General features: G+C 71.2%; 27 protein-coding genes. 11 read left to right on the plus strand and 16 right to left on the minus strand.

Annotation, left to right across the window (positions count from 1 at the left end; genetic code table 11):
- The 9 genes from ACWC5O_RS39950 to ACWC5O_RS39990 form a co-directional block, all read right to left on the minus strand.
- On the minus strand, window positions 1-450 hold a 450-nt coding region (locus tag ACWC5O_RS39950), incomplete at its 3' end, for a phosphopantetheine-binding protein (RefSeq protein WP_450781194.1).
- Window positions 377-832 carry a 3-hydroxyacyl-ACP dehydratase FabZ family protein gene (locus ACWC5O_RS39955; RefSeq protein ID WP_450591751.1) on the minus strand — a complete coding sequence of 152 codons (456 nt, stop codon included), beginning with the start codon at window positions 830-832 and terminating at the stop codon, window positions 377-379. The genes ACWC5O_RS39955 and ACWC5O_RS39950, both read right to left, overlap by 74 nt.
- Entirely contained in the window at window positions 825-1253 is a 429-nt protein-coding gene (locus tag ACWC5O_RS39960) for an ApeI family dehydratase (RefSeq protein ID WP_450591752.1), read from the minus strand. Before ACWC5O_RS39960 ends, ACWC5O_RS39955 begins: the two co-directional genes overlap by 8 nt.
- A gap of 8 nt (window positions 1254-1261) precedes the next feature.
- Entirely contained in the window at window positions 1262-2818 is a 1557-nt protein-coding gene (locus tag ACWC5O_RS39965; protein WP_450591754.1) for a phenylalanine aminomutase (D-beta-phenylalanine forming), read from the minus strand.
- Window positions 2815-4431: an AMP-binding protein gene (locus tag ACWC5O_RS39970; RefSeq protein WP_450591756.1), complete on the minus strand. Its 1617-nt coding sequence runs from the start codon at window positions 4429-4431 to the stop codon at window positions 2815-2817. Before ACWC5O_RS39970 ends, ACWC5O_RS39965 begins: the two co-directional genes overlap by 4 nt.
- Before the next feature lie 39 nt (window positions 4432-4470).
- Complete coding sequence (locus ACWC5O_RS39975; protein WP_450591758.1) at window positions 4471-5460, minus strand: beta-ketoacyl synthase N-terminal-like domain-containing protein; 990 nt, start codon at window positions 5458-5460, stop codon at window positions 4471-4473.
- Window positions 5448-6653 (minus strand): beta-ketoacyl-[acyl-carrier-protein] synthase family protein, encoded by a 1206-nt coding sequence (locus ACWC5O_RS39980; protein ID WP_450591760.1) that lies wholly within the window; start codon window positions 6651-6653, stop codon window positions 5448-5450. The genes ACWC5O_RS39975 and ACWC5O_RS39980 overlap by 13 nt, the downstream gene beginning before the upstream one ends.
- 5 nt (window positions 6654-6658) lie before the next feature.
- Window positions 6659-6901 carry an acyl carrier protein gene (locus ACWC5O_RS39985; protein ID WP_450591762.1) on the minus strand — a complete coding sequence of 81 codons (243 nt, stop codon included), beginning with the start codon at window positions 6899-6901 and terminating at the stop codon, window positions 6659-6661.
- A 42-nt stretch (window positions 6902-6943) separates the two neighbouring features.
- Window positions 6944-8332, minus strand: a complete 1389-nt coding sequence (locus ACWC5O_RS39990) for an activator-dependent family glycosyltransferase (RefSeq protein WP_450591764.1) — start codon at window positions 8330-8332, stop codon at window positions 6944-6946.
- Between the two features lie 139 nt (window positions 8333-8471).
- On the opposite strand from ACWC5O_RS39990, the gene ACWC5O_RS39995 reads away from it, so the two are divergent.
- Complete coding sequence (locus ACWC5O_RS39995; protein WP_450591784.1) at window positions 8472-9845, plus strand: NDP-hexose 2,3-dehydratase family protein; 1374 nt, start codon at window positions 8472-8474, stop codon at window positions 9843-9845.
- An 18-nt stretch (window positions 9846-9863) separates the two neighbouring features.
- On the opposite strand, the gene ACWC5O_RS40000 is transcribed toward ACWC5O_RS39995, so the two are convergent.
- On the minus strand, window positions 9864-10256 hold the full coding sequence (locus tag ACWC5O_RS40000; RefSeq protein WP_450591766.1) for a YidB family protein: 393 nt from the start codon (window positions 10254-10256) through the stop codon (window positions 9864-9866).
- A gap of 204 nt (window positions 10257-10460) precedes the next feature.
- On the opposite strand from ACWC5O_RS40000, the gene ACWC5O_RS40005 reads away from it, so the two are divergent.
- The 4 genes from ACWC5O_RS40005 to ACWC5O_RS40020 all read left to right on the plus strand — a co-directional run bounded on the left by ACWC5O_RS40005 (window position 10461) and on the right by ACWC5O_RS40020 (window position 21233).
- Window positions 10461-11681, plus strand: a complete 1221-nt coding sequence (locus tag ACWC5O_RS40005) for a cytochrome P450 (protein ID WP_450591767.1) — start codon at window positions 10461-10463, stop codon at window positions 11679-11681.
- Window positions 11682-11722: 41 nt separating this feature from the next.
- Window positions 11723-19780, plus strand: coding sequence for an amino acid adenylation domain-containing protein (locus ACWC5O_RS40010; protein ID WP_450591768.1), 8058 nt, complete (start codon window positions 11723-11725; stop codon window positions 19778-19780).
- 109 nt (window positions 19781-19889) lie between these two features.
- On the plus strand, window positions 19890-20450 hold the full coding sequence (locus ACWC5O_RS40015; RefSeq protein ID WP_450591770.1) for a DUF1707 SHOCT-like domain-containing protein: 561 nt from the start codon (window positions 19890-19892) through the stop codon (window positions 20448-20450).
- Window positions 20451-20480: 30 nt separating this feature from the next.
- Window positions 20481-21233 (plus strand): NAD-dependent epimerase/dehydratase family protein, encoded by a 753-nt coding sequence (locus ACWC5O_RS40020; RefSeq protein ID WP_450591771.1) that lies wholly within the window; start codon window positions 20481-20483, stop codon window positions 21231-21233.
- Between the two features lie 128 nt (window positions 21234-21361).
- Here ACWC5O_RS40020 and ACWC5O_RS40025 read toward each other — a convergent pair whose 3' ends face one another.
- From ACWC5O_RS40025 to ACWC5O_RS40035, 3 genes are all read right to left on the minus strand, one after another.
- On the minus strand, window positions 21362-22213 hold the full coding sequence (locus tag ACWC5O_RS40025) for an ABC transporter permease (protein WP_450591773.1): 852 nt from the start codon (window positions 22211-22213) through the stop codon (window positions 21362-21364).
- Window positions 22210-23196, minus strand: a complete 987-nt coding sequence (locus ACWC5O_RS40030) for an ATP-binding cassette domain-containing protein (protein ID WP_450591774.1) — start codon at window positions 23194-23196, stop codon at window positions 22210-22212. Before ACWC5O_RS40030 ends, ACWC5O_RS40025 begins: the two co-directional genes overlap by 4 nt.
- Before the next feature lie 276 nt (window positions 23197-23472).
- Entirely contained in the window at window positions 23473-24258 is a 786-nt protein-coding gene (locus ACWC5O_RS40035; protein ID WP_450591775.1) for a thioesterase II family protein, read from the minus strand.
- A 606-nt stretch (window positions 24259-24864) separates the two neighbouring features.
- On the opposite strand from ACWC5O_RS40035, the gene ACWC5O_RS40040 reads away from it, so the two are divergent.
- The gene (locus tag ACWC5O_RS40040; RefSeq protein WP_450591776.1) at window positions 24865-25410 is read left to right on the plus strand and encodes an LmbU family transcriptional regulator; all 546 of its coding nucleotides are present in this window, start codon (window positions 24865-24867) and stop codon (window positions 25408-25410) included.
- A 96-nt stretch (window positions 25411-25506) separates the two neighbouring features.
- Here the strand turns inward: ACWC5O_RS40040 and rfbB are convergent, their stop codons facing one another.
- Together rfbB and rfbA are read right to left on the minus strand one after the other, a co-directional pair.
- A complete protein-coding gene (gene rfbB, locus ACWC5O_RS40045; protein ID WP_450591778.1) occupies window positions 25507-26487 on the minus strand; it encodes a dTDP-glucose 4,6-dehydratase in 981 nt (326 codons plus the stop codon).
- The gene (rfbA, locus tag ACWC5O_RS40050; RefSeq protein WP_450591780.1) at window positions 26484-27392 is read right to left on the minus strand and encodes a glucose-1-phosphate thymidylyltransferase RfbA; all 909 of its coding nucleotides are present in this window, start codon (window positions 27390-27392) and stop codon (window positions 26484-26486) included. Before rfbA ends, rfbB begins: the two co-directional genes overlap by 4 nt.
- Before the next feature lie 221 nt (window positions 27393-27613).
- On the opposite strand from rfbA, the gene ACWC5O_RS40055 reads away from it, so the two are divergent.
- A complete protein-coding gene (locus ACWC5O_RS40055; RefSeq protein WP_450781196.1) occupies window positions 27614-28918 on the plus strand; it encodes an activator-dependent family glycosyltransferase in 1305 nt (434 codons plus the stop codon).
- 34 nt (window positions 28919-28952) lie between these two features.
- On the opposite strand, the gene ACWC5O_RS40060 is transcribed toward ACWC5O_RS40055, so the two are convergent.
- The gene (locus tag ACWC5O_RS40060; protein WP_450592158.1) at window positions 28953-29699 is read right to left on the minus strand and encodes an AfsR/SARP family transcriptional regulator; all 747 of its coding nucleotides are present in this window, start codon (window positions 29697-29699) and stop codon (window positions 28953-28955) included.
- 408 nt (window positions 29700-30107) lie between these two features.
- On the opposite strand from ACWC5O_RS40060, the gene ACWC5O_RS40065 reads away from it, so the two are divergent.
- The 4 genes from ACWC5O_RS40065 to ACWC5O_RS40080 form a co-directional block, all read left to right on the plus strand.
- Window positions 30108-46436, plus strand: coding sequence for an amino acid adenylation domain-containing protein (locus ACWC5O_RS40065; RefSeq protein ID WP_450592157.1), 16329 nt, complete (start codon window positions 30108-30110; stop codon window positions 46434-46436).
- A 9-nt stretch (window positions 46437-46445) separates the two neighbouring features.
- Window positions 46446-46658, plus strand: coding sequence for an MbtH family protein (locus ACWC5O_RS40070; protein ID WP_358662044.1), 213 nt, complete (start codon window positions 46446-46448; stop codon window positions 46656-46658).
- Window positions 46659-46693: 35 nt separating this feature from the next.
- Window positions 46694-47905 (plus strand): cytochrome P450, encoded by a 1212-nt coding sequence (locus tag ACWC5O_RS40075; RefSeq protein WP_450592155.1) that lies wholly within the window; start codon window positions 46694-46696, stop codon window positions 47903-47905.
- Window positions 47906-47954: 49 nt separating this feature from the next.
- A partial coding sequence (locus ACWC5O_RS40080) for a hypothetical protein (protein ID WP_450781198.1) occupies window positions 47955-48875 on the plus strand: 921 nt, incomplete at its 3' end.

The raw sequence follows: 48875 nt of genomic DNA on the forward strand, positions 1-48875 counted from the left end.
CAGCTTCCCCGAGCGTCCCGTGAGCCTCGGATCGTCCTCCTTGAGGAACTGCGCCGGGTGGTTGCAGATCTGCTTCAGCCCGGTCAGCAGCTTCAGCCTGACGAGCAGGGCCCGCAGGCCGTTGACGGAGCGCGCGCGGTGCAACTCCTGCAGGGGCAGCTCCACTTGGTAGTGCTTCTCGACCTGGGCGACGACCTCGATCAGGTTGAGGGAGTCCGCCCGGTAGAAGTCGATGAAGTCCTGGTCGTCCTCGATGCCGTCCGGATCCAGGTCCAGAACGCCGGCGACGATCGATCGGATGTGTACGGCCGAGTGGTCGATGTCCTGCATGTTCCGTCTTTCGGTCGGGGTCGGTCGTGGGGTTCGGGGCGCGGTCTCAGGCGGGGGAGGGGCCGGGCAGCGAGGCGACCAGCAGGGAGCCGATGTCGAGCACGGTGTCGCCCCGCACATGGGACCGGCCCGTGAACTCGCAGGCGGTGCTGGAGCTGTGCACGAGCCGGACCTGGTGTTCCAGGACGTCACCCGGCAGCGGCGACGAGTGGAACGCCAGGTCGCTCACCGCCACCAGCACGGGGATGCGGTCCGGCGGGCCGAGACCGGCCGACGTCCACAGCACGGAGCACGCCTGACCGAACGACTCCACCATGAGCGCCTGCGGGTACGCGAAGCCGGTCAGGGGCATGCCGTGCGCGAGGTCCCGGTAACAGCCTTCGGAACCGGTGATCGCCTTCGTGGCGACGAGCGAGGTCGGCGAGACCTGCCCGACGGTGTCGAGCAGGATCATCGGCGGGCGCTGCCGCAGCAGGCCGCGCACCTGCGCATGGTCAAGCATGGGTCACCAACGGTTCGAAGGTGGCGTCGAGTTCGACGGCCGGCCGGCGGTCCGAGCGCACGATCCGGGCCTCGGCGACGATCCCCGCGTCATCGGTCCCCGCACGGTCCGGTTCGCGGGGGCGTATCCGGACGGTGAGTTCCAGTACGTCGCCGGGGAGCAGGGGCCGCACGAAGCGTGCCCGGTCGATGCGGCGCAGCCGCAGGCCGCCGCCGTGCAGGCTGTCGACGGCCTGCAGCACCCAGTCCATGACGACCACTCCCGGCAGAATCGGGTAGCCGGGGTAGTGGCCGGCCATGTGCTCGGCGCCGAGATCCACCGCGAGCCGCAGGACGCCGTGTGTGCCGTCGGACGCCCGCTCGCTCCACGCCAAGGGCACGGGCAGGGCGGACATGGTCGCTTTCGGCGCTGAGACGGGCACGATGGTCCTCAGCCCAGGTCCGGGTGCGTCAGCAGCCGTTGGGCGAGCTCCTCCACGTACTCGGTGGTCGTGAAGTCGTGGTCGAGGTACGGGATCAGCTCCCGGGTCCGCTCGTACAGGACGCGGGTGGCCGAGGACAGGCCGTCGGTGCCGCGGATGTCGATGGCCTGGCAGGCGCACAGGAGCTCGAACGCCACCACGTGGGCCACGTTGTCCAGCACCTCCCGGGCGCGGCGGGCCGCGACGAAGCCGAACGAGACGATGTCCTGGAAGTCCGCGGTGCTGGTCAGGGACTGGATGGACATGGGCATCGCCATCGCCCGGGTCTCCGCGGTCAGTGACGCGGTCATGAACTGCCCGCCCATCAAGCCGAGGCGCAGACCCGGGTCCTCCCGGCACAGGAAGGGCGGCAGGCCGTTGCTGTTGCTCTTGTCCAGGTACCGGTCGATCCGGCGGTTGGAGAGGTTCATCAGGGTCGTCATGGCGATCACCAGATGGTCCATCGCCATGGACACGTACTGACCGTGGAAGTGCCCGTTGTGGAAGACCTCCGCCTCGTCGGGGTTGACGAGCGGATTGTCGTTGGAGGAGTTCAGCTCGTCCTCGACGGTGCGCTCGATCGTGGCCAGACTGTCCAGGACCGGTCCGAGGATCTGGGGCGTGCACCGCACGGAGTAGGCGTCCTCGATCGACTGGGACCCGGCCTTCGCGGTGTCCGCGATCTCGTCCGCGAGCAACTGCTCGATGTCGAGTTCGTCGACCGCGAGCCGGGAGTCGCCCAGCGTCCGCCACAGGAAGTCCGCGACCTCCTGCTGGCCGCGATGCGGCTTGAGCGCGTGGACCCGCGGGTCGAACGGCTTGGTCTTGCCTCCCAGCGCCTCCACGGAGAGCGCGGAGACGAGCAGGTACGACTGCATGAGCCGGCGCGCCCGTTGCACGTTGAGGGAGCCGAGGCCGACCATCCCCGACGTGCCGTTGATGAGGGCGAGGCCCTCTTTGTAGCTGAGCTCCATCGGTTCGATGCCGGCTCGGCGCAGCGCCTCGGCACCCGGCAGGACCTCGCCGCCCAGCCGGGCCTTCCACTGGCCTATGCAGACCAGCGCGATGGCGGCGAGCGGGCCGAGGTCGCCGCTGGTGCCGAGCGAGCCCTTCTCCGGTACGAGGGGGACGATTCCCGCGTTCACCACCGCGATGAACTTGTCCAGGTTGGCCAGGGAGATGGCCGAGTTGCCGCGGGACAGGGACGCTATGCGGGACACCATGATCGCGCGGACGGTGACGTCGTCCAGGCGCTCGCCCACGTTGGTCGCCACCGCGTTGAGCAGGTTCTCCTGCAACTGGCGTGCCATGGAAACAGGGACGAGCCAGTCGACGAACCCGCCCATGCTGGTGGTGACGCCGTAGATGATCCGGCCGCCCTCCACGAACTTCTCCAGCGTGCGCCGGGAGGCGTCGACCCGCTCGCGCACGGCGCCGTCCACAGCCAGCCCGGGGCCCTGCGCGGCGGCGATCGACTCGATGTCCGCCAGCCGTACGCGGCGGTCCAGGGACAGGGTGTACGTCATGCGGGGCTCCTCGGTGTCGCATCGATGTCAGTGGGCCCCTCGTGAACGGCGCTGGTCACAAGGCGTGCGAGCAGCGCCCGGTCGACCTTGCCGTTCTCGGTCAGGGGCAGGTCGGCCAGGGGCCGGATCCGGCGCGGCCGCATGTAGGCGGACAGCTCCTCGGCGCAGAAGGCGAGCGCCGCGTCCTCGTCGAACGGGGCCGCGGTGTCGTCGAGCACGACCCCCGCCATCAGTACGTTGTCGCTGCCGCGCGGCACGATGGTGGCCGCGGCCGACGCCACCGCGGGAAGCCGGGTCAACACGCTTTCCACATCGCCCAGTTCGACCCGGTTGCCCCTGATCTGCACCTGGGTGTCGGCGCGGCCGACGAAGTACAGCTCGTTCCGCTCGTCCAGGTAGGCCAGATCGCCGGTGCGCAGCACCTTCTGCCCGTGCCGCGGGTCCAGCGGGTCGGGCACCAGCACCTGGGCGGTGGCCCGGGGATCGTCCCAGTAACCGCTGAACAACGCGGGGCTGCGCAGGTGGATCTCGCCGACCACCCCCGGCCGCGTCACCACACGTCCGGCCGTGTCCACCAGGGTCATCTCGGCTCCGGAGTGCGCGTGCCCGATCGACAGCGCCCGCTGGTCCGCGGGCAGCGGGTCGGGCACGTCGGTGAACGAGGCCGCCATCGACTCGGTCGCGCCGTAGCCGTTGACCAGGCGGGTACCGGCCAACAGCTCCTGGAGCCGGCGCAGTTCGGCAAGAGGGAAGGCCTCGCCGGCGAAGACCACCGAGCGCACCGTCTCAAGACGCTTCAGCAGCTCCGGATCGTGGCGCAGGACCGGACGCCACAGCGAGGGCACCCCGTGGACCTGGGTGACGCCGGCGTCCCGGAGACAGGTGACCATGCGCCGCGGCGAGTCGAGATACTCGCGTCCGACCGGCACCAGCGTCGCGCCGCTCCCCAGAGCGATCCCGATCCCGAAGAGCGCGAAGTCGAACTGGAGCGGAGAGGTGCCGGCGACCCGGTCGGTGGCACCGACCAGCCCGTCCGCGATCACCGCCCGCAAGAACGTGACGATCGCCCGGTGACTCATCACCACGCCTTTGGGACGGCCCGTCGACCCGGAGGTGAAGATGATGTAGGCCGTGTCGACGCCGAGTACGCGCCGGCGCCGCCGCGTCCGGCTCGCCCGCGCGACGTCCGCCATCAGCCCGCCGCGCCCGAAGCTCGCGGTGCCACCGGCCCACGGCAGGTCACGCCGGGCGACGCCGTCCGCCCGGGCGTGGAGCGCCGGCTCGACCGACCGCAAGATCGCCAGGAGGCGGTTGTCGGGGGTCTGCGGACTGACCGGGACGAACGGCAGGCCCAGCCTGGAGCAGGCCAGCAGCAGCGCCACCGCCGACGCGGAGGTGTGGGCCTCCACGACGACCCGGTCGCCGACATCGAGGCCCAGTGGCTCAAGGGCCCGGGTGTACTCCTCCACGAGCGCGGCGAGTTGCCGGTACGAGACCTCGGTGAGCGCCCCGGTCGCGTCGGGCTCCACCACGGCGGCCTTGTCCGGGGTACGAGCGGCGGGAGCCAGGAGGTACTGGCAGAGGTTGTCCGCCGTGGGCTCAGGACGTTCCACAGTCTCTCCCTGCCGTGTGCCGTCGGTGAGATGCGCGGCTCACCGCGGGACGCCCTTCAGCACGGCGACGGCCAACAGGCCGTCAGGGTCCGCCGCGACGACCACGGCAGGCACTCTCGCCTCGTCCAGGAGCCCCGCGAGCTGGAGCAGCGCGTGGGCGCTGTAGCAGTCCCCGATCCGCTGCTCGTCGGTGACCTGAGCCGCCTCGGGAAACGCCTCGGCAAGTGCGCTGCGCTGGGCCTCGTCCACCGCGTCGACCCCGGTGCGGCGGAAGGCCACCGCCGAGACCTCCGGTGCGCGCACGCCCGCCTCGCCCAGGGCTCGGTCGAGCGAGCCGGTGAACTGCTCGGCCGGGAAGCCGGTCACCGCCCGCACGTGCACGGCGGCGACCGTGGCGAGCGCTTTGCGCCCGGCGGCCCGGGCGCAGTCCCCGCTCTCCAGCAGGAAGGCGGCCGCGCCCTCGCCCTGGGGCCGCGGACCGCGGGCCGCCCGGGCGAGCCAGGAAGTGGGCCCGGTGAACTCCTCCGCGGCGCCCGCGACCACCGCGTCGGCGTGCCCGGCCCGCAGCATGACCACCGCATGGCGCAGCACGGCGAGGCCGGTCGCCGGTCCGCAGGCGACCGTCGCGTTGGCGCCCCGCAGGCCATGGGCGATGGCCACGGCTCCGGCCGGCGCGCTGAGCACGCAGTGGGAGGACTTGGCGGCGGCCACCATGTGCGGACGCGGCTGGGAGAAGGTGTCCGTGCCGAACTCGGCCATGCCGGTGACGCTGCCCGCTGCCGTGCCCAGCGTGACGCCGATGCGGTCACGGTTCTCGTCGGTCACTCGCAGGCCCGCGTCATCGAGCGCCCGGCCGCAGGCGACCATCGCCAACTGGGCGCTGCGATGGTTGTATTGGGCGGTTCTGCGCCCGAGCAGCGCCTCCGCGTCGAAGGAACCGACGGTGAAGGCCGGCCCGGACGGCGGGGTGTGCGGCTGGGGGACGGGATCCGGCCGGACGCTTCCCCGGCCCGAGATCACGATGTGCATGGGGCGCTCCCGAAGACGACGATGGCGTTGTTGCCGCCGAAGCCGAAGGCGTTGTTCTGGGCCACGCGAACGGTCGCCTCCCGGGCGGTGCCGGCGACGGGATCGATGCCGGCCAGCTGCGGATCCGGGTGGCGATGGTTGATGGTCGGCGGGATGAAACCCCGGCTCACCGCCAGGGCGCAGGCGATGCTGCCGAAGCCGCTGGCCGCCCCCATGGTGTGCCCCAGCATGGACTTGAGGGAGCTGACCGGCGGCGCCGCGTCGCCGTACACACCGCGGACGGCCTGTGCCTCCACCCGGTCGTTGAGCCGCGTGCCGGTACCGTGCGCGCAGATGTAGTCGACCTCGTCCGGTGTCACACCGGAGCGCCGCAGCGCGCTCTCCATGGTCCGCGCGATGCTCTGCGGCTCCGGCGCCGACGGATGGTAGGCATCGCAGCTGACCGCGTACCCGAGCACTTCGGCATAGATGCGGGCACCTCGTGCGACCGCGCCGTCCAGGGTCTCGAGCACCAGCGCCGCACCGCCCTCCGCCGTCAGCATGCCGTCCCGTTCCCGGTCGAAGGGCCGGCAGGTGTCCTTCGCGAGGGCGCCGAGGCGGTTGAACGCGGCATGGGTGAACCGGCTCACCGCGTCGGCGCCGCCCGCCACGGCGACCGGCACCTCGCCCGAGGAGACAAGGTCGTACGCGTATCCGATCGCGCAGTTGGCCGCCGCGCACGCGGCCGAGAACGTCATCGTCTCGCCCGTGGCACCGATCTCCTGAGCGGCGGCCAGGCCCAGGCGGCCGGCCGGCAGTTGTGCGGCGAGCGTCGGGTCGGGGGTCGCGGGACCGTTCAGATGCCAGGACTCGGTCATCGCCACGACGTGCGGAATCTCGCCCGACGTCGTTCCCATGAGGACGGCGGCGTCATCGCCGAAGTCCCGGAGGCCGGCGTCGTCGGCCGCAAGGCGGGCGGCGGCCGCGGCGAAGAGCGAGGCGCGCCCCCAGTCGGCGGCGTCGAGCCGGGTGACCAGCTGCGCGGCGTCGAAGTCCGCCACCTCACCGGCCATCTGATGCTCGAACCCCGACACGTCGAACGAGGAGATCCGTGAGATCCCGCTCTTCCCCGCCCGCACGGCATGGCAGAAGTCGTCCGTTCCGGTGCCGATGCTCGACACCGGCCCTAGACCGGTGATGACCACGCGGTGCACGGCGACTACCATCCGGCCGCGTCGGCCACGACTTTGTACGTGGAGGGCAGATCGGTCATCTTCTCCAGGTCGTTCGCGTCGATCATGACGCCGTACCGCTGCTCGATACGGCTCAGCAGCTCGACGGCCAGCAGTGAGTCCGCGCCCAGGTCGTCGGCGAAACTGGTGGCCCGCTCCACTTCTTCGGGCTCCACGGTGAAGATGTCCGCTGCCATGTCCCGCAGCTCCGCCATTCGATCCGACAGCATGGTGATGTTCCTCCTGGGTGCCGAGAGCAGGACGAGACCGGTTCAGTGGGAGCGATGGCGTGCCGCGAGCTTCTCCAGTTCGGGCACAAGGTCGCTGGGCGTGGGCCGCGTCGCCTGTTCCCTGCGCAGCCTGTCGGCGCCTTCTTGGAACGCCGGCTCCTCCAGCAGCCGCACCAGGCACTCCCTGACCCGCTCCCCGGACAGGTGCGGCCTTGATATGTAGAGGCCTCCCCGGGCCTCCTCCAACAGCGGGGCGCGCAGGTCGATGTCGCCGACGACCCGGCCGACCATCAATTGCGGAACGCCGTTGGCGACCGATTCCAGGAACGCGGGAATCCCGCCGTGATGGATCACAGCTGAGCACGTGGGAATCACCGCGTGCAAGGGGACGAACTCCGCCAGCCGCGCATTGGCGGGAATCCGCTTCAGGTGTTTCCGGACCTTTTCCGGTGCCGTCACCACCAGTTCGATGTCCAGATCGGCCAGGGAATCGAGTACCTGCTGCAACTGAGCGACGGAGACCGCCTGGTATTCCCGCCCCTTTTTCTGGCTGATCCCGAAGGTGGCCAGAACGCGCCGCTTCCTCGGGGCGCGACGGGCCCACGCGGGTACGACGGCGGGCCCGTGGTAGGAGACATAGCGCAGCGGTACGTGCGGCACATCCGAATCGATCCGCATGGAATCCAGCATGTGCTCGATGGTGAAATGACCGGTCACCATCTCCTCGGAGTACGACGTCCCGAACTTCTCCGCCCAGTTCCCCAGCCAGTCGGCCAGCGCGTCCTCGCGCTCCTCGGGGGCCTGCTGTTCGCGCAGCCGCAGGAACTCGCGCCGGGACCAGGCGTCGACATCGATCTCCGAGCGGATGCGTGCGCTGGCCGCGCCGGTCACGCGGGCCACGATCGCGCCCGCGTGGCTCATCCACTCCCAGATCACCAGGTCCGGCTTCCACCAGCGGCAGTAGTCGACCAGCTCCTCGACCATCGAGTCGTTGACGCCCTTGAGGATCTCCGTGAAGTACCGCGTCCTCAGCCGCAGCCGGTCCCAGGTCAGTGCCTCCTCGGAGTCCGCGGCGAAGTCGAAGAAGAAGTCGTCGCGCGATCCGAGCTGCTCCAGGGTCCTTACGAGTTCCACCTGTTCCTCGGTGAACTGCTCGTACAGCCTCTTGAGCACATCGGGCGGGCCGACCGGAACCGCCATCAGGCCCGACGAGGTCAGTGATTCGGTCAGGTCCGGGCTGCTGGCGACCCGCACCTCGTGCCCCGCGGCCTGCAGCGCCCAGCCCAACGGGACCATCGGTTGGAAGTGAGTCCTCCAGGGCCAGGACACGATGAGGACGCGCACAGCACCAACTCCTCCATCGACAGCGGGATGCCGAGAACCCTCGGCGGACTGTCTAAAGCCGGCCTTGGGCCGCTCTTGCCCGGCCACCGGGGGGGGGGACCGCCGCCGCCCGGCTCCGCAAGGGCGGGCCTAGATCGGCCCAAGCCGCGGTGCCCACACTCGCCGCAGTGCAGACCGATGCCGACGGCATCATCGACAGGGTGAGGAGCCGGCGTTGCAGAGTGTGATGGACAGTCAGGCCCGGGCACGGCTCACGGATCGCGCGGATGCCGTGCTGTCCGAGCGCATCACGCGGTCCGCGGCCGCACGGCGCGGCGAGTCCGTGGCGGACATCACCGCCTGGGTGCAACGGCGCCGCAGGGAAGTCGACTTCACGGTGCGGCGCATCCCGTTCGATGAGCTCGACGGCTGGTCCTTCTCACCGGAGACCGGCAACCTCGTGCACCGCAGCGGGCGGTTCTTCACCGTGCAGGGGCTGCGCGTCAGCACGGGCGAGCACCCCGACCGCCGGAGCTGGCACCAGCCGATCATCGCCCAGCCCGAGGTCGGCATCCTGGGTGTTCTCGCGCGGGAGTTCGACGGGGCCCTGCACTTTCTGATGCAGGCCAAGATGGAGCCGGGCAATCCCGGCCTGGTGCAGATCTCGCCCACCGTGCAGGCCACGTACAGCAACTACACCAAGATCCACAAAGGGGCGGACGTCCGCTACCTGGAGTACTTCACCGACAGCTCCCGCGGCCGCATCCTCTCGGACGTGCTGCAGAGCGAGCACGGCTCGTGGTTCCGCCGCAAACGCAACCGCAACATGGTCGTGGAGGTGACGGACCCGGTCCCCGAGCACGAGGACTTCCGCTGGCTCACCCTGGGGCAGATCCATGAACTGCTGGGCCACGACAACACGGTGAACTTCGACGCCCGCTCGGCCCTGGCCGGCCTGTACCGGGGCGGGGGTTCCCGCGCCCTGCACTCCGACACGGAACTGCTGTCGTGGCTCGCGGAGCGGCGGTCGGTGACCCCCATCACCGGGGTGCCGGTCTCGCTCGCCGACATCCCGGGCTGGACGCGCGACGCGTACTCCATCCACCGTGACGACGAACGGTACTTCCGCGTCATGGCGGTGTCGGTGCGGGCGGGCAACCGGGAGGTGGGCGCGTGGACCCAGCCGCTGCTCGAACCGAACGACCAGGGCCTCGTCGCCTTCCTGACGCGCACCTTCGACGGCGTGCCGCACGTCCTGGTCAGCGCCCGCGCGGAAGCCGGCTTCCCCGACGCCGAGTTCGGCCCCACGGTGCAGTGCGTGCCGCGCAACCACGCGCACCTGCCCGCGGGGGAGCAGCCGCCCTTCCTCGACCTGGTGAGGTCCGCCCCGCCGTCGCGCATCCGCTACTCGGCGCTGCACTCGGAGGAGGGGGGCCGCTTCCTCGACGCGGTGAGCCGGTACCTCGTCGTCGAGGCCACGCAGAGCGAGGCGCCGGTGCAGGAACCGCCCGGGTTCCGCTGGGTCTCCCACGATCAGCTCGCCGCGTTCACCCGCTACAGCCACTACGTCAGCGCCCAGGCCCGCACCCTGCTCCTGTGCCTGAACACGCTCGCGGCATAGGGGGAAACCGCTTCGGCGCTACGCGGAGACCCGCACCAGGAGGACCTTCGCGACGCCCAGAGCGACCGTCGGCGGGTTCTCGGGATCGACGCTCAGAGTTCCATCCGGGGAAGCTTCGTCCACCAGCGCCGGCAGCTTCTCGATCGCCTGGGCCACGACATCGTCGACCGTGATTCCGGACGCCTCGGCGATGGCTTCCAGATTGTCCCGGCCGATGCCGTTGACCACGTCCTGAGGCAGGAGCGGCGTGTTGTCGCCCGTTGAAACCCAGGACTTCGCTTGGTACACCTGTGCCAGCGGAATCATGAGCCCCTGGGATTCGGCTCGGGCAAACGCCTCTTCACTCGTATCCGTGATGCCCGGTTCGGGTATCACGGTGACGCAGTAATAGCCGTCGAGATTCTCGGTCACGTAGACTCCATGGAGTTCGAAATGGGCGGTCCGGAGAAAATGGCCAGCCTGTTGATCGGCCGCTGAACCGCCCGGCAATGTTCCCATTCAGACCCTTGCCGGACAAGGCTGCTGTCACGCCGTGCGCGCGTTCCGGAGTAATTCTTTGACAGTCAGGGATGTCCTGGCGACCGGACATCGGGAGAGAAATGGCGGAGAACAATCGTGACCACCCTGACCGTTGAGCGCGCCGACCTCACCGACCCGCGTACCTTCCTCGCGCCCGACGCCGAACTCGTGGAGATGTGGCGCCGGTTCCGGTCGCAGAGCCCGGTCCACTGGCACGAGGTGGAGGGCCGCGCCGTACCCGGCTTCTGGGTGCTCTCGCGCCACGAGGACGTGATGGAGGTCTACCGGGACAACAAGCGCTTCACCTCCGAGTACGGCAATGTGCTGGCGACGTTGCTGGCGGGCGGGGACTCGGCGGCAGGCAGGATGCTCGCTGTCACGGACGGCAGGCGCCACCGTGAACTGCGTAACTTGATGCTGAAGGCGTTCGCGCCCCGGGTCCTCGAACCGGTCGTCGCCGGAGTGCGCGAACGTGCGGACCGGCTGGTGCGCAGCGCGGTCGAGGCCGGGGACTGCGACTTCGCCAAGGACGTCGCCGAGCACATACCGATGGCCACCATCGCCGACCTGCTGGGGGTTCCCGCCGCCGACCGCGACGATCTGCTGGTCCTGACGAAGGAGGCGCTCAGCACCGAGGACGAGAGCAGCTCCGCGGACGAGGCGATCGTCGCACGCAACGAACTGCTCTTCTACTTCGCGGAGTTGGCCGCGGTGCGCCGCAAGGACCCGCGCGACGACGTACTGAGCATCCTGACGACCAGCACGATCGACGGTGAGCCGCTCACCGAGCAGGAGATCATCTTCAACTGCTACAGCATCATCATCGGCGGCGACGAGACCAGCAGGCTCTCGATGATCAGCGGCATGCGCGCGCTGATGGAGCACCCGGCGCAGTGGCGGCGCCTCAAGTCCGGGGACGTCACGGTGGAGAGCGCGGTGGAAGAGGTGCTGCGCTGGGTCAGCCCCGCCATGCACTTCGGCCGGCGGGTCCGCGAGGACGTCGAGATCGGGGGCCGGCTGTTGCGCGCCGACGACGTCGTCACGCTCTGGAACAGTTCGGCCAACTACGACGAGAGTCTCTTCGCCGACCCCGGCACCTTCGACCTGGGCCGTACCCCCAACAAGCATGTGGCGTTCGGCTACGGACCGCACTTCTGCCCCGGCGCCTACCTGGGCCGGGCAGAGATCGCCGCCATGCTGTCCGCCCTGCGCACCCATGTCGCAAAAGCCGTGCCCAACGGTCCGGCCAGGCCGATCCACTCCAACTTCCTGCACGGGTACAGCAGTCTGCCGGTCTCGTTGAGCTCAGCCAGGTAGCCCTCGATCCCCTCATGCCGTCCCGAGACTCTGGAGAATTCGTGAGCGACCCCCGAGGATCGTCCGCTGACGCGCCGTTCGCCGGGACGGGTGTTGCTTCGGCAACCTTCACCGAGCTGTTCCAGGCACGCGTACGGGAGACGCCGCACAACCCGGCCGTCGAGAGCGCGGGCACCGTCTGGACGTACCAGGAACTGAACGCGACGGCGAACAGGTTCGCGCACTGGCTGATCGGCCGCGGGATCGGCCCGGAGCAGACCGTGGCCGTGGCGATGCCACGTTCGGCCGAGCAGATCGCGGCGCTGCTCGGGGTCATGAAGGCCGGCGCGGCCTATCTGCCCTGGGACCTGGGCCATCCGCAGCAGCGCATCGCGTACATGGCGGCCGATGCCGCCCCCGCGGCCGTGCTCACCACCCGAGCCGCCGCCCCGCGGCTGCCCGCGGACCTCGCGGCGGACGTGCTGGTCGTGGACGCGCCGGACCTGGCGGCGGCCCGGCGCGCCGCGCCGGAGTCGGACCCGTCCGACGCGGACCGGGTCGCGCCGCAGAGCGTGGCCAACGCCGCCTACGTCATCTACACCTCGGGCTCCACGGGCCGGCCCAAGGGGGTGACAGTGACCCATTCGGGGCTCGCCGCGCTCCGGGCCGAGGCCGTGCGCGTAGGGGAACTCGACACCGGTACGGGCGCCCGCGTGCTGCAGTACGCGGTGCTCAGCTTCGACATGTCCGTGTGGGACCTGGTGACGGCACTGACCACGGGGGCCCTGCTCGTCCTGCCGCCGCAGGAACAACTGGTGGGCGAGGAGCTTGCCGCATTCCTCGCGGAGCGCGAGGTGACGCATGCGACGCTGCCGCCGAGCGTCCTGGCCACCCTGCCCGCAGGCACCGCCGCGTCCCTGCGCCACCTGCGGGTCCTCGTGGTCGGAGGAGAGGCCAGCACCCCTGCCCTGGTGGCCGAATGGGGCGCAGGTCGGCGGCTGTTCAACGCCTACGGTCCGACCGAGGCCACCGTGTGGGCCACGTTCGCCGGACCGCTCGGCGACAGCGCGGCGCCGATCGGCACCGCGATGACGGGCACCCGCGCATATCTGCTCGGCGACGACCTCCTGCCGGTCGCCGACGGACAGGCCGGCGACCTGTACCTGGCGGGACCGGGGCTGGCCCGCGGATACCTGGGGCGCCCGGCCCAGACCGCGACGCGCTTCCTGGCCGATCCGCAGGGCACCGCGGGCGGGCGGATGTACCGCACCGGCGACCTGGCCCGTGTCGGGCCCGACGGCCGCCTCGAGTATCTGGGCCGCAGCGACGACCAGGTGAAGCTGCGGGGGCAGCGGATCGAACTGGGCGAGGTGGAGGCGGTCCTCGCGACGCACCCGAGGGTCCGTCAGGCCGCCGTCGTGGTCCACGACAACGCGACCGGCGGGCAGCAGCTCGTCGGCTTCGTGGTGCCCGCGTCCGCTGCGGGGACCCAGGAGGCCGAACCCTCCGGCGGGGCCGGGCAGCTCACCCTGGGGCCCGGACTCGGCGCCGCCGAGCTGCGGGCGTTCCTGGCCCGGCGGCTGCCGGAGGCCATGGTGCCCACGACCATCACGGTCGTCGACGAGATGCCGCTGACGCCCAACGGCAAGGCGGACCGGGCGGCACTGCCCCGGCCGCAGTTCCGCGCGGCCGACTACCGTGCGCCCCGCTCCCCGGCCGAAGAGGTGCTCACCGGCTGTTTCGCCGAGGTGCTCAGCCTCGCCCGGGTCGGCATCGACGACGACTTCCTGTCGCTGGGCGGCGACAGCATCCAGGCCATGCGGGTCGCCTCGCGGGCCCGGGCACGAGGAGTGGCGGTCTCCTTCCGGCAGATCTTCGAGTCCCGCACGGTGGCCGCCCTCGCCGACGCGATCGGCGCGGCAGCGCCCGCCCCCGCCGCGGAACCCGCCGACGCGGCAGCGGGGCGACCGCCGCACCTCCCGGCGACCTGCCTCCTGCACGACCTCGGGCCCGGCGCCGCACAACACTGCCAGGCGATGCTCCTGAACCTTCCCGAAGGCCTGGACCGGGCCAAACTTGCCGCCGTCCTGGCCGCGCTGATCGACCGTCACGACCTGCTCCGGGTCCGCGTGCCGGCAGCCGGCGCGGGCGGGCTCGTCGTGGCCCCGCCGGGCTCGGTCGCCGCGGACCCGCTGATCCACCGGGTCGCCGCGGACGCCCCGTGGCAGGCCGCGGCGGGCACCGACCGGGCCGAGGAGTGGAACCGTCAGGTGCGGGCCGAACTCCAGGACGCCGCAGCCCGGTTGGACCCGGCGGCCGGCCCGGTGGCGCAGTTCACCTGGTTCGACGCGGGCAGCCGCACGGCGGGGCGGCTGCTGATGGTCCTGCCCCACCTCCTGGTGGACGCCCACTCCTGGCGTGTCCTCGTCGCCGACCTCGCCGCGGCCGGGGAACAGCTCCGGGCCGGCCACGCCCTCGAACTGCCCCCGGTCACCGCGCCGTTGCCGACAGTGGCCCGCGCCCTGACCGAAGAGGCGCACCGGCCCGCGCGCGTGGCCGAGACGGACATGTGGCTGGCCGCCACCGACGGGCCCGACCCGGCTGCCGGCCCGCGTCGCGGCCACCACGCCGACGGCGCGGACCGCACACCGGTCGACACGCGGCTCCTGCTCCCGGCCTCCCTCACCGACACCCTCCTGAACGCTCTCCCGGCCGCCTTCCGCTGCGGAGTCGAGGACGGTCTGCTGACGGCGCTCGCGATGGCCCTGGCGAAGCGGCGCCCACAGTCCGGTGCCGACGCGCCGTCCGTGCTGGTCAGCCTGGACGAGTACGGCCGGGCGGCGGTCGAGGTGGCCGGGGCGGACCTGTCCAGGACCGTCGGCCGGCTGACCGGTACCACCCCGGTACGCCTGGACGTGACCGGAGCCGACCTGGACGAGGCGTTCGCGGGCGGACCCGCCGCGGGCGCCGCGGTCAAGGCCGTCAAGGAGCGGCTGCGCGCCCTGCCCGACCGGGGGATCGGCCACGGCCTCCTGCGCCACCTCAACTCCCGCACCGCCGCCGCCCTCGAGCGGTCGGCGAGCGGCCGGATCTCCTTCGCGTACCTGGGCAGGTTCCCGGCCCCGGCCGTGGCGGGGCCCGGCGCGGGATTCACCCCGGCCCAGGGGTGGGCCGTGCCCGTGGCACCGGACCCCGGTGCGGAGGTCGACCTCGCCGTGCGCACCGCCGTGATCGACACCCCCCAAGGCCCGCGCCTCGAAGCCGCGTTCACCGGCTCCGGGGCGGTTCTCGGCGCCGCGCAGACGCGGGAACTGGCGGACCTGTGGGAACGGGCGCTCGACGCGATCTCCCGGCATGCCGTGCGGACCGGCGCGGGCGGCCTGACACCGTCGGACGTGCTCCTGTCCGGCGTCACCCAGCAGGAACTCGACGACTGGCAGCAGCACTGGCCGGGCCTGTCCGACGTCTGGCCGCTCGCGCCGCTCCCGCAGGGGCTGCTGGTGCACTCGCAGATGGAGCACGAGACGTCCGCCGAGGTCGACACCTACCAGGTCCAGTACACCCTGCGGCTGTCCGGGCCGGTCGACCCCGCACGGCTGCGCGCCGCGGCCCAGGCCCTGCTCGACCGGCACCCCGGACTGCGGTCCGCCTACGCGCCGGGACCCGACGGCACCCTCGTCCAGTTCGTCGTCGACGGCGTCGAGCTGCCCTGGCAGTACCTCGATCTGAGCGGCCTCGGCGACGCCATGCGAGAGGGCGCCCAACGGCAGTTCCTGGAAAGCGACTTGGCGGTCCACTTCGACCTCGCGGTGCCACCGGTGCTGCGCATGTCGCTGCTGACCCTGGCCGAGGACCGTCATGTGCTGATCCTGTCGGCGCACCACGCCACCCTCGACGGCTGGTGCCTGCCGCTGCTGGCACAGGACCTGATGCGCCTCTACGCAGATCAGGGCGCCGCCGCGCTGCCACCGGCCCCCAGCTACCGCGACTACCTCGCCTGGCTCGGCCGGCAGGACACGGCGCAGGCGGCCCGCGCCTGGGCGGCGGAGCTGGCGGGCCTGACGGAGCCGACCCTGCTCACGGCCGGCGCCGCCGCCGGTTCGGCGGGCGGCAGCGACCGTGCCGACGTACCCCTGTCGACGGCCGCGGCCCTCGCGCTGGTGGACCGGGCCGCCGACATCGGGGTCACCCTCAACACCGTGGTGCAGGGGGCCTGGGCCGTCGTCCTCGGCCATCTGACCGGCCGCCAGGACGTGGTGTTCGGAGCCGCGGTGGCGGGGCGGCCCGCCGAACTGCCCGACGCGGACCGCATGGTCGGAACGTTCATCAACACCGTGCCGGTACGGGTGCGATGCGACCCGGGGGAGAGCGCCGCCGAGCTGCTGGAGCGGCTGCAGCGACGGCAGGGCACCCTGCTGGGCCGCCCGCCCTGCGGACTCGGCGAGATCCAGAGCGCCGCCGGGCTGCCGACCCTGTTCGACACCGTCATCGGCTTCGAGTCCTTCCCGCTCGACAGGGAAGCCGCGGCGGAGGCGGCCGAGGCCGCGGGCTTCGCCGTCACCGGCATCGGCCTGCACTCCCTCAGCCAATTCCCGGTGACGGTGTTCGCCCATCCCGACGGCGACCGGCTGCGGCTGAACCTGCAGTTTCAGCGGCAACTGCTTCAGCAGGAGGACGCGCACGAGGTCGCCGCACTGTACGGGCGCGTACTCGAACGGCTCGCCGCGGACGTACGGGCGCCGCTGGGGGACCTGGTCGCCGTGGAACCGGCGGCACGGCCGGCGTCCGACGACCACGCCGGGCTCTCCGTCCGCAGCCGGACCCTCGGCCCCCTCGTCGGCGAACGCATCCGCCGGTGCGCCGAGCAGCTGCGGACCGGACCGGCGGCGCTCTTCCACGCGGGCTGGGCCCTCGCGGTGTCGATGTTCAGCGGACGCGCGGACGTGACGTTCCACAGCACCGCGGCCGGCGAGACCCGGCCGGTGCGGATCGACCTGACCGGGATGAGCGTGCGGGACCTGGTGCACACCATGGACCGGGAACCGCGCGGCTCCGGCCGTTCCGCCCACCCCACGCGATACGAGGCGACCCTCGACTTCCGCGGCCCGCACGCGCACGGGAGCACCACGGACGACGAGCGCACCGAACCCCTGGCGGTGTCGGTCAGCGACCGGGACGGACGCTTCACCGTCGAGGGGCGGGCCGCACTGCCCCACGACCCGGAGTCCGTCATCGACTACCTGGTGACCGCGGTGACGCGACTCGTCGACGCCCTCCACCGCGACCGGGCCGACCAGTGCCCCGCCCTCGAACTGCCCGTCCTGGGCGACGAGCTACGCCGCCGGGTCCTGGCGGAGCGGAACGAGGCACCGGCGACGCCGGCACCGGACCGGTGCGTCCACGCATGGTTCGAGGACGTGGCGGCCGCCACCCCCGACGCGGTCGCCGTCACCGTCGGCGGCCGCAGCCTGACGTACCGGGAGCTGAACGCACGCGCCAACCGCCTGGCCCGCCATCTGCGCGGCCTGGGCATCGGGCCGGAGGTCCCGGTCGCGCTGCGCCTAGACCGGACCGAGCAGCTGGTGATCGCCGTGCTCGCCGTGCTCAAGGCCGGGGGCACGTACGTGCCGATCGACCCGGCATCCCCCGCCGCCCGGACGGCCCTCGTGCTGCGCGACAGCGCGCCGCGCCTGCTGCTGACCGATGTGCCCTGGGACCCGGACCCCGCCGCACCGCCGGTCCCGGTCGTCGACGTGCGCGCGGACGCCGACCGGTGGAGCGGACTGCCGGCCGAGGATCTGCCGGACACCGGAGTGCGGCCCGACCACGGGGCCTACGTCATCTACACGTCGGGTTCGACGGGCACCCCGAAGGGCGTCACGGTCGAACACCGCAGCGTCGTGCGGCTGTTCACCACCACGCGGGAGTACTTCGGATTCGGCGCGCAGGACGTGTGGGCGCTGCTGCACTCCTTCGCCTTCGACTTCTCGGTGTGGGAGATGTGGGGCGCGCTGCTGCACGGCGGCGCCCTGGTCGTGGTGCCGCAGGACGTCGCGCGCAGCCCCAAGGACCTGTACCAGCTGCTGTGCGCCTCGCGGGTGACGGTGCTCAACCAGACACCGACCGCCTTCCACCAGCTGATCGCGGCCCAGGGCGAGGACGGCGCGGAACACGCCGTGCGGGTGGTGGTGTTCGGCGGCGAGGCACTCAACCCGACACTGCTCAAGCCATGGCTGCGGCGCGCGGTCAACCGGGACACCCGGCTGGTGAACATGTACGGCATCACGGAGACCACGGTGCACACCACCTACCACCCCCTGACCGGGACCGACCCGGACCGGGCCGTCAGCCCGGTCGGCCGGCGCCTGCCTGATCTGCGTACCTATGTGCTCGACCGGTACCTGCGGCCCGTGCCGGCCGGTGTCGTCGGCGAGCTCTACGTCGGTGGCGCGGGCGTGGCCCGCGGCTATCTGAACCGGCCGGGACTGTCCGCCCAGCGCTTCCTCGCGGACCCGTTCGCCGCGGAGCCCGGCGCACGGATGTACCGGTCGGGGGACCTCGTCCGGCGGCTGCCCGACGACACCCTCACCTACCTGGGGCGCAACGACGATCAGGTGAAGGTCCGCGGGTTCCGGATCGAGCTCGGCGAGATCGAGGCCAGGCTCACCGAACACCCGGCGGTCCAGGACGCGAGGGTCGTGGTGCGCGACCACGGCGACAGCGACAAGCGCCTGGCGGCCTACCTCGTGCCCGCCGCGGACCACGCACCAGCGGTACGCGCACTGCTGCGCCTGGAACGCACCGAGGGCGAGGCCCGCCCGCCGGTCCGCGAACTGCCCAATGGCATGGCGGTGTTCCACCACAACCCGAGCGAGACGGACTTCGTCTACGACGAGATATTCACGCGCGAGGAGTATCTGCGCGGCGGCATCACCATCGACAACGGCGACACGATCGTCGACGTGGGCGCCAACATCGGCCTGTTCACCCTGTTCGCCTCGAGCCGCAATCCGGACGGCCGCCTCTACGCCTTCGAACCGCTGCCGCCGCTGCACGACTCGCTGCGCCGCAACGTCGAGCTCCACGGCCTCGGCGCCCGGCTGTTCGACTGCGGCCTGGGGGCGGAGGCGCACGAGGAGACCTTCACCTTCTATCCGCACAACACCGTCAACTCCACCCGTGCCGCGACTGCGCCACAGGCGCGCGATCTGGTGCGCGCCTACCTGCGCAACAAGGCGAAGCCGGCCGACGACACGCGGCCCGGCCCCGGCGCGCAGGACATGATCGACGAGATCGTCGAGTCCCGCCTGGAGAGCCGCTCGTTCACCTGCCGCGTGCGCACCTTCTCGGAGATCATCGAGGAGGAGGGCATGGACCGGATCGACCTGATGAAGATCGACGTGGAGGGCGCCGAGCACGAGGTCCTCAAGGGCATCCGCCCGGAGCACTGGCCGCGGATCCGGCAGCTCGCCATCGAACTCCACGACGTCGACGGCAGGTTGGCGGAGGTCGAGGCACTCCTCAAGGGGCACGGCTTCGAGGTCGTGTGCGAACAGGGCGGCAGCCTGCTGCACGACACGGTCCTCTACAACGTCTACGCCCGGCGCGACGACGGCCGCCGCGCGGACCCGGGTCCCGGGGCCGCCCCGGCACCGGCGCCGCGCCGCTGGTCCGGCCCGACCGCCCTCGTCGACGACGTGCGTGAGCGTCTGCGGGACGCTCTGCCGCACTACATGCTGCCGTCCGCCTACACTCTGCTGGAGGCGCTTCCGCTCAATCAGAACGGCAAGCTGGACCGGGACGCACTGCCCGAGCCCGTGATCGGACGCGCGGACTCCACCCCGCCGCGCACCCGGACGGAACAGGAACTGTGCGCCCTGATCGCGGATGTCCTGCACATCTCCCAGGTGGGCATCGGCGACAACTTCTTCGATCTGGGCGGCGATTCCCTGCTGGCATCCGGCCTCACCGGCCGGATCAGCAGAAAACTGGGGGTCAGAGTGCTCATCAACCAGGTGTACGCGGCCCCCGACGTCGCGGCGCTGGCGCACATCGTCGACACTGCCCCGAAGGCCCGCACGCCGCGATTGCGCAGGCGGGACACGAGGGACGAGAGCTGATTCGTCCGATCGTGCCACACGGGCCCGGGGCGGCCCGCGGACCGCCTGTCGTGAGATCCTGCCTTCGGAATCACGCAGGCGATTCACGCAGGCAATTCACCGATGTGACATGGGAGTTGACGACTTGGCTTCCCGGCCGAAGGACCCGAACACACTCATCGACGACGATGACCGAGACCGCGCCACACAGTTATTGAAGGACGCGTACGGCAAAGGGCAGCTCACCCACCAGCAGTTGGACCAGTGTCTCGACCAGGTGCTGCGCGCCAGGACGCAGGGCCAGCTCGATGTGGCCGTGGCCGGGCTCCCGGCGCGGAACCCGGACGACCGGTTCACGATCGCCACGGTGGGCAAGCTGATCCTGCGGCGCGGCCGATGGCGGGTGCCCGCGGAGCTCACGGTCGCGACACCCCTCGCGAGGGTGTATCTGGACCTGTCCCGGGCGGACCTCGAAAGCCCGGTCGTCGACCTCGAACTCAGGGTCGGCGTGGGACGCGTCAGGATCGTCGTGCCGCGCAACGCGTCCGTCGACCTCAAGGACATGGAGACCGGGCTGAAGGGGCTGTCCTACAAGCCCGGACGATCTTCCGGTTCCGGTGGGCCGCGGATCCGGATCCACGGGAGCGTCGGCTTGCGGAAACTGACCGTCCGTCACGCGTGGTTCCGCTGATCCACCGCATGCGTTGTCGAGCCGAAGGGGGTGAGCAACGTGCAGATCATCGGCAACGGCTTTCTCGCCCGGTCCCTGTCGGAGGCCTTCGCGGACCGGTTCCCGCAGGTCACCGCGATCGCGGCAGGCGTCTCCAGCCATGCGACCGTCGCACCCGAGGAGTTCGTCCGGGAGGCCCGCCTCGTGCATGAGGTCCTGCGCGAGTGCAGGCAGCGGCACCGCACGGTGCTGTTCTTCTCCTCGGCTTCGTTCGCGGTGTACGGGGCCACCGGTGCCCTGTGCGCCGAGGAGGACCATCTGGCGGCTCCGCCGTCGGGCTACGGCAGGAACAAGCTGGCGCTGGAGTCGGCGGTCCGCGAGTCGGGACTGCCTCATCTGATCCTGCGCCTGAGCCACCTGGTGGGCCGGCACCAGCGTGCCCATCAGCTGCTGCCCGGACTGACGCGGCAGGTACGAGAGGGTGCCGTGCGCGTGCGGCAGGGCGTTCACCGGGACCTGCTGGACGTGAAGGATCTCGTCGAGGTCATCGGGCGGCTGTTCGGCCAGGGGGTGCGTGACGAGGTCCTCAACGCGGCGTCCGGCTTGCCGCAGCCTGTCGAGGCGATCGTGGACGGCATCGAGAAACGGCTGGGCACGAGCGCGGTGCGGACCCACGTTCCCGGCGCCACGGCCGTCACCCGCGTCTCGATCAGCCGCCTGCAGAGCCATGTTCCGGACTTCCGCCCCGGGCTGCACAGCGCGGAGAGCTACCTGGACGACCTCCTGGACACCTATGTGCCGTAGTACGCGCAGGGGCCGGCCACAGACGGCTGACACCATGCGCGCCGCCACGCGAACGAGGGGACGGCGCGAGGGACGGATCCACGGATCCGAACCTCACGCCGTCCCCTCAGCCATGGGTTGACGGACCGTCAGGAAGTGGCGGTGCGCCGGTACTTCCGCACGGCCAAGGTACGAAAGACGACGATGATGATGACCGAGTAGATCAGCGAGGCCTCGACCGGGTGCTGCATCGGCCATGCGCTTCTCGCGCCGGTACCCGGGTTGCCGAACAGCGTGCGGGCGGCCTGCACGGTGGCGCTGAACGGATTCCATTCGGCCATGTACCGCAAGGGCGTCGACATCCGAGTGGGGTCCACGAAGGCGTTGGAGATGAACGACACCGGCAGGATCCACAGCATGGGCGCCGAAGAGGCCGCCTCCGGGGAGCGTGCGGCCAGTCCGGTCAGCGCGCCGACCCAGGTGAAGGCGTATCCCAGCAGGAACATCAGCGCGAAGCCGGCCAGCATCTTGGGAATGCCCTCGTGGAAGCGCCAGCCGACCGCCGCTCCGACGCAGCCCAGCACGACCAGGATGAGAGCGATCGTCACCGCGTCGGACAGAGTGCGCCCGGTGAGCACCGCACCGCGTGCCATCGGCAGCGAGCGGAACCGGTCGACGAGTCCCTTGCGCATGTCGTCGGCGACGCCCGCGGCGGTCGCGATGACCGAGAAGATGACGGTCTGGGCCATGATGCCGACCACGTTGAACTCACGGAAGGCCGCGCGGTCCGTGGTGCCGCCGATGTTGACCGAGCCGGCGAACACGAAGGTGAACATCACGATGAAGATCGTCGGCTGGATCAGCATGAACAAGATCATGCCCGGCGCACGCTTGACGCGGAGTAGCCCGCTGCCGGCGATGATGAACGAGTCACGGATGGATTGGCCGATGGCGCCCGCCCTGGGCGGCCGGACAGCGGGCGGCGGGGGCAGGACGGTCACTTCACGGACTCCTTCACTCGAACATCCTCGGCTGACTCACCGGTGTCGGCGGAGCGACCGGTGAGGGTGATGAATACGTCGTCCAGGGTCGGACGGCGCAGGGCGATGTCATCGAAGGGGACGCCCAGTTCGTCCAGCCTGCGAATGATGCCGCCGAGCGAGCGGGAACCGTCGGTGACCGGCACGATCAGCTTGCGGGCCCGCTCTTCGATGGACACGTCGCCCTGGCCCTCCGAGGCCATCACCAGGCTGGCGCCCGTGAGGTCCTCACCCTCGGGCAGGACCAGCTCGACCCGCTCGCTGCCGACGCGCGCCTTGAGTTCGTCGCCGGTGCCGTAGGCGATCACCCGGCCGTGGTCGATGACGCAGATCGAGTCCGCGAGCTGGTCGGCCTCTTCCAGGTACTGCGTGGTCAGCAGGAGCGTCGTACCGTCGGCGACCATTGCGCGGATGATGTCCCACAGCACCTGGCGGCTGGTGGGGTCCAGGCCCGAGGTGGGCTCGTCGAGGACCATCACCGGCGGCTTCATGAGCATGGCCGCCGCGAGATCCAGACGGCGCCGCATGCCGCCGGAGTAGGTCTTGGCGGGCCGGTCGGCGGCGTCGGTGAGGTCCAGCAGCGTCAGCAGCTCCGCGGCCCGGTCGGCGGCGTCGCGCTTCCTCAACTGGTAGAGCCGGCCGATCAGTTGGAGATTCTCCCGCCCCGTCAGGTACTCGTCGACCGCGGCGAACTGCCCCGCCATGCCCAGCGAGCGGCGTACGGCGTCCGGGTCCTTGACGACATCCGCCCCGAGTACGGTCGCGTGCCCGGCGTCCGGCATGAGCAGCGTGGTCAGGATCCGTACGGTGGTGCTTTTGCCCGCGCCGTTGGGGCCCAGCAGGCCGAGCACGCTTCCTTGCGGGACGACCAGGTCGACACCGTCCACCGCCCGTACGTCGCCGAAGTGTTTCACCAGGCCCTCGGCATGGATGGCTTCCGGCATAGAGCACTCCTGTGGTCTGAGGATCGCGGACATGTGAGGGCACTCGGCGACGCAGGCTGGACCTGCGGCCGGACCCTGACTCGGACTGTGACATGCGATATAACGCGTGTCAATCATCGAGATATGTCTTGATCGGTCGAGAGTTCCCCGGCGCCCAGCGGTCGACATGGGCCCTAATGCCTGATTTGTCCTTACGTTTGTTCGGTGGCGGCACCGCTCGGTGGTGCGGCGGACGCCCTGGAGGCGACGGTTCCGGCCAAGAGCGCGGCCGGGCTTTCAGACGAGCGGGTGGCGCACCGCGCGCCGCGACACGAAAGCGGACACGTCCCGCAGAATGCTCTGGGCCACGTTCCGCACCTGGTCTTCGACGTAGAAATGGCCGCCTTCGAAGATCTGCGCGGTGAATTCCGCAGTCGTGTGCTCGGCCCATCGCAGAAAGCCGTCCTGCGGTACATGCGGATCGCGATCGCCCACATAGCCGCTGATGGGGCACGCGACCGAGCTGCCTTCGGGGTGGCGGTAGCTCTCCAGCGCCGTGAAGTCGCCGCGCAGCGCGGGCACCACGGTGGCCAGGAGCTCCTTGTCCGCCAGCACGGCCGGCGGCGTGCCCGCGAGCTCCGACATCCACGCCATCAGCTGTTCGTCGTCCATCAGATGGATGCCCTGGTCCCGCTCGACGGACGGCGCCATGTTGCCCGAGACGATGAGCCCGGCCGGGCCGGGCCCCGGTCCCCGCTCCAGCCGTCGCGCGACCTCATAGGCCACGACGGACCCCATGCTGTGCCCGAACAACGTCAACGCGCGGTCCGACCAAGGCGCCAGAGCCGCGACGGCTCCGTCCGCCAGCTCCCCCAGATCGTTCAGGGCGGACTCGTCCAGGCGGTCCTGCCGTCCGGGGTACTGCACGATCAGCACCTCGGCTCCCTCGGACAGGGCGGCCGACAGGGCGAAGTACGCGGAGGCGGAACCTCCCGCGTGCGGGAAGCAGACCAGCGTCGGGGCATCCCCCCTCGGAGAGTGGTACCGGCGTATCCAGCCGCCGCGGCTGCGCGTGCTCGTCACTGCGTGCTCCTTCTTCTCCGTCGATGCATTCGGCTCGTTGCACAGTTCTCAACGTCACGTGAACGAGAGGCACTTGGTCTCCCGGCGCCCCCGGGCCGGCCCTGTCCTGGCGACCAGACAATCACTAGAGGCCCCCGAGCGCGGCTGCAAACTCCCTCCGCGAACCCGGGATCGCGCGGGGAGGATCCGTCCCGACCCCCGGTCGAGGAACCACACGGTCCGTCTGCGCGTTGCTGAAACTGCGGCGCTCCGGCGCGGTTCCACGGGTAAAGAAAGGTGGTGCAGGTCATGCGGATGGGGCTCGTGTGGTGTCTGCCCGTGGCGGCCGATCCTGCCCGGGAACCGCGCCCGGCGATGGCAAGGCAACCCTTGGATGTATTTGTGCATTGAATTAAGATGACACGCCAGGCTGGACCGCGTTGAATCGTTCGTTCTGGTGCAACACGGACTTACCTGACTCGCACGTGACCCGTAACACGTCCTACAGGGGGAAATGTGGCTACAGCACGGTCCGAGAAAAGAACTCCATTACATCGCCCGAATGGTGTCGAGACGGACGTGGGGCATCATAGGGCTCCCGCTGAAAGCCCGCATCGCAGCCAGGTGTTGACGACGAACGTCGGCCTTCAAATCCCTTCCGGTCTGTCTTTCGAGAATTGGGAGAACACGGGAAGGAAGCTTTCCGGAATCCTGAACTCGTCTTCCTGGTGGCTCGGTGACTGGCTGATATACGGGAAGGACCACTACTGCGATCGTTACGAGCGGGGGATTCGCGCTGTCGGCCTCCGGTATCAGACGCTGCGTAACTACGCCTGGGTCTCCCGCCGTTTCGCCATAGACCGGCGCAGGGCCTCGCTCAGCTTTCAGCACCACGCCGAGGTCGCCTCGCTGTCGGTAGCGGAGCAGGAGCACTGGCTCGACCAGTGCGAGGCCCACGAGTGGAGCACCAAGCAGTTACGCAAAGCGGTACGCCTTGCGCAGGACGACGAGATCGCCGACGAGGGGCAGGGCACCGAACCGACCCAGCGGCTCGCCGTTCCGATCGGCCGTATGCGGCGGTGGCGCAGTGCCGCATCGCACGCGGGGATCGATCTCGACGAGTGGGTGCTCGTCACGCTCGACAGCGCGGCCGAGGAGATCCTGACGGGGTAGCCGCCGCACCGGCGTCGGCACGGGGTCCGCGGGCAGCAGGTGCGGTCATGCGGGCAGACCGCCCAGCGGCCCCGTGGCCGGCGCCGGTGCGCGCTCTCACGCGGGCTGCCGGCGCTTGAGGGGCTCCCACCAGTCCCGGTTGTCGCGATACCAGGCGAAGGTCTCGGCCAGCCCGGACTCGAAGTCGTGCCGCGGACTGTAGCCCAACTCGGTCCGCAACCTGGTGCAGTCGATCGCATAGCGCCTGTCGTGGCCCTTGCGGTCCGGTACATGCCGTACGCGCGCCCAGGTCGCGCCGACTGCCGCGAGCAGCCGCGCGGTCAGTTCCCGGTTGCTCAGCTCGATACCGCCGCTGATGTTGTAGACACGGCCCGCGACACCGCCGGCGCGGACCAGCTCGATGGCCGCGCAGTGGTCCTCGACGTGCAGCCAGTCGCGCCGGTTGAGCCCGTCGCCGTACAGCGGGACGTCACCACCGTCGAGCAGCGTCGTGAGGAACAGCGGGATGATCTTCTCGGGGAACTGCCGCGGCCCGTAGTTGTTGCTGCACCGGGTGACCCGCACGTCGAGGCCGTGGGTGCGGTGGTACGACAGGGCCAGAAGGTCCGAGGCCGCCTTGGAGGCGGCGTAGGGGGAGTTGGGGTCGAGGGGGTCCTGCTCGGTGCGGGAGCCGCTCTCCACCGAGCCGTAGACCTCGTCCGTGGACACGTGCACGAAGCGGTCGACGCCGTGCCGCAGCGCGGCGTCGAGCAGGGTCTGGGTGCCCGTGACGTTGGTGCGCACGAAAGCGTCGGCGGAGGCGATCGAGCGGTCCACATGGGACTCGGCGGCGAAGTGCACCACCTGGTCGGCCTGTTGCATCAGCTTGTCGACGAGGGGGGCGTCGCAGATGTCGCCCCGGACGAACGTCAGCCGGGGATCGCCGAGATCGAGATTGTCCAGGCTCCCGGCGTAGGTCAGGCTGTCCAGCACCGTGACCTGGGACACCCCGCTGCGCTGTGCGGTGTCGCCCGCGAGCAGCATCCGTACATAAGCGGAGCCGATGAAACCGGCGGCGCCGGTGACCAGCAGATTCACAGCCCCTCCGAAGGAAGCGGAGGCAGCACGCCCGCCTTGCACAGGCGCGCCCGCTCCATGACGTACTCGCCGTAGGGCGAGTTGCCCATGCTCGCACCCAGCGCTTGGCAGTCGTCCGGGTCGATGTATCCCATGTGCATGGCGATCTCCTCGATGCAGCCGAGGCGGGTGCCCTGCCGGCGCTGCGTGTCCCTCACGAAAGTGCCCGCTTCGAGCAGGGATTCGTGAGTGCCGGTGTCCAGCCACGTGACGCCCCTGCCGAGCCACACCAGTTCGGCGGTGCCCATCTTCAGGTAGACGCGCAGCAAGTCGGTGATCTCCAGCTCGCCCCGGGGGGACGGCTCCAGGTCTCTGGCGATGTCCGTGACCTGGGCGTCGAAGAAGTAGATCCCCGGGATGGCGAGCTTCGAGCGCGGGTTGAGGGGCTTCTCCTCGATGGAGACGAGTTCGCCCTGCGTGTCGATCTCGGCGACTCCGAACCGCTCCGGGTCGGCCACCTCGTGGCCGAACAGCACACAGCCGCCCATCTTGAGCGCGGTACGCCGCAGCATGGTGGGCAGGTTGGCGCCGTGGAAGAGATTGTCGCCGAGGATCAGCGCGCACTGCTCGCCGCGGATGTGGTTCTCCCCCACGAGGAAGGCGTCGGCGATGCCGCGCGGCTCGTCCTGCGTGGCGTAGTCGAGGGACAGCCCCAGCTGCCGGCCGTCGCCCAGAAGTGCCTGGAACGCGGGGAGGTCGGCAGGACGCGTGATGATGAGGATGTCCTGGATGCCCGCCAGCATGAGCACGGAGAGCGGGTAGTAGATCATCGGCTTGTCGTAGACCGGCGCGAGTTGTTTGGAACTCGCGAAGGTGAGGGGCTGCAGGCGGGTGCCGTTGCCGCCCGCCAGAATGATCCCCTTCATGCGCTCCACGCCCCCTCGTGATCGGTGTTTCCGCATCGTCGGGGGCCCGTCCTAAGCCGTTCTAATGCGCGTCTTGGGGAGCGGGGCCGACGACGAGCGCGGGGGATTTCGAGCGGGCCGCCGGACCCGGGACATCAAGAGCGGGCCAAGACCGGCCCAAGGTGGCCGGGTGAGGGTCGCTGCGTCCGGCTGGGGCGGAGTTTCTGAAGGAGCTGATCGGCTTGAGAATCCTGTTCACCTGTATTCCCTGGCGGTCGCACTTCCAGGCGCTTGTGCCGCTGGCCTGGGCGCTGCAGGCGGCGGGGCACGAGGTCCGCGTCGCGAGCGGCCCGGAGCTGACGGACGCCGTCACCGCATCGGGGCTGCCGGCCGTTCCCGTCGGCTCCGACGAGCCGGTCATGGCCAAGCTCGACGCGCTGCTGGTCCCGGAGGTGCTGGCGAAGGTCCAGGAACTCGCGGAGCGCGGCGACCTGCTGACCGACCTGTCGGAGAACCGCGAGGAGGAGCTCACCTGGGAGCGCCTGCGGTGGGCGTACCGGATGACGCACCGGACCCAGGCGGCCATGAACGACGCGATGGTCGAGGAGCTGGTGGAGTACTGCCGTTGGTGGCAGCCGGATCTGGTGCTGTGGGACTGGCTCAGTCACGCGGGCGCGGTCGCGGCCACGGCGATCGGCGCCCCCCACGGGCGCATGCTGACCGAACTCGACGTGGTGGGCCGGATGCGCCGGCACTTCCTGCGGGTGCGTCAGGAGCAGCGGCCCGAGGCTCGCGAGGACCCGTTGGCGGACTGGCTGGGCCAGTGGGCGCGGAAGTTCGGGGGCGAGTTCGGTGAGGAGATGGTCACGGGGCAGTTCGTGATCGAGCAGATGGTCGGGTCGATGCGGCTGGCATCGCCGTTGCCGCATCTGCCGTTGCGTTACGTTCCCTACAACGGGCCGTCGGTCGTGCCCGACTGGGCCCGGCGCGACCCCGGCAGGCGGCGGGTGCTCGCCACCTTCGGCCTCAGCCTGGAGCAGGCGGACAGGCACCAGGCCGTTCCTCTGGAACAGATGCAGGGGATGCTGGACGCGCTGGCCGATGTGGACATCGAGCTGGTGGTGACGCTGCCCGAGCGGTTCCAGCGGGAGCTGGAGCGGGTGCCCGGCAATGTCAGGCTGGTGGAGTTCGTCCCCATGCACGCCGTCGTCCCGTCGTGCTCGGCCGTGATCCACCACGGCGGTGTGCCCGGCTTCCTGGAGGCGATCGCGCACGGGGTGCCGCAGCTGGTGATCGGCCGCGCCGTCCCCGACATCGGCGAGCGCGGCCCGCGGCTGGAGCGGTCCGGGGCCGGCCTGTGGATCCGGGGGGATGCTCCGGAAGACATGGACGGCAGCCGGGTGCGGGAACAGTTGGTGCGGCTGCTGGAGGAGCCGTCGTTCAAGGAGGCCGCCGCACGGCTCGGCGAGGAACTGGCGGCCCAGCCCTCGCCCGCCGACGTCGTCCGCGACCTGGAACAGATCGTGGCCCGCTCCGGTTCGCGCTGACGGGTGCCCCGCAAATGCCGCGGGTGACAGCCCCTCAGCGGCCGTTGTCCATCAGGATCGAACGCTGGATGTCCTTCAGCGCGGGACCGGGTTCGACGCCCAGCTGTTCCCGCAGGGTCCGGCAGGCGTGATGGTAGGCGAGCAGGGCGTCGCCCCGGCAGTCGCTGCGATGGAGCGCCAGCATGAGCTGCCGGTGGAACACCTCGCGCAGCGGGTGCTCGGTGCTGAGGAGATAGAGGTCACTGACGAGCTCGCGGTGGTGCCCGAGAGCCATCCGCGCCTCCATCTGGCCTTCCCTGCACTCCAGTTGGATCTCGTCGAACCACGCCTGGAAACCTTGCAGGATGGGGCCGCGCGCCGCGGTGGGCAGCGGCCCCCGGCACAGTGCGAGCGCCTCTTCGAAGCTGCGGACCGCGTCCTCGTGCGCGCCGTTCCTGAGCTGGACCCGGGCTTCTTTCACCAGGCGGGTCAGGTCGTGGAGGTCGAGTTCGCCCGGCCCCAGCGTCAGCATGTACCCGGAAGGGTTGGTGACGACGGGGCTCGCCGCCGCCCCGGGTCTGCGGAGAAGTTTCCGCACCTGGGAGACGTAGACGTACAGGCTCCCGATGGCGCTGCGCGGTGGTTCGTCGCCCCAGATCTCGGTGATGAGCTGGTCGACGCTGACCACCTGGCCGGAGCGGATGGCAAGAGTCGCGAGCAGAATCTCGACCTTCTGCGCCCCTATTACCTCGACGGAATTCCCGTTAGCGACACGGACCGGCCCTAAGATATCAAGCCGCATGCTGTGAACTCCTATTTTTTTGAAACGGTGAAAGGAGTACAAAGGTTAGTGGAAGGCGGTGCGGCGGAATGTGCTGGAGATGTGCCGAACATACCTCACATCCCCGGGCGGTGAGTCAACGGAAACCCGGACTTCGGTGTCCTGTTGGCGGGACATCTTCGCCCTCCAGCGGCCAGCCCGGCCACGGTTGACACGTTATTAGGTCGACGTGGTTACCTAATGTGTGTTCCATTGGGTCGCAAACGAGTGCCGGCGATTTCCGCCGAAGCGGCCGCGGCGGAGGATTGAACCGCCCCAGGCCGTGCCGGATCCGAGCAGCCGCAAAAGATGTTCGCATGCGCAATCAGTGGTGAATCGATCATGCTCATCGATCATGCCCGTGGACAGGACAAACAGGAGTGCTGAGTGATGATCCCCTTGTCTTTCGCGCAGCGGCGCCTGTGGTTCATCGACAGGATCGAGGGGCCGTCGGCGATATACACCGTGCCGTTCCTCATCCGGCTCACGGGAGGGGTCGACACCGCGGCACTCACCGCCGCCGTGCGCGCCGTGGTGGCGCGCCACGAGAGTCTGCGGACCCTGATCGTGGAGAGCACCGACGGCGTCCCCGCCCAACAGGTGGTGCCGGCCGAGGACGTACGGCTGGACATCGAGCTGATCGACGTCGCCGCGGACGAGCTGGACGAAGCGGTGCGCAAGGCCTCCGCGGTCACCATCACACCGTTCGAACAGATCCCGGTACGCGCGGTCCTCTTCCGGACGGGCGCCGAGGAACACCATCTGCTGTTGCTGATCCACCACATGGCCTGCGACGGCGAGTCCATCGCCCCGCTCGTCCGGGACCTGACCGCCGCCTACACCGCACAGGTCGAGGGCCGCGCCCCGGACTGGCCCGAACTGGCCGTCCAGTACGCCGACTACACCCTCTGGCAGCGCGAACTGCTGGGCGACGAGAACGACCCCGACAGCGTCCTGGCCACCCAACTCAACTACTGGCGCGGCGCGTTGGCGGGCCTGCCGCAGCCGACCCGGCTGCCCATGGACCGGCCGCGGGGCCCGCTGCCGAGCCGTCGCGGCGATGTCGTGGCAGGCACCGTCGGCCAGGAGCTGCTGTCCAGGGCGGAGGAAGCGGCCAGGCGCACCGGGTCGTCGGTGCCGATGGTGTTCCAGGCCGCCCTCGCCGTACTGCTGCACCAGCTGGGCGCGGGCGAGGACATCGCGCTCGGGTCCACCGTCGCCGGCCGCCAGGACCCGGATCTGGCCGACCTGGTGGGCTTCTTCGCCAACACCTGGGTGCTGCGCACCGATCTGTCGGGCCGACCGACCTTCGACCGGCTCCTCGCACAGGTGCGGCACAAGGCACTGACGGCGTACGACAACCAGGACGCGCCGTTCGAGCGCGTCGTGGAGGCCCTCAACCCGGAGCGCTCCAGCGCCTACCACCCGCTGTTCCAGGTGATGTTCACCTGGTCGACCGGCGCCCGCCTGGAGTTCGCCCTGCCGGGCGGCGTGCGGGCGCGCATCGCCCCCCTGTGGACGTCGTTGGCCAAGTTCGACCTGGAGTTCAGCTTCTTCAACGAGCCCGGCACACCGGGCCTGTCCATCTATCTCGAATACGCGACGGACCACTTCGACCGGAGCACGGCGCAGGGATTCTTGGACCGCCTGGTGCGCCTGGTCGGCGATCTGCTCGACGAGCCGTCCCGTGCCGTCGCGCTGGCGGACGTGCTGACGGACGGCGAACGGAAGACGGCCCTGCGCGCCGTCGAGGGCACGGCCGCCGACACCCCCGAGCTGACCGTCGCCGCGCTGATCGAGCGTCAGGTGACGGCGACCCCGGACGCGACAGCCGTGGTCGACGGCGAGCAGCAGCTCAGCTACGCCGAGCTCGACGCGCGGGCCGGGCGCCTGGCACGGGAGCTGACCGCCCGCGGGATCGGGCCGGAGCGCCTGGTGGGTCTGGCACTGCCGCGCTCGGCCGCCCTGATCGTGGCCATGCTCGCGATCTGGAAGGCCGGCGCCGCCTACCTGCCGATCGACCCCCGCTACCCCGGAGCACGCCTGGGCCACATCCTGTCCGACGCGGGCCCGGACCTGGTGCTGACCGACACCGCCCACGCGAAGGCGCTGCCGGCGGCGGACATCCCCCGCCTGTGCGTCGACGAGGTGGACTTCGACGCGGCCGGCCCCGCGGTGCAACCGGCCGCCGGCCTGCCCGCGCACGCCGCGTACGTGATGTACACCTCGGGGTCGACCGGCACCCCGAAGGGCGTGGTCATCACCCACCGGGATGTCGTCAACGGTGTGCTGCGGCTGGCCGACATCGTCGGCATCGGCGCGGGCACCCGCGTTCTCGCCGGTACGTCGGTCAACTTCGACGTGTCCGTCTTCGAAACCGTGACCACCCTGGCCAAGGGCAGCGTCCTGGAGGTGGTCCGCGACCTCCTCGTCATCGGCGAACGGGGCGGCTGGTCCGGCGGCGTCATCAGCACGGTTCCCTCGGTCTTCGCCGAACTCCTCGACCAGACAGGGGAGACGATCAGGGCCGAGACGGTGGTCTTCGCCGGCGAGGCCCTGCCCGCAGCGCTGGTCAAGCGGGTCCAGGACGCCATTCCGGGCGTGCGGGTGATCAACGCCTACGGCCAGACGGAGTCGTTCTACGCCACCGCCTTCACCGCCGACGAGACCTGGGCGGCTCCGGCGGCCACCGCACCCATCGGCGTCCCGCTGGCCAACATGGGCGCGTACGTTCTCGGCCCCGGCCTCCAGCCGCTCCCCCCGGGCGTCGTCGGGGAGCTGTACGTCGCGGGAAACGTGGCCCGCGGATACCTCGGCAGGGCCCGGCTCACCGCGGAACGGTTCACGGCCGACCCCTTCGGCCCGGCCGGCGCCCGCATGTACCGCACCGGCGATCTCGCCCGCTGGGGCGCCGACGGCCAACTGGAGTGCGTCGGCCGTGCCGACGAGCAGGTCAAGGTGCGCGGCTTCCGCATCGAGCCGGGCGAGGTGGAGACCGCGCTGACCGCGCACCCCGCGGTGGCCCAGGCCCTGGTGACCACCTGCCGGCACGAAGGCCGTGACCACCTGGTGGGCTACGTGGTGTCGACCGCCGGACGGGAGCCGGGGCCGTCGGCGGTGGCGAGCCTGGGCGACCTCGACATCGACCTCACGGCCACCGTCTCGCCTCGCGACCTGCGCACGTTCGTGTCCGCCAGGCTTCCCGAGTTCATGGTGCCGTCGGTCTTCGTCATGCTGGACCGGCTGCCGCTGGCCCCCAACGGCAAGCTGGACCGCAAGGCGCTGCCGGCACCGCAGTTCACCGGCTCGGCCTACCGGGCCCCCGGCACGCCGGGCGAAGAGATACTCGCCCGGGTCTACGCCGACGTGGTCGGTGTGGACCGGGTCGGGGTGGACGACGACTTCTTCGCACTGGGCGGAGACAGCATCCGATCCATCCAGGTCGTCGCGCGGGCCAGGGCCCAGGGCATCGAGGTCACCCCCCGGCAGATCTTCGAGTGCCGCACCGTGACCGAACTCGCGCGCGTCGCCACGAGCGGCGGCCGCACGCAACCCGAACTGGAGGAACTGCCGGGCGGTGGCGTCGGCTTCGTGCCGCTGCCGCCCGTCGGCCACTACCTGGAGGAACTGGGCGGGAACGCCGACCGGTTCACCATGGCGATGACGGTGGACCTGCCGGTGGGAATGGACCGGGACGGCCTGCTGCGCACGCTGACAGCGGCCTTCGACCACCACGACATCCTGCGCTCCCGGCGGGCCGCCGGCCCGGCGGCGGGGCTGGAGGTGGCCGCGCCCGGCACCACCGACGTGCGGCCGCTCGTCCACAGGGCGGCGAGCGACGGCACCTGGGACGACGCCTGGCGGCAGCGGGCCCAGAGCGAACTCGACGCCGCGGCGGACCGGTTGGACAGCGCGCGCGGCGTGATGGCGCAGTTCGTGTGGTTCGACGCGGGCGCAGACACCCCGGGACGCCTCAGCATGGTGCTGCACCACCTCGTCGTCGACGGCGTGTCCTGGCGCATCCTGCTGCCCGACCTCGCCGCGGCCTGGCGGCAGATCCGCGACGGCGAAACGCCGCGGCTGCCCGGGACCGGCACCTCGGTCCGCCGCTGGACCCATGCGCTCGCCGAGGCCGCGACGGGGGAGCGGGCGGCGGAGCTCGAACTGTGGCGCCGGACGGTCTGCGGACCCGACCCGAGCCTGGGCGCCCGGCCGTTCGACCCGGCCGTCGACACCATCGCCACGGTCGAGCGGGTCCGGCTCGACCTGCCGGCCGAGACCACCCGGGCCCTGCTGACCGCCCTGCCCGCCGCCTACCGCGGCGGCGTCCACGACGGCCTGCTGACCGGGCTGGCCCTCGCCGTCGCCGTCTGGCGCAGGCGGCGCGGCGTCGACGAGCCCTCGACACTGGTCCGCCTGGAGGGCCACGGGCGCGAGGAGGACGCCGTCCCCGGCGCCGACCTCTCCCGCACGATGGGATGGTTCACCAGCATGTACCCCGTCCGCCTCGATGTGTCCGGGATCGACCTGGACCAGGCACTCGCGGGCGGTACGGCGACGGGCGCGGCGGTCAAGACCGTCAAGGAGCAGCTGCTCGCCGTCCCGGACAAGGGCATCGGCTACGGCATGCTGCGCTATCTGAACGCCGAGACCGGGGCGGTCCTGCAACGCCACGGATCCGGGCAGATCGTCTTCAACTACCTGGGCCGCTACACGGGTTCGGCCAACATGCCCCAGGACCTGCACGGCCTGGGCTTCACCCAGGTCGAGGACACGGTCACGCTGACGCCCGCGCTGGACGGGGACATGTCCGCGCTCGCTCCGCTGTCCGTCAACGCCCATGTCGTCGACACCGACCAGGGCCCGCGTCTGGAGGCGCACCTGGACTACCCGTCCGGGCTGCTGGCCGATGCGGACGTACGGGAACTCGCCGACCTGTGGCGGACCGCCCTGGAGGGCGTGGCCCGGCACGCCGAGCAGCCGGACGCGGGCGGCCTCACGCCTTCGGACGTGCCCCTCGTCGAGGTGAGGCAGGACGAGCTGGACCGCTGGCAGGATCAGTACCCGGGCATGACCGACGTCTGGCCCGTCACCGCGATGCAGGACGGACTGCTCTTCCACACGGAACTCGCCGGCACGGCCGTCGACGTCTACCAGATGCAGTTCGCGTTCCATCTGACGGGCGAGGTCGAACCGCAGCGGATGAGAGCGGCCGGGCAGGCGCTGCTGGACCGCCATCCCACACTGCGGACCGCGTTCGTCACGGACAGCGCGGGCGACCGGTTCCAGATCGTCCAGGACGGCGTCGAACTGCCCTGGCAGGAGCTGGACCTGACCGACCTGCCCGAACCCCGGCGGGAGGAGCACCGCAGGCGCTTCCTCGCCGAGGAGCACAGCAACCACCTCGACCCGGCCAGGGCGCCGCTGGTGCGGCTCTCTCTCGTCAAACTGGCGGCCGACCGCTTCGACCTGGTCCTCACCGCCCACCACGTCCTCTTCGACGGCTGGTCGGTCCCCCTCCTGATGCTGGACCTGCTGCGCCTGTACCGCTCGCACGGCGACGCCTCGGGACTGGGCCGGGCGCCCGCCTACCGCGACTTCCTGACCTGGCTCTCGCACCAGGACCACACGGCGACGGCCCGTGCCTGGGAGCGGGAGCTGCACGGCGTCGAAGAGCCCACGCTGCTGGTACCCGACGCCCCCGCCGGGCCGGGCGAATCCGCCGGAGTCGGCCAGCTGGACGTGCCGCTCACCCCGGAGCAGTCCGCCCGGCTCTTCAGCCGCGCCGGTGAACTGGGCCTGACGCTCAACACGCTGGTCCAAGGAGCGTGGGGCATGCTCCTGTCCGGCCTGACCGGACAGCGCGACGTGACCTTCGGCGCCACGGTCTCGGGGCGCCCGCCGCAGGTCGAGGGCGTGTCCGAGATGGTCGGCACCTTCATCAACACCCTCGCGGTCCGCATGGACTGCGCCCCCGGCGACTCCCTGCGCACCCTCCTCACCGGCCTCCAGGAACGCCAGAGCGCGCTCCTGGACCACCACCACTTCGGCCTCCTGGAGACGCACCGGCTCACCGGTGTGCGCACGCTCTTCGACACCCTGGTGGTCTACGAGTCGTACCCCATCGACAGCGCGGCACTGGACGACGCCTACGCGGCCGCCGGAATCCGGGTGACCGGGCTGAGCCCGCTCAGCAGCACCCACTACCCGCTGGTCGTGATGGCCGCCGCCGAGCCGCATCTGACCCTCGCCCTCCAGTACCAGCACCACCTCGTGGCGCCGGAGCAGGCCGCTGTCATCGCCCGGCGCCTGGGCCGGGTCCTCGCCCGCCTCGCCGAGGACCCGGAACTGCCGTTCAGCAGCGTGGACCTGCTGGAGCCCGCCGAGCGCGACCGCGTCCTCGTCGACGTCAACCGGACCGCCGCCGAGACACCCGACGCGACCGTTCCCGACCTGTTCGAGCGGCAGGCCGCGCGGACACCGGACCGGCCCGCGGTCACCTGCGGCGACGTCACGCTGACCTACGCGGAGCTGAACGCCCGCGCCGATCGCCTCGCGAGCGCACTGGCCGCCCGGGGGGTCGGCCCGGAGACCGTCGTCGCCCTGGCGATGCCCCGCTCGGCCGACCTCGTCACCACCCTGCTCGGCATCTGGAAGGCCGGCGGCGCGTATCTGCCCATCGACCCGGAGCACCCCGGTTCCCGGGTGGAGCACATGCTGGGCGTCGTCCGGCCGCACCTGCTGCTCACCCGGTCCGCCGCCGCCGGCGGGCTGCCGGGCATCACCGATGTCCCGGTCCTGCTCCTCGACGACGTGGACCTCGCCGCCGAAGGGCCGGTCACGGGGCGGGCGACGGGACTGCGACCGCAGCACGCCGCCTACGTGATGTTCACCTCCGGCTCCACGGGCGTCCCCAAGGCCGTGGTGGTCAGCCACGCCAACGTCGTCAACGGGGTCACGCGGCTCGCCGAGCGGGTGGGAGTGGACGCGGACACCCGCATGCTCGCGGGCGCCTCGATCAACTTCGACGTGTCCGTCTTCGAGATCGTCACCACGCTGGTCCGCGGCGGCCGCGTCGAGGTCGCGGGCAACGCCCTCGTGCTCGCCGAGCGCGAGACGATGACGGCGAACGTGATCAGCACGGTCCCCTCCGTCTTCGCCGCGCTGGGCGGCCGGACACCCGCCCTCCCGGACCAGGCCACCCTGGTCTTCGCAGGGGAGAAACTGCCGACCGGGCTGGTCGACGCCATCCGGCGCGAGCGACCCGGCGTACGCGTCGTCAACGCCTACGGGCAGACCGAGTCGTTCTACGCCACGACGTTCGACGTCGCGGCGCAGCAGCCCCGCCGGGACACCGGCAGCGTCCCGATCGGCACGCCGATCGGAAACCTGCGCACCTACGTCCTCGGCCCCGGCCTCGCACCGGTCCCGCCCGGCGTGACAGGCGAGTTGTACGTCGCCGGGGACATCGCGCGCGGCTACGCGAACCGGCCCGCCCTGACCGCCGAGCGCTTCGTCGCCGACCTCCACGGCCCCGCGGGCGCGCGGATGTACCGCACCGGAGACCTGGCCCGCTGGACGGCCGACGGACAACTCGAGTACATCGGCCGCGACGACAACCAGGTCAAGATCCGCGGTGTCCGCGTCGAACCCGCCGAGATCGAGCGCGCGTTGGCCACCCATCCCGATGTCGCACAGGCCGTGGTCATCGCCCGCGACACAGCCGAGGAGGGCGACCGGCAGCTCGTCGCCTACGTCGTGCCCGCCGCCCCCCGCGCCGACGGCACGGACCTGGCCGGCACCCTGCGCGGCCATCTGCGCCGGCGGCTGCCCGCCCACCTGGTGCCCGCCGCCGTCGTCACCCTCGACGAGGTCCCGCTGACCGCCAACGGCAAGCTGGACCGAAAGGCGCTGCCCGCACCGCACTTCGCCGCGGCCGCCGCGGGCGGCGAACCGCGCACTCCTCAAGAGGAGCTGCTGTGCGAGCTGTTCGCGGAGGTCCTGCATGTCGACCGGGTGGGCGTCGACGACGACTTCTTCGCGCTCGGCGGCCACTCGATCATGGCGATCAAGCTCGTCAACCGCATCCGGTCGGTGCTGCGCGCCGAGATCGAGCTGCGTCACCTCTTCACCGCCCCGACCGTGGCCGAACTCGTCCCGTATCTGGACCGAGCCGGGGCGGCCCGCGCGCCGCTGGCGCCCCCCGCGCAGCTGCCCGAGCGGATCCCGCTCTCCTTCTCCCAGCAACGGCTGTGGTTCCTGCACAAGTTCGAGGGCCGCGCGGCCACCTACAACATGCCGATCGTCCTGCGGCTGAGCGGCGATCTGAACGTGCGCGCCCTGGAGGAGACGGTCAACGACCTCGTGACCAGGCACGAGATCCTGCGCACCGTCTACCGTGAGGTCGACGGACGGCCCCACCAGCACATCCTCGGGCCGCAGGAAGCCCGCATCGCCCTGCCCGTACGCCCGGTCGCCGGCGAGGACGAGCTGGCCGAGGCCATCGTCGCGGTCGCCCGCCACCCCTTCGACATCGCCTCCGAGATTCCGGTCAAGGCCGCGCTGTTCGGCACCGGCCCGGACGCGTTCACCCTGGTCCTCGTGATCCACCACATCGCGGCCGACGGGTGGTCCGCGACCCCCCTCGCCAAGGACCTGGCCACCGCCTACGAGGCCCGCGCCCGGGGCGAGGCCCCCCGGTGGGCGCCGCTGCCGCTGCAGTACGCGCACTACGCCCTGTGGCAGCGAGAGCTCCTGGGCGGCGACGACGACCCGGACAGCCTGTTCAGCAGGCAGTGCCGCTACTGGTCCCGGCAGTTGGCGGGACTGCCCGAGACCGTGACCTTCCCGACGGACCGGCCGCGCCCCGCCGAACTCGACCGCAGCGGCGACCTGCTCGAGTTCACGCTGGACGCGACACTTCACGCGGGCATCGTCTCGCTCGCCCGCGCCACCGGCACCACCCCGTTCATGGTGCTCCAGGCGACCATGGCCGCCCTGTTCACCAGGCTCGGCGCAGGCACCGACATCGCGCTCGGCAGCGGCATCGCGGGCCGTATCGACCAGAGCCTGAACGACCTGATCGGCCTCTTCGTCAATGTGCAGGTCATGCGCATCGACACCTCCGGCGACCCGACCTTCGCCGAACTGCTCGACCGGACGCGCCGGACGAGCCTGGCCGCGTACACCCACCAGGACATCCCCTTCGAGGCCCTGGTGGAAAAGCTCAACCCGCGGCGCTCGGCATCGGTCAACCCGCTCTTCCAGGTCGCCCTGATCCTGCAGAACACCGAGGACGCCGACTTCGAGCTGCCCGGTGTGCGGGTCACGAGCGAGGGCGCGGGCACGGGAACCTCCCGCTACGACGTGACGCTGAGCCTGACCGAGAGGTACGGCGACCGCACCGCGCCGGACGGCATCCACATCGCCGTCGAGTACTCCACGGAGCTCTTCGACGCCTCGACGATCGAGATGGTCATCGCCCGCTGGGAACGGCTGCTCGCCGCCGCCGTGCAGGACCCCGCACAGCGCATCGGCGGGGCGGGCGAGCCCACCGCCGAGGAGCGCGGCACGCTGCTCACGGGCGAGCGGCGGACCGGAAGCGAGGTGGCGGCGGTCACCTTCCCCGAACTGTTCAGGGAACAGCTGCTGCGGGCCCCCCAGGCACCGGCGGTGGAGTTCGACGGCCGGGTGTGGTCGTACCGGGAACTCGACGAGCGGGCGAACCGGATCGCGCACTGGCTGATCGCGCGGGGCATCGGCCCCGAGCAGGCGGTCGCCGTCGCCATGCCGCGCGGCGCCGACCAGGTCGCCGTGGTGGTGGGCATCTTCAAGGCGGGTGCGGCCTATGTGCCCATCGACCCCGACTACCCGTCCGATCGCATCCGGTTCATGCTCGACGACGCCGCCCCCGCCGTCCTGCTGACCACGACAGGCATCGCGAGGCAACTGCCCGCGTGCCCGGGCACCGAGGCGGTGGCCGTCGACGCCCCCGACGTGATCCAGGCCTGGCAGGACGGCCCGGCCACGGACCCGGACGTCGCGCCGGCCCCGGGACATCCCGCGTACCTCATCTTCACCTCCGGCTCGACCGGACGGCCCAAGGGCGTCGTCGTCACCCACGCCGGTATCGCGGCCCTCAGCCGCACCACCCAGGACCGCCTCGCGCTGAGCCCGCACTCCCGTGTCATCCAGGTGGCGGCGCCCAGCTTCGACGCCGCCGTCTGGGAGTACGTACAAACCCTCACGATCGGCGCCACCCTGGTGGTCCCGCGTGAACAGCGCCTCGTCGGCGAGGACCTGGCCCGCAACCTGGCCGAACTCGCCATCACCCACGTCATGCTGCCGCCCAGCGTGCTCGCCGCGCTCCCCGCAGGCGCGCCCGGCACCCTGACCGGGCTGCGCACCGTCACCGTCGGCGGCGAGGCGTGCCCGCCGGCGCTGGCCGCCGCCTGGGCGCCGGGACGCCGGTTCGTCAACGCCTACGGTCCCGCCGAGACCACCGTGTGCGGTGCGGTCAGCGCCCCCCTGGGCACCGGCCGCACCCCCATCGGCACCGCGGTGGACGGCAACCGGCTGCGGATCCTCGACGAGCGGCTCGCCCCCGTCGAACCGGGCGTCCCCGGCGAGCTGTACATCGCGGGCCCCAGCCTGGCCCGGGGCTACCTGAACCGCCCCGACCTCACCGCCGAACGCTTCGTCGCCGACCCGTTCGGACCCGCCGGAACACGCATGTACCGCACCGGCGACATCGTGCGCCAGGCCGCGGACGGGCAGCTCGACTATCTCGGCCGCAGCGACGACCAGGTCAAGATCAACGGGCTGCGCATCGAGCCCGGCGAGATCACCGCGGCCATGGAACAGCACCCGGGCGTCGGACAGGCCGTGGTGACCGTCCACCGGGACGAGGACGACCGGCAGCGCCTGGTGGGATACGCGGTGCCCGCCCCGCGGGGCAGCCGCGGCCCGGACGCCGACGACCTGCGCGCCTTCCTGTCCGAGAGGCTGCCGGAGTTCATGGTGCCCGCGGTGTTCCTGCTGCTCGACAGCGTGCCGCTGACCGCCAACGGCAAGCTCGACAAGGCCGCCCTGCCCGCACCGCCGACCACGGCTGCGAGCACCTACCGGGCCCCCCGGACCGAGGCGGAGAGGACACTCGCCGCGATCTTCGCCGAGATCCTGGGGCGGGACCGCGTCGGCGTCGACGACGACTTCTTCGTGGTCGGCGGCGACAGCATCCGCTCCATCCAGGTCGTCTCCCGGGCCCGCGAGCAGGGCGTGGTGATCACGCCGCGGCTGATGTTCAAGCACCGGACCGTGGCCGCCCTCGCCGAGGCCGCCACCGCCGGCGGGCAGCCGGACGCCGGCCGCCGCGAGCCCACCGGAGGCGGACTCGGCTGGATGCCGCTGCTTCCCGTGATGCGGCAGATACGCGAACACGTCGGACACCACGACGGATTCACGATGTCGACCGCGGTGGAGCTGCCGACGGGCATCGACGAGACCGGACTGGTCGCCACCCTCGCCGCGGTCGTCGACCACCACGACATGCTGCGGTCCCGCCTGCACGTCCGCGCCGGCGAGCAGGGCCTGGACGCGGCCGCGCCCGGCACCGTCGACGTGGCGTCGCTCCTGCGCCGCAGGCCCTGCGCCGGCGACTGGTCCGACCCCGCCTGGCGGCAGCAGACCCGGGCGGAGGTCGCCGCCGCCGCCCGTGAACTGGACGCGGCAGCAGGCCGGATGGCCCGGTTCATCTGGTGCGACGCGGGCCCGGACACCGCCGGGCGGCTGATCATCGTCCTGCACCACCTGGTGACCGACGGGGTCTCCTGGCACATCCTGCTGTCCGACCTCGCCCAGGCCTGGGACGCCGTGCGACAGGGCCGAGCGCCACGACTGGCCGCGGTGCCCACCCCGCTGCGCAGCTGGTCGTACGGTCTGGTGCAGGCGGCCGGGACACCCGAGCGGGTCGCCGAACTCGACTACTGGCGAAACGTTCTGGACCAGCCCGAGCCGCCGCTCGGCGCCCGGCCGCTGGACCCCGACCTCGACGTGCGCGCGACCGTGGACACGGTGCGGGTCACCCTGGACCAGGGGACCACCGAAGCGCTCCTGACCACCCTGCCCGCCGCCTTCCACAGCGGCGTCGACGACGGCCTGCTCACCGCCCTCGCACTGGCCCTGGCCGGATGGCACCGGGCACGCGGGACCGACGAACGCGCGGCACTGATCCGCCTCGAAGGACACGGCCGCGAGGAAGGCGCCGTGCCCGGCGCCGACCTCACCCGCACCATCGGCTGGTTCACCAGCATCTATCCCGTCCGCCTCGACATCGGGGGCATCGACGTGGCGGACGCCGTCGCGGGTGGCCGCACCGCCGGATACGCCGTGAAGGCGGTCAAGGAGCAGCTCCGCGCCATCCCGGACAAGGGCATCGGCTACGGCCTGCTGCGCCACCTCAACCCGAAGACCGCCCAGATCCTCAAGGAGTACGGCGACGGGCAGGTCGCCTTCAACTACCTCGGCCGGCTCGGCACGGCCGCGTCCGCGCCGGCCAAGGGCGGCACGGCCTGGACGATGTCCGGCGACCTGGACGGCCTCGCGCCCCAGCCGAACGCACCGGCCCTGGCCGCGGTGGACATCACCGCCTTCTGCGCCGAGACCGCGCAGGGCCCGCGGCTGACCGCCGACTTCGCCTTCGCCACGGGTGTGCTGTCCCAGGAAGCGGTGCGCGAGCTCGCGGACCTGTGGCGCACGGCCCTGGAAGGCCTGGCCCGGCACGCCGCCGCACCGCAGGCGGGCGGCCTGACGCCGTCGGACGTACCGCTGGTCCGGGTGCGCCAGCGAGACCTGGACGTGTGGGAGGAGCGCTACCCGGGCGTGGCCGACGTATGGCCGCTGACCTCGCTGCAGTCCGGTCTGCTGTACCAGAGCCAGCTGGACGGCGCCGAGTTCGACGCCTACCAGGTGCAGCTGGTCTTCCACCTGACCGGACGGGTGGACCCGGCGCGGATGAGGGCGGCGGGACAGGCTCTGCTCGACCGCTACGACAGCCTGCGCACCGCGTTCGTGAGCACCGCCGCCGGCGAACCCGTCCAAGTGCTCCTCGACCGCGTCGAACTCCCCTGGCAGGCCCTGGACTGGAGCGGCCTTCCCGAGCGGGAGCAGGAGGAGAAACTGCGCGATCTGCAAGAGCGCGACCGGGCCACCCCCTTCGACCCGGCCGCCCCGCCCCTGCTGCGCCTGACCTTCGTGCAGCGGGCGGCCGAGCACCACGAGCTGGTGATGACGGTCCATCACATCGTGTACGACGGCTGGTCGTCGTCGCTCGTGCTCAAGAGCCTGCTGGACCTGTACGCCACCTTCGGGGATGCCGGACCGCTGAACCGGGTGCGCCCCTACCGCGACTTCCTCGACTGGCTGTCGCACCAGGACAAGGAGAGCGCGGCACAGGCGTGGCGCACCGAGCTGGCCGGGCTCGACGAGCCGACGCTGGTGGCCCCCCGCAGCCAGCAGCAAGAAGGAGGCGCCCACCGCAGGACACCGGTCGAGCTGGACCGCGACACGGCGCGCCGCCTGACGCGGCGCGCCGCCGAACTCGGCATCACCCTCAACAGCCTGGTGCAGGGCGCCTGGGCCCTGCTCATCGCGAGCCACACGGGCCGCCAGGACGTGGTGTTCGGCGCCACGGTCTCGGGCCGCCCGCCGCAGGTGGCGGGCATGGACGAGATGGTGGGCCTGTTCATCAACACCCTCCCGGTCCGGGTGCGCACGAGCGCCGAACAGAGCGCGGCCGAGCTGCTGCTCGACCTCCAGGAGCGGCAGGCCGCGCTGATGGACCACCACCACCTCGGCCTCGCCGAGATCCACCGGGCCGTCGACCGGCCCGTGCTCTTCGACTCGGTGGTGGTCTTCGAGTCCTACCCGGCCGACGGGGACGGCCTCGGCGAGACACTGAGCGCGGCCGGCTTCGCGATCACCGGAATGGACTGGGAAGCGGCGGTGCACTACCCGCTCGCCCTGTTCGCCACCGCCGACCCGGATCTCCAGCTGATGCTGGGCCACCGTGACCACGCCTTCGACCCGGCGACCGTGCAGCGCCTCGCGCACCGCCTGACGCGGATCCTCGACGCCATCGCGGCGGACCCCGCCACCCCGGTGAGCGGGATCGACCCCCTGGCACCGGCCGAGCGTGAACTCGTACTGAGCGCATTCAACGACACCGCCGTCGACGGCCCCGGGGACACCGTGGCCGCATGGTTCGAGCAGCGGGCCGCCGGCCGCCCCGACGCGGACGCCGTGGTGTGCGGCGACACCACCCTCAGCTACCGGGAGCTCGACGAGCGGGCCAACCGGCTCGCGCGGGTGCTGGCGGCGCGCGGTGTGGGCCAGGAGTCACCGGTCGGGCTCGCCCTGCCGCGCTCACCGGAGTACATCGTCGCCGTGCTGGCCATCGCGAAGGCGGGCGGCGTGTATCTGCCCGTCGACCCGGCCTACCCGGCCGAACGGATCGCCTTCATGCTCAGCGACGCACGACCGGCCCTCGTGGTGACCGATACGCGGACCTCCGCCGCGCTGCCCGAGAGCGACCGCCCGGTCCTGGTCATCGATGAGCCCCGGGCCGCCCAGGAGATCGCGGCGGCCCCGGCACAGCCGCTGGGGGCGGACTCGGGCACGCACCTGGACCAGCTCTGCTACGTGGTCTACACCTCCGGCTCCACGGGTCGGCCCAAGGCGGTGGGCGTCTCCCACCGGGCGCTGGCGGTCCTGCTGGCGGACCGCAGCTACGACGACAGCCGCCTGGAGCGCGTTCTCATGCACCACACCCAGGCGTTCGACACCTTCACCTACGAACTGTGGGCCGCCCTGCTGCGCGGAGGCGCCGTCGTCATCCTCCCGTCCGGCCGACTGGACCCGGCCGGCCTCACACGCGCGATCGCCGAACAGGGGGTCACCGGACTCATCATGCCCGCAGGCCAGTTCATGGCCTTCGCCGACGAGGCCCCCGAGGCGTTCCGCGGCGCCCGCGAGGTGTGGACGGTCGGAGACGTGGTGACCCCGGCCGCCCTGGAACGGGTCCTTGACGCATGCGCCGACCTGACCATCGTCAACGGGTACGGCCCGACCGAGACCACCGCGGCCACCACCATGCACGTCATCACCGGCCCGGACGACCTCGGCGAGGCCGTACCGATCGGGCGCCCCATGGACAACACCCGCCTGTATGTGCTGGACGCGGCGCTGCGGCCGGCGCCGGTGGGGGTCGTCGGCGACCTGTACGTCGCAGGCGACCGGCTGGCCCGCGGCTACCTGGACCGCCACGGCCTCACCGCGGAGCGCTTCGTGGCCTGCCCCTTCGGCGAGCCGGGCGAGCGGATGTACCGCACCGGCGACCTGGCGGCCTGGACGCCGCAGGGCCGCCTGCTGTTCCGGGGCCGCGTCGACAACCAGGTCAAGGTCCGCGGTTTCCGGATCGAACTCGGCGAGGTCGAGGCGGTGCTCGCCGACCACCCGCAGGTCGCGCAGGCCGTCGTGATCACCAGGGACCAACCGGGCATCGGCAGGCACCTCGTCGCCTACGTCACGTTCACCGAGGGCGAGCGGCCCGACCCGGACACCTTGCGCTCCTTCGCCGGGCAACGGCTGCCGGAACACATGGTGCCCTCAGCGGTCGTGGTCATGGAGCGGCTGCCGCTGTCCGTGACCGGAAAGGTCGAGCGCAGCCGGCTGCCCGTGCCCGAGTTCCTCAGCCCCACCGCCTACCGCGCGCCCCGCAACGCCCAGGAGGAGCTGCTGGCCGGGGTGTTCGCGCAGGTGCTCGGAGTGGAACGGGTCGGCATCGACGACGACTTCTTCGCCCTGGGCGGCCACTCGCTCCTCGCCACCCGGCTCATCAGCCGGATTCGCACGGTGCTGAGCGCGGAGGTCCCGATCCGCACGGTGTTCCAGGCGCCGACCGTCGCCGAACTGGTGGAGCACCTCACCGGAGGCCTCCAGGACTCCCACGACGGCGGCCCCTTCGACACCCTGCTGCCGCTGCGGACCGGCGGCAGCGGCACACCGTTGTGGCTCTTCCACCCCGGATTCGGCCTGTGCTGGTCCTACCTGGGGCTGGCCACCCAGGTCGGGGACCGCCCGGTGTACGGCATCCAGGCGCGCGGCTTCGACGGCGCGCCGCTGCCGGCCGACTTCGCCGCCATGGTCACCGACTACACGGAGCAGGTCCTCGCCGTGCAGCCGCAAGGCCCGTACCAGCTGGCCGGGCATTCGCTGGGCGGCGCCCTGGCCCACGCCGTCGGAGCCGAACTCCAGCGGCACGGCCACGAGGTGTCCTTGGTGGCGCTCCTCGACGCCGTACCGAGCAGCGGGTTCGGACAGCTGGCGGACACCCACCTCACCCGGTCCGAGGCGCGCGACTTCCTGGACGACTACCTGCCGGGCGACGTCGGCGACGACGACCGCCGCACCATCGTCGACAACGGCGCCACGGTGATCGTCGAACACTCCAGGATGGTCGCGGAGTTCACTCCGCCCACCTACCGCGGCAGCGTGCTGTTCTTCAGCGCGACACAGAGCCCCGAAGTACGGCCCGGCCTCTGGGAGCCGTACGTCGACGGCGAACTGCACACCTTCGACATCGACGCCACGCACTTCGGTCTGACCGAACCGAAGGCCGCGGCCGAGATCTGCACCATCGTCAACCGCCACCTCCGTGACTGAGGAGTCCGCGTGACCACGAACCCCTTCGACGACGAGAACGGCACGTTCTACGTCCTGGTGAACGACGAGGAACAGCACTCCCTGTGGCCGTCGTTCGCGCACGTCCCCGACGGCTGGCGGATCGCCTTCGGCCCCGAGGACCGGCCGAAGTGCCTGGCCCACATCGAGGAGAACTGGACCGACCTGCGGCCCAAGAGCCTGCGCCTGGCCATGGGCGAGTAGGACCCGCGCCCGTACCGAACGAAAGAAGGATGGAAATGACGCAGCTGGCCGACCGCTGGGGAGTGAACCCGGCGTTCTTCTGGATGTGGGGGCGCAGACCCCAGCAGCCCGTCACGGTCGACGACAGCGGAGTGGTCCATGTCTACGGTCACGCCGAGATCCTGGAGGCCTACGGCGACCCGCGGACGTACTCGTCCAACGTGGAAGCCCTGCTGTTCGGGGCGCCCGAGGGCGAGGCCCACAGCGAGGGCGCGCTGAGCGCGGCCGACCCGCCCCAGCACACGAAACTGCGCAAGATCGTCAGCCGTGCGTTCACCCCCAAGCTGGTGGCCGGCCTCGAACAGGGGATCGCCGACGTCACCGGTCAGCTCCTCGACGACGCGGCGGGCAACGGGCGCCTGGAACTGGTCGGGGACCTGGCCTACCCGATGCCGGTGATGGTGATAGCCGACATGCTCGGCGTGCCGCGCAGCGACCGGGACCTCTTCAAGCACTGGGTGGACACCATCCTCTCCGCCGCGGGAGAAGTGAACGTCGAGGACGCGGTCAAGGACGGCGCGGGCACGCGCCGCGACGACGCCGACGTCGCGGCCGCCATGGGCCAAGTGCCCGAGCTGATGGAGTACTTGCGCGCCCACGCCGCCGACCGGCGCACCACGCCGCGCGAGGATCTGCTCACCAAGCTGGTCGAGGCGGAGGTCGACGGCGAACGCCTCAGCGACACCCAGGTGGTGAACTTCTCCAGGGAGCTGCTGGTCGCAGGACATCTCACCACCAGCGCGACGATCGCCAACCTGCTGCTGTGTCTGGACGCCCACCCGGAGCAGTTCGCCCGGCTGCGGGCGAACCAGGACCTGATCCCGGGAGCCGTCGAGGAAACCCTGCGGTTCCTCGGCCCGCTCGCGGCCTCCGTCCGTGCGACGGCCGAGGACACCGAGCTGGCCGGCGTCAAAATACCCAAGAAGAGCCTCGTGCGGCTCTGGCTCGGCGCCGGCAGCCGGGACGAGCGGGTGTTCGCGCGGCCCGACGAGTTCGACCCCGGCCGCGACCCCAATCCGCACCTCGGGTTCGGCCGCGGAATCCACTTCTGCATCGGCGCGCCGCTCGCCCGCCTGGAGAGCAGCGTCTGCCTGCGGATCCTCCTGGACCGCTACCCCGACTTGCGGGCGGACCCGGACGAGCGGCCCGAATTCCTGGGTCTCGACGACCTGTTGGCGGTGTCGAAGCTCGAACTGATCACCGCGTGAGCTCACGCCGGCGACCTCGTGACGAGGTCACTCCGAAGGAGAAAGCGCCATGCGCGTCCTGTTCGTAGTCTTTCCCTGGCGAACCCACTTGCAGCACATGGTGCCGCTGGCCTGGGCGCTGCAGGCGGCGGGGCACGAGGTCCGCGTCGCGAGCGGCCCACAGCTGACCGACGCCGTCACCGCATCGGGGCTGCCGGCCGTGCCCGTCGGCCCCGACGAGCCCGTCTTCGAGAGAGTGGAACGCGAGCAAGGAGAGCTCTACCACAAGCTCGTCGAAGCCCACGGCGAGCAGAACGACCTCCTCGTCGACGTGTGCGAGGACCGCGAAGAGGTGCTCACCTGGGAGCGCCTGCGGTGGGGCAGCCGGTTCCTGGCCGCCACCACACGGGCCTCCAACGACGCGATGGTCGAGGAGCTGGTGGAGTACTGCCGTTGGTGGCAGCCGGATCTGGTGCTGTGGGACTGGCTCAGTCACGCGGGCGCGGTCGCGGCCACGGCGATCGGCGCCCCGCACGGGCGCATGCGCACCGAACTGGCCGTCGAGGACCGGGCCCGCCGGCACTTCCTGCGGGTGCGTCAGGAGCAGCGGCCCGAGGCTCGCGAGGACCCGTTGGCGGACTGGCTGGGCCAGTGGGCGCGGAAGTTCGGGGGCGAGTTCGGTGAGGAGATGGTCACGGGGCAGTTCGTGATCGAGCAGATGGTCGGGTCGATGCGGCTGGAATCGCCGTTGCCGCATCTGCCGTTGCGTTACGTTCCCTACAACGGGCCGTCGGTCGTGCCCGACTGGGCCCGGCGCGACCCCGGCAGGCGGCGGGTGCTCGCCACCTTCGGCCTCAGCCTGGCGACGGACCCGGCAACGGCCGCGACCTCCCTGCAACAGATGCAGGGGATGCTGGACGCGCTGGCCGATGTGGACATCGAGCTGGTGGTGACGCTGCCCGAGCGGTTCCAGCGGGAGCTGGAGCGGGTG

This window comes from Streptomyces sp. NPDC001450, assembly GCF_053597295.1.

Coding starts and splice junctions, on each gene's coding strand:
- ACWC5O_RS39955 (WP_450591751.1), bottom strand. CDS start 832: ATGCTTGACCATGCGCAGGTGCGCGGCCTGCTGCGGCAGCGCCCGCCG.
- ACWC5O_RS39965 (WP_450591754.1), bottom strand. CDS start 2,818: ATGACGTACACCCTGTCCCTGGACCGCCGCGTACGGCTGGCGGACATC.
- ACWC5O_RS39975 (WP_450591758.1), bottom strand. CDS start 5,460: ATGCACATCGTGATCTCGGGCCGGGGAAGCGTCCGGCCGGATCCCGTC.
- ACWC5O_RS39985 (WP_450591762.1), bottom strand. CDS start 6,901: ATGCTGTCGGATCGAATGGCGGAGCTGCGGGACATGGCAGCGGACATC.
- ACWC5O_RS39995 (WP_450591784.1), top strand. CDS start 8,472: ATGGACAGTCAGGCCCGGGCACGGCTCACGGATCGCGCGGATGCCGTG.
- ACWC5O_RS40015 (WP_450591770.1), top strand. CDS start 19,890: ATGGGAGTTGACGACTTGGCTTCCCGGCCGAAGGACCCGAACACACTC.
- ACWC5O_RS40030 (WP_450591774.1), bottom strand. CDS start 23,196: ATGCCGGAAGCCATCCATGCCGAGGGCCTGGTGAAACACTTCGGCGAC.
- rfbA (WP_450591780.1), bottom strand. CDS start 27,392: ATGAAGGGGATCATTCTGGCGGGCGGCAACGGCACCCGCCTGCAGCCC.
- ACWC5O_RS40060 (WP_450592158.1), bottom strand. CDS start 29,699: ATGCGGCTTGATATCTTAGGGCCGGTCCGTGTCGCTAACGGGAATTCC.
- ACWC5O_RS40065 (WP_450592157.1), top strand. CDS start 30,108: ATGATCCCCTTGTCTTTCGCGCAGCGGCGCCTGTGGTTCATCGACAGG.
- ACWC5O_RS40075 (WP_450592155.1), top strand. CDS start 46,694: ATGACGCAGCTGGCCGACCGCTGGGGAGTGAACCCGGCGTTCTTCTGG.